Raw genomic sequence first — 56,708 nt, 5'->3', positions numbered from 1 at the left:
CCCAACGATTTCGCCGTGCTGCAAGGCGCGGTCTTCGCAAGCTTCAACGCCGTCGAACCCGAACTCCTGCTGCCCGCAGGGTTGATAACCCTGGCCGGCGTCGCCATCGCCTGGCGGTCGCGTCATGTGCTCGACGTGATCGCGCTCGGCGCCGACACCGCGGTGGGCCTGGGCGTCGCTTGGCGGGCCGCCGCCGCCGGCCTGCTGGTGCTGGTCGCCGCCCTCGTGTCCGCGTCGACGGCGCTGGTCGGACCGATGGCGTTTCTGGGCCTCTTGGTGGTATCGCTGGCCGAGCGCATCGTCGGCACGGGCCGCCATGCCATGCTGCTGCCCGCCGCCGCGCTGGTCGCGGTGATCGTGCTGGTGGGCGGCCAGACGCTGCTGCGTCACGTCCTCGGGGGCGAAGGCACGCTCGGCATCGTCGTCGAGTTCGTCGGCGGCCTGGTCTTTCTCGCCATGCTTTTTGCACGAGGCAGGCGATGATCGAGGTATCGGACGTTTCGGTGACGCTCGGCGGCAGCCTGATCCTCGATCGGGTCAGCCTGGCGCTGCCCAAGGTCGGGGTGACGGCACTCGTCGGCCCGAATGGCGCCGGCAAGTCCAGCTTGCTGTCGCTGATAGCCCGACTGCGTCCGCTCCAGACGGGACATATCACGGTTGGCGGCCTGCCGGTCGACACGACGCCGACCCGGCAACTGGCGAAGGTGATGGCAATCCTGCGCCAGGATCCGGGCGTCGCAAGCCGCTTGCGTGTCGCCGAACTGGTCGGCTTCGGCCGTTTTCCGCACAGCGGCGGACGGCTGACCGCCGAGGATCGCGCGATCGTCGCGAAAACGCTGGAGCAGTTCGGCCTGGCCGATCTGGCCGCGCGTTTCATCGATACCCTGTCCGGCGGGCAGCGGCAGCGGGCGCTGGTTGCCATGACCTTCTGCCAGGGCACGGATTACATCCTGCTCGACGAGCCGCTGAACAATCTCGATATGTTCCATCAGCGCGAACTGATGCGGACGCTGCGGACGATGGCCGACGCGCACGGCAAGACCGTGCTGGTGGTGCTGCACGATATCAACCACGCGGCGGCCTATGCCGACCGGGTTGTCGCCATGAAAAACGGCCGCATCGCCGTGTCGGGCGAGACCCGCGAGATCATCCGCCCCGACATATTGGAGACGGTTTTCGGCTTCCCGATGCGGGTCGAAACCATGGCCGGCAGGCTGACCGTCCTGCATCACGCCTGACCAAACGCCGATCGCTGCCGCGCGCAAGAGCGCAGCAGTTTCAACGGGTTGTATAAACTGGATTTTTCTTATCAAGTTTATTGCCGCAGCGCAACCGATGCGTTATGGCAGATGTAGTCGAGTGTTTGACACCGGCGCGGGGACATGGTCAGCAAGGGGAAATTCAGTTGAGGTCATCCGAAATTTTGCGGGCGCTAACCGTCTGCACCGCGATGTCGATTTTGATGGGTCCGGAAGCTTTCGCGCAGTCCGCTCCGGTGCGGGAAACAGAAGCCCGCACGACAAACACCGAGGAAAAGGAAGAAGGCCAGACCACGCCGGATGGCGCCACGCAGCTCGATACCATCGTCATCGATGTCGGCGCCGGCGCGCCCGCGTCGGCCGGTGCCGACCTGATCACCATCAGCCCCGAGGACATCGAGCGCACGATGCCGCGCGATCTGCGCGAGCTGTTCATGGGCGAACCGCAGATCGCTGTCGGCGGGGCGATTCCCAGCACGCAGAAAATCTACGTCAACGGCGTCGACGAGAACAATCTTGCGGTCACCGTCGACGGTTCGCGGCAGAACAACAAGGTGTTCCACCACAACGGCACCTACCTGATCGACCCCGCGCTGCTGAAGGCGGTGTCGATACAGGCTGGCGTGGCGCCGGCCGATGCCGGCCCCGGCGCGCTGGGCGGCTCGCTCGGTTTCGAGACCAAGGACGTCGTCGACCTTCTGCAGCCCGGCCGCGATTTCGGCGGCTTCGTCACCGGCATCTGGGACACCAACAGCGAGACCTACACAACCGGCCTTGCCGGCTTCGGCCAGAAAGACGGCTTCGAGATTCTCGGCTACATCAACTACAGCAATGGCGGCGACTTCACCGCCGGCGACGGCCAGGAGATGCCCGGCACCAGCACCAACCTGCTCGCCGGGCTCGGCAAGATCGCCTATGAGAGCCTCGAAGGCCACCGCTTCGAACTCAGCCACGAGCAGGTGCGCGACGACGCGCCGCGCCCCTACCGCGCCAACTTCTATTTCAATCGGCCGACTGAAAGGGAACTGCGCAACTACGATCTTCGCCGGCAGAACACCGTCTTCACCTACACGGATACCTCGCCGGAAGGCTGGTGGGATCCCAAGGTCGTGCTCGCCTACAGCAAGACACAGATTGCGGCGCCCGAATATTTTGGCGAGGTGGTTTCGCCTACGGAAGGAACGACCGGCAGCTTCAACGGCAAGGTGGAAAACAGGTTCGCTTTGGATATCGGCAACGTGATCGCCGGTTTCGACTTCTACAACGACAAGGCCGATCTGAAATACAAGAACCCGACGGAACCGTTCTTCACCGACGAGCGCGCCACCAACATCGGTGCTTATGCGCAAGCGCGCCTGGAGCCGTTCGACCGGACCAGAATCTCGTTCGGCGGACGTGTCGACCAGCAATGGTTCACCGGCATTGACGATTCCGACTGGAGTAATGCCGGCATCAGCGGCAACATTTCCGGCGAATATGACCTCCTGCCGGAATTCCTGACCGTAAAGGCGGCCACCTCGCATGTATGGGGCGGCGTTCCGCTGGCGGAAAACTATCTCCAGAACCCCCTCTGGACTTATGGCGACGGGCCGGAGCCGGTTACGTCGAACAACTACACGGCCGGCCTCGAGGCGCGCTACAGCGGGTTCACTTTCGAAGCGAACGTGTTCCGCACCGACATCGACAATGCGCGTTTGCCGGTATTCGGGCGCGGTGTCCCTGTCCCGGAATTCACGTCGATCCGCTCACTCGATCTCGTCTCCCAGGGATGGGAGATCGGCGGCCGCTACGACTGGAATGCCGCCTTCATCAGCGTGAAATATGCGGATATCGAGGCCGACGTGGATGGCGTAACGGCGGATTCCGAGGTGGGACGCTATCTGACGACGCCGCTGGGCCAGATCATCATGATCGGCGCGGGCTACACTTTCGACGACTGGGGCCTGCGTGTCGGCGGCGACATGGAGATTGCCCTCGCCTATGACGGGACGATGGTACGGCATCCGACCGATCCGGACAGCCCGAAGAGAGAACTGCCCGGCTACGAGGTGGTGAACGCCTATGTCGAATGGACACCGCCTTCCAGGCCGGATTTCACGCTGCGTCTCGACGCCCTCAACATTTTCGACGAGAACTACACGGATCGCGCCGCCTACGGGCAGGATTTCGACGGCGTGGATCCGCACTACGATCCGGGCCGCTCGTTCCGCCTGACCGCCACGGCGCGGTTCTGACATCGAAAAGGCCGGCGCGACCCGCGCCGGCCTTGCAATTTCCATCGAAACGCTGTGGCTGTGCCCATGATCGTGACAATCGACCGTCCGCGAGCACCCCCACTCCGGCCCTTTGGGCCACCTCTCCCCTTGCAGGGGTAGAGGAAAGCCAAGCTGGAGAAGCGCCGGCAACGCGGCAGCGCCTTTCCTCTACCCCTGCAAGGGGCGAGGTGGCCCAAAGGGCCGGAGTGGGGGGCTCGCCGGTCGAGGTTGCAATCTGCCGTATCAGTCGTGCTTTGGCTTTAAGCCGCCCCCGCCCGGATCGGTGCTTCGCGATCCGTCCTCAGCAGCCGCAGATTGCGCGCGTCGTTGGCGAGCACATTAAAACAGTCGCCGCCGAACCATTCCAGCGAGGCGTCGACCTCCTCGCGCTCGAACAACTCGTCCAGGAACGCCAGATAGTCCACCGCGCCGTCGAACAGCGGCGTCATGCCTGTCCGCTTGCCAGCCGCGGCATAGACATTCGAAGGCTCGAACACCCCGAGATCGGCGCGCGAGCGTACGTTCTTCAGATGATAGTGTTGTATGCTCGGCAACAGTGCGCGATGCGCGGCGAGCGGGTCGTCGCCGCCTTCCCAGACATGCAACGTGTCGAAATTGATGCCGAGCGCCGGGTGGTCGACCTCCTCGATCAGGCGCAGCGTCGATGCGAGCGTGTCGGCAAGCGTTCCCGGATGCGTCTCGACCAGCACCTTGCAGCCCTGGTCCTGCGCGATCATGCAGGCGTCCTTCATCCGCGCCGACAGCCGCCAGCGCGTCTCCGGCGAGGTGTCGCGGCTCGCCGATTTGCCGGCAAAGGTCCGCACCTTGCGGGCGCCCCAGCGGCGGGCCAGCCGGCAGAGATTCGACGTGGCATGGCGCAGCGACGCCAGATCCTCGTCGAGCGGCAGGTAGTCGCTGAGCATGGGCACGGAAAGCCCGAACGACGCAATCCAGGCGGCATCCCGGTCGGTGAGATGCTGCATGTTGCGCGCGTGCGCGGCCCAAAGCTCGACGCCCTGGAAACCGCTGGCGGCCGCCCAGCGCGCGATGTCTTCCAGCGACAGCAGGTGATGGCGGAAGGTGATGGTGCAGAGCGACAGTCTCATGCGACGGCCTCCTCGATGTCGTGGCGCGGCGTGTGCGGCAGGCCGCGGGTATCGCACCAGATGCGGTAGGTCTGGGCGAGGCGGCCCTTGAGCGCGCGCTCCATCGCGTCCAGCGCATCGAGTTTTTCGAACACCGGCGCCGCCAGCGCCTCGTCGCCGGTCTGGCTGAGCTTCATCACGGCATAATGCAGCGCCTTGAACTCCTGGATCAGCGCCTCGATGTCGTCGCAGATCGTGTCGAACTCGGCATTGGAAAGCTGCAGCGACCGCCAGAAGAACGCAAAACCGTGCTCCAGCGCATATTTGCGGATCGAGATCACCGGCAATTCGCGCAGCGCCGTCGACAGGTCGGAGAGCGCCACGCCGTCGCGGCCTTCGACATGCGCCTGCACGATGTCGCGCGTCGCGCTTGTGAGCAGGTTCTCGTCCTCGTGGAAGCAGGCGAGGAAATAGTCGCGCAGGCCGAGCGCCGAAGGTTTTCTGATGTCGGCCGCGTCGAAGATGAAGCCGCCCGCCACAGTCGGCTGCATGATGGCGTTGATCACCTTCTGCTTGTCGATCCTGCCTTCCCAGCGGAAATCCGGGTCCAGCACCATCCAGACGTCCGGGTCCCCCGTCTCCTCCAGCATCAGATAGTGCGGGAACGGGTTCTGGTTGAACTTGTTCTCGCGCTCCGGCAGGTGGAAGAGGTCGAGCATCACCATCAGGAACTCGCTCGGCTTCTTGCCGGCGAGCAAACCGAGCATGGTCGAAAGGTTGTCTTCCTTGCTGGCGTCCGGGCGATACCATTGCCGGACTTTCGGCCCGTACAGGCGCTCGAACCAGTCGCGGAAGAAGTCGTGATTGATCTCCGCCGTGTGATAGGCCAGCCGCCAGCGCTCGTCGACGGCGAAGCCCGCATCCCAGACGCCGAAGAAGAACGGCCGGTGGTCGAGCCCCCGCTGCTTTACCGCATGGCAGACATTGCTGACGAAGCAATGCACCTTGATGTCGACATAGTCCTCGCCATGCACGCCGACCCGCTCCGCCGCTTCCGCCTCGGCGCGGGTGAAGGCCAATTCCCTGGCCGGCTTTGCTGACGCCTCGCTGGCCTGCGGCGCTTCGACGAACAGCCGCGCCAGATCGTCGACCGTGTCCAGGTCCTGCCGGCTGATTGTCTCCTCGGGCAAGGCGACGCCATGGTCGAGTTCCAGCGCCAGCATGATTTCGAGGATGAGCACGGAATCGAGGTAAAGATCCTCGTTCAGCCGCGCCTGCGGGGCGAACGCCGCCACATGCTTGTGCTCGAGTTTGTCGCGCAAAATCGTCTCGATCGCGCCGAGCACCTGATCGTAGGTCACTATGCCGCCTCCGTCCGCACCGCTTCGAATTCGCCGGCGGCGTAGCGCGCGGCCACGTCGCGCCGGCTGATCTTGCCGTTCGCCTGGCGCGGGATGCGTTCCGTCTGAAGGATTTCCGTCGGCATCTGGTGCGCGGCCAGGCGCTGGGCGCACCATTGCCGGAGTTGCCTCTGGTCGACCGCCTGCTCGGCGCTGAACAGTAGCGCGACGCGCTCGCCTGCAAAACTATCCTGCTTGCGGAACACCACCGCATCGCCGATGCCGGCGAAAGTCATCACCACGTCCTCCACTTCCTTCGGATAGACGTTGAGGCCGGAAGCGTTGATCAGGTCGTCGAGGCGCGAGAGGAACACCAGCATGCCGTCGTCGCGGCGATAGCCGAGGTCGCGGGTCTCCACCGCCACGCCGGCGCGCTCCACGGCGATTTCTTTCGGCTCGCCGGCCGTGCCCGCATCGCGTAGCGAGAAGCGTGGCAGCACGCGGCCGACCTCGTTGGCAGCCTGCACGTCGGCATTGATGGCAATGCAGCCGGCTTCCGAGCAGCCATATTGCTGGAACATGTTTCTGGACTTGGCCCGGATCGTCTCGAACCAAGGTTCGGGCAGCAAGGTGCCGGAGGTCATCGTCGCATGCATCTGCTCGCCCGCCGGCAGCAACCGCGCCAGCGTGTGCAGGATCGCCGGCGACGAGATCAGGTAGGGCCGCTCGGTCTCGCGCAGCTTGCGCAGCAGGAACTTTGGATTGCCGGTGTCCAGTATCGCCGGCGTCTGCCCCCGCTTCAGCGCCACCAGTATGCCGCAGATCAGGCCGTAGGAATGGGTGGTCGGGCAAGCGACCAGCGGCGTCATGTCCTGCGGTTCCGTGAAGAAGGAAACATAGGTCTCGACCTCGTCGTCGATGTCGCTCCAGGCCCGCGCGATACACTTCGGCTCGCCGGTCGTGCCCGAACTCATCTGCAGGAGCTGCCCCGGCTCGCCGGCCCGCTCCTCGACGATCGGCTCGCCCTCAAGCCGGTTGTAGATCAGCCAGTTGCACCCCGCCGTCTCTGCCTGGCGCCGCGCCGCCGCATAGGGTGTCGACGGATGCAGCGGCAGCACGCCCACGCCGGCGGCGCGCGCCGCGAAGAAGAACGCCAGCCAGTCCTGCGCCTCGGAGAAGCAGACGGCGAAGCGGTCGCCGGCGCGTTTGTCGAACTGGGCGGCCGCGGCGATGCGCTCGCCTGCGTCCCGAAAATAGGCCTGGTCGAAGACCGTGTCGTTGATGCTGATCATGTCTCGTGTCTCCTTAGGCGCCTGCCAGGCTGTTCGGGATTTCGTGGGCGCACTCAGCGCCCGGCGGCGAAAGCTTTCGCCTGAGCAGCGATTCCGTGCGGATGCGCGGCTCGAACAGCCCGAGCGCGGCCTGCCGGTGCGTCAGCCCGAACTCGAGGGAATGGGCCTGCATCCGCCTGCCGACATCCAGCCAGAAGCTGGCCTCGTCGAGGCCATAGCTCGACCGCAGCAGGTGCGAGATTTCGGCGAGGTTGTAGACGAACAGGCAATCGAGGAAGAGCTCGCCCAGCAATTTGGGGCTCTCCATCCAGTAGTACTCGTTGGGCGCCGCGTCGCGATAGTTGGGATTCAGCGCAACGAAATCGGGCACCATGCCAGGATCGCGCAGAAACCCCGGCACATATTCGACGCTGTCATGAAAATCGCGCATCGCCAGCCGCAGCGGCCAGCCGTCGCGATGGATCAGGATCAGGTTCTGGCCGTGGCATTCCGTGGCAACGCCGTGCCCGGCGAGCAGGTGCCACAGCGGCATCACCACCGTATCGACCATTTTGCCGACCCAGGCGTCCAACCCATGGCGGTCGATCCAGTCGGCAATGAACGGCCGTCCGTCCTCCTCCAGCATCATCAGCGCGTTGAGGGGCACGGCAGTCTCGCCCGGCTCCAGGAAAGCCGTCACGTCCTCGCGCCAGATTGCCGCGACCTGTCCCGCCAGCGGCCCGTCCCGGTCGGCGATGGTTCCGGCATATTCGCCGAGGATTGTGAGCGGGTAGCGCTCCGCAAACAGCGGATCGCCGGCGACAAGATCCTTCAGCCAGCGGCTGATCGCCGGCGCGCTGCACACCGAATAGGGTTCGAGGATGCGTCTCGCCGACGAGTTGACGAGGTTCATCGGCAGCTTGAGATTGGCGCGTCGCGGGTGGTCGCGGTTGAACAGCGTCCGCACCGACTGGCTGGCTGTATAAAAGTCGCCGGCCTCGCCGAGGAAGCCGGCCGAACCGTCGGCCAGCCAGCCCGAAAGCTCGGTCTCCCGCAAGGCAATCCACTGCCACGGATGCAGCGGCATCAGGCCGAACCGTTTTGCATGGTCGTCGAGCCCGGCGCGCCGCTCATCCAGCACCGCAAAACTTTCCGCCCCGAGTTCCCACGTCCAGAAGGCCTGCTCATCGACGGGGAACGCCGAATGCAGCCGCTCCGGGGCGATGGCCAGCCAAACCAGCTGGAAGGCATTGCCGGCTTCCGGACCATAAGCGGCGTGATCGCCATGGTCGAAGCCGGTCCGCGCCTTGAAGCAGGGATGATAGGGGTGGCCCTCATCCATCGCGCTGTCCAGCCGCGCGAACGGCAGGCTACGACGCGGCCGGGGCGGCAGGTTTTCAGCGTTCCAGCGGCAGAAATCCAGCGTCCGGTCCAGTTCGAAGCTGAGCGCCGCCCGTTTTTCGGGGCAGCCTCCGGCGCTCGCAATGACGTCGGTCAGCGTCGCAGGGCGCCACCGTCCGGCATGACCATATTCCAGCGTTCCGGCATCGAACCGCACCCGGCCGAACGCACCGATAAAACCCTGGCAACGTATGCCGGCGCCTTCATGCCGCCATTCGAAGCGGCATTTTCCGCCGCGCCATGACACCGCGCAGTCGACCAGGCCTTCATAAACCAAAGCCTCCGCCAACTGGCGCATGACGCGCCGCTCCGGCGTACCGTTGAGGTCAGGAGGCAATGGCATGCGCGGTCTCGGCGGCCATGAACAGCCCGGCGCGGCTCAGCGGATTGGGGAAATGCGTGTAGAGCATGCCGCTGGCGTCCGCGAGTTCGTCGACATCCCGCAGGCGTATCGCGAGGTTTGCCTTGGCGGTGATGTTCGGCCGGTCGAGCAGGCCGGCAGCGAATTCCCCGCCGACGCCGGTGAGTTCTCCCGCGAGCGCCTTCAGCCGCGCCCGCAGCATGCCGAGCAACTCCGCCTCGCTCGCCAAACCGTCATGGCCGGCGCGCGCCACGACGGAAAAAATCTGGTTGACGACGAGGTAGTAGGCGAAGCGTTCGCGGATCTCGCGGTCGTCGAAGAACAGGCTGCGGATCTGCACGACCTCGGGCACGACGCCATACCAGCGCGCCTTGAAGGCGTTGGAGAGGTAGAACCCCTGGCTGTCGCGGTAGAGGTAGCGGCCGGGCAGGCCGTCCTGCGAAAGATCGAGCAGGCTGTTCTGCTGGTGCGCCTCCAGCGCCACGCCGAACCGGTCGTAGAGCCGCACCAGCGGGTCGAGCGTGCAGTCGAGATAGGCCGCGAACCAGCGGCGGCAGGCCATCCGCACAGAGACATCCTGGTCGCGCGCCACCCGCCTTACAACGTTCTCCAGCACCGACCGGTCGCCGGGAAGCGGTTCGGCGGTCAGCGCCGAAACCGTGATGACCGGATCGTCCGCCCGGCGCTGGAACGGGTTTTCGCGGAAGATGACCTCGAAACCGCTCTCGGCCTGTCCGGGGAAATCCAGCGTCACATAGGCGCTGTCATGCAGAAAACCGAGGCGCGGGTCGAAGCCGTCGATCCCGGCGCGCTGGAACAGCCGCGCCACGGCCACGCCGGCCTCCAGCTCGTGCCGCCGGTTGACGCGCTTCGAGTTGGTGATGCGCACCGGCAGCGAGAATTTCGGCATCCAGGCGGCTTCTTCGCAATAGACGGTGCGCACCGACGAGGTCGCGGTGAACAGCGGGCCGGCCGGTCCGAGATGCCTTATCTGTCCGGACGCCATAAGCGCCCGCACTGCCGGTTCCAGCATCAGGGCCTGCGCCTGCAAAGGGTGCATGGGGATTAGCGTCTCGCCTTCGCCGACGCCGACCTTGCCGGCATCGTCTCCCAGCAGCGCCCCGACGATCGACGTCACTGGCGCGCCTGCCGAATCGCCCCGCACAAGCCGGGACGCGGCAGCAAAATAGGTCAGTTGAAAACCGCCGCGCAGTTCGGGAGCGTAGACCGCCTGCTGCCAGTCGGCCATGCCTTGCAGGCTCTTCGGCGTCGGGTGCAGCGGATGGCCGAAAACCAGCGATTGCTCCGCGCCGATGAAGCCCATTGGCGACAGCGGCGCTGCCTCGGCGGCGTCGAGATAGCGTTTGGTCGCCTGGCAGCTCTGGAGAATCCGTTCGACAAGCTCGATGTCGGCCTGGCGGTGCGCGGCCGGGCCGGTTTCCCTTGCACCCAGCACCAGCAGATGAATGGCAAGGATAGGCTCGATCTCGTGCCAGTTCGGCCCGGTGCCTTGCCGCATCCATATCCGCCCGAACAGATGCATGCCGCAAAGCGACCGGGACCTGACTTCGACACGCAGCGCGGCGTGCCGTGACGGCAGCGCAATCTCGGCGCAGTCGAAATTCCGGTCGCCGACGCGGTGGAAAACCGGAACACCGGGATTCAGTTCCCGCAGGTAGCTGTTTGCGAAGCTTCGAAAAATTGCCTGCTCTGCTGCAATCTGATTCTTGTCGATCATTCGTTGCGGACGCCATGTCACACGGAGAGCAGGGCGCGCTCCGCCGGGAGTTTCAAAGGTTTTGATGGCACCGCGCGTGAGGGCCTGGCCCTGCTGCGTCCGCGGCTAAAAGTTAACTACGATTGTCATGTTATCGCATAAGAACGCTGGGATCAACCTCTCGAAAGCGCGCATCGTGGCTCGCCCCAAAGACGTCCCCGGCATTGACGGTTGTCAGCATCCGTCAGGATGATTTTTCTCAGCTCTGTCCCCGCTCTCCCTCACAGGAGCGATGATTGCATCGCCTGTGGAAAGGAGAGGGCAGTGTTGGCAATGGACTGGAATGCGGCGATCGAGAAGAACCGGGAAGCGCTGAAGCGCATCCTGGCCATGCTGGTTGCGATGGCTGGGCTGGGTGTCGGTGCCGGGCTTGGCGCTGGGGGACAGTTTACTTTCTTTGCGCGGAAGGACGCAGCCGCTTTCAGGCCCGCGCGAGCGGAAAAAAGTAAACTGTCCCCGGCACTTACCCTTCCTCGCCGCCTCTACCGCGCCATCCTCAAACTGCTGCATCCTGCTGAAGCGGCGGCGCGAAGACTGATCGTCGTTGCCGCGCGTGGTCTCACGGTCACCTTGCCGCCGCCTCGCCTGCGAAACCCGAAACCAAAATCCATGGAGCCGTTGCTGCGCGGCTTCGGCATCGCCGTCACGCTTTCACGCGCCGATCTCGCCGCCGCCGCCGCGGCGAGACGGGCCGCGGCCATCCGTGCCGCCCGCCCGAAAACGCTCAGCCTGCCGCTGCTCGATCCGCTGCGGAACCCGTTCCGCGTCCACCGCCGCTACGTGCCGGCACATGCTGCCCCACGCATCCTGTTTCCGGGCGTGGCCGAGCCATATTCGCTCCCGCCGCCGCCATCGCCGCGTGACCAGATCGACGCGACGCGCCTTGCGCTCCGCCTGCAAGCGCTGGCCGCCGCGTTGGACGATCTGCCCGGCCAGGCAAAACGCTTTGCCCGCTGGCGTGCGCGCCGCGAGGCTTTTGTCGCACAACGACGGGAAGAGGCTGGCGCGGTCGCAAAGAAAAGAGTGCCCGGCAAGCCGACCCGCTTCCACCGCCTGTGGCCCCTGAAACCCGGCCACCCGCCCGGCTGGCGGCGCAAACCCACTCATGAGGTCCACGACGTCCTGGACGTCCTCCACGGCCTCGCCGTTTGGGCGCTGGAGCCTGCCGACACGTCCTGACGGTGCCCAGCCGTACACGACGGGCGAAGAGTCGACGGCCACGGCGGATTTCACGGCGTGAAGACGATCCGTGCTGCCCGCAGAGTGCCGCAGCAATTTCGCTGGCCCATTTTCAAGATCGATTGCCGACATGCACTTTGCATTGGCTTTGTTTATGAAGGACGACACGCCACCTCATCCATCGATGACGGCGGTTGTCGGGCGGCGTCGATACGCAGTTTGCCGAGGTGTTTCGGATGAACGACAAGACGGACGGGCAAGCGGTGATCACGGTCGGCGACGAAAGTTTTCGCGACCAGCTTATGATGATGTGGCGGGCCTTCATGGCCTCGCCGGTGCGCAACACCATTCTCTGGCTGATGGCCGGCATCTTCGTCGTCATCGTGGCGACCGCGCTCGGCCAGGTGCTGCTCAACAGTTGGAACCGGCCGTTCTACGATTCGATCGAGCGGCGCGACCTGCAGGCGTTCTTCCATCAACTGGTGGTTTTCGCCGAGATCGCCGGCGTGCTCCTGGTCTTCAACATCACCCAGACCTGGCTGAACCAGATGCTGCGCATAAAACTGCGCGAGGGCCTGACACGCGACTTGATCGGCGAATGGATGTTGCCACGGCGGGCCTTCCGGCTTGCCAAGGCCGGCGCCATCGGCGTCAATCCCGACCAGCGCCTGCATGAGGATGCGCGCCACCTCACCGAGCTTTCCACCGATCTCGGCGTCGGGCTGCTTCAGGCGAGCATCCTGCTCGTCAGCTTCGTCGGCGTCTTGTGGTCGCTTTCGGAGGGTTTTGTCTTTCATTGGTCCGGACACTCGTTCGAGATCCCGGGCTACATGGTGTGGGCCGCGGTGCTTTATGCCGGCATCGCCTCGTTCCTGAGCTGGCTCGCGGGCCGGCCGCTGATCAACCTGAACAGCGAGCGCTATTCGCGCGAGGCCGAACTGCGGTTTTCGCTGATGCGGGTCAACGAGCATGTCGATTCGATCTCGCTGGCGGCAGGCGAGGGCGAGGAGCGGCGGCGGCTGGAACTCGACCTTGCCGCTGTGCTGGCGGCAACGAAACGCATCGCGCTCGCCACCGTGCGCCTGACCTGGGTGACGGCCGGCTACGGATGGATCACGGTGGTTGCGCCGATCGTGATTGCCTCGCCGGTCTATTTTGCCGGCGACCTGAGTTTTGGCGGGCTGATGATGGCGGCGGCGGCGTTCACCCAGGTTCATGCCTCGCTGCGCTGGTTCATCGATAATATCGGCGGCATTGCCGACTGGCGCGCCACCTTGCTTCGCGTCGCCTCGTTCCGTTCGGCTCTGCTGAAGATCGAAGACGTCCACGACGTGGAGAAGCGGATCGCCTTCGTGCCGGCCGAAGGCGACAGGATGGTTTTCGACAATCTCGAAGTCTCCTCGCCGGACGGCTGCGCGCGGCTCTCGGAGACGCATGCCGAGATTGCGGCGGGCGAGCGCGTGCTGATCACCGGCAAGCCGGGAGCCGGAAAGACGCTGTTTTTCCGCGCGCTGGCAGGCCTGTGGCCTTGGGGTGGAGGCCGCGTCGAACTGCCGGCCGGGCAAGCCGTGACTTTTGTTCCGCGCACCCCGTATTTCTCGCCGGGTTCGCTCCGCGACGTGCTTTCCTATCCCGTCGAGGAATCGAAAAAATTCACCGACGCGGACCTCGTGTCGGCCCTGACGAAAACAGGCCTCGGCCGGCTCGCGGCGCATCTCGACCGCGATACCCGTTGGGAACGGGAACTGACCGACGAGGAACTGCGGCTGCTGGCCTTCGCCCGGCTGGCGCTGCACAGGCCGCGCTGGGTGGTCATCGACGAGGCGTTGGACACGCTGGACGCCGACACCAGGATCCGTGTGTTTTCAGTTCTGGAGGAGGGCGGTCCGGACGCCACGGTGATCAACATCGGCCGCGCCGACATCGGCGGCGGCTTCTTCTCGCGCACGCTGCACCTCGCCATTGATCCGAAAGGCCATGCGCTGAAACCTGTGAAGGTCGGCGGCAGGCTGACGGACAAGCCGGCGATCAAGGAACGGCGCGCCGCCAAGACGACGGCCCGCAAGGCGAAGCATCCTTGAAGGAGGGCGCGTGGTTGGACGGAATATATTGGACCGCCTGCGACGCATCCCGGTTCCATCCGCAATTACTCCGCTGAACAACCGAGGGCCGCGCTCAGGTGCGGTTCGGCGACCGGCACGAGATCCGCAGCCGTGCCAAAATTGGAGGAACAGTTCGCCCTGGTCAGGGCGCAATGTCCAATCCGATATCGAGGATCGGCGCGCTGTGGGTTATCCAGCCGACCGAAATCAGGTCGACGCCGGTGGCGGCAATCGCCGGCGCCGTCTCGGCGGTCACCCGGCCGGAAGCTTCGGTGATCGCGCGGCCGCCGACCATCGCCACCGCCTGGGTCAACTGTTCCAAGGACATGTTGTCCAGCAGGACCGCATCCACGCTTGCCGCGAGCGCCACTTCCAACTGCGTGATCGTGTCGACCTCCACCTCGATCTTCACCATGTGGCCCGCCGCCGCCCGCGCGCGCTCTATGGCCGTGCGGATATCGCCGGCGATCGCGATGTGATTGTCTTTGATGAGTACGGCGTCGTCGAGGCCGAAACGATGATTGGCGCCACCGCCGGCGCGAACGGCGTATTTTTCCAGGGCGCGCAGGCCGGGCGTCGTCTTTCGCGTGCACACGATCTTGGCCTTGTGATCCCGGACGGCGTCGACGACCGCCGCGGTTTGCGTGGCAATGCCGCTCAGGTGGCAAAGCAGATTGAGCGCCGTCCGCTCGGCCGTCAGCAGCGCGCGGGCAGGCCCACGCACCGTGGCGATGACGTCGCCGGGCGAGACGCCCGTGCCGTCGGAATGAATGACGGCGACTTCGGTTCGCGGATCGATCAGCTCGAAGGAGAGGGCGGCGACGTCGAGACCGGCAACCACGCCCGCCTGCCGTGTCGCAAGAACCATCGTCGCTTTCGCATCCGCTGGGACAATCGCGTCGGCGGTTATATCGCCGGCGCGGCCCAGATCCTCGAGCAGAGCCGCGCGCGCCAGTGGCTCGATCATCACGCGCGGCAGCGGTGTCAGCGTCATGGTCAAGCCGTCCTGTCCAGCAGTGCTTCCGAAGCGGATGTCGTGTCGGCAAGGATCGCCGCCGCCTCGAGCGTCTCGTCGAGCGTCAGCCGAGGCGATTGCGGCTGGGCATGTTGCCCGGGAAAATCGGTCCGGAAATGCGAGCCCCGGCTTTCCTCGCGCCGAAGCGCGGCAACCGTCATCATCAGCGCGGCAAGAGCGGGGTCGGACGCGCTGTCATGGCCGGCTGCAATCGGCGCCAGCACCTTCGCCGCCTGGCGCAGCGTCCCGCCGTCGCGTTCGATGCCGAGCGCGCGCGAAGCGATCGGACGGATGCTCGCAGCGTCCGGTCGCGGCGGCACAATCGCCGGTCTCGGCCGTCTGGGCGAGGCGAGGGGCGTTGCGGCGACGCTTGTCGCGACCCACGCGGCGGACGTCACGGCTTCGATGAGTGAATTGCTGGCAAGACGGTTGGCGCCGTGCAGGCCGGTGCGGGCGACCTCGCCGCAGGCCCACAGGCCGCCAACCGAGCTGTGGCCCTCGGCATCCACGGCCACGCCGCCCATGTGATAGTGAGCCGCGGGACGCACCGGGATCGGCTGCATGGCGGGATCGATGCCGGCCTCGCGGCAGAGCAATGCGATCGCCGGAAAGCGCTCGGCGAATTTCGGTCCGAGACAGCTCCGGGCGTCCAGGAACACACGATGTCCGGCGCCCAACTGCCGCCATACGCCCCGCGCCACGACATCGCGCGGCGCCAGTTCGCCGGCGGGCGTATCGGCGAGGAAACGCCGGCCGCGTTCGTCGACCAGGATCGCGCCTTCCCCGCGCACCGCTTCGCTGACCAACGGCATCGGACGGCTCGGGCCGTCGAGCGCGGTCGGGTGGAACTGCACGAATTCGAGATCGGCGAGTTCGGCGCCGGCACGCGCGGCAAGCGCCAGGCCCTGGCCGAACGAGCCGAGCGGGTTGGTCGTATGGTCGAACAGGCCGCCTATGCCTCCGGTCGCGAGCACGACGCGGCCTGTCGGAAGCGAGATGGCGTCGCTGTCTCCGACGGCAAGCACACCGGTGATTGCGCCGTCCTCGACGAACAGGCGCCGGAGCTCGACACCCTCGACAATCGTGATCGAAGGTGTCCTTCGCACGGCGGCGACCAGCGCGCGGACCAGTTCACGGCCGGTGGCGTCGCCGCCGGCATGTACGATCCGCCGGCACGAATGGGCGGCTTCGAGCCCGAGCAGGAGCGTGCCGTCCGGCGCCTGGTCGAAGCCGACGCCCAGTTGTTCGAGAAATCCGATCGCTTGAGCGGCCGCGTCGACGACCCGTCTTGCGGCGTTCGCGTCGCAAAGCCCGTCGCCGGCCGCGAGCGTATCGGCAAGATGAAGGTCCGGACTGTCATCGCTGCCGAGGCTCGCCGCGAGGCCGCCCTGGGCAAGCGCGCTGGACGTTTGGTTTCCCAGCGGGGCCTTCGAGATGAGGACGACCGGTTCCGGCGCAAGATGAAGCGCCGTCATCAGTCCCGCAATCCCGCCGCCGATGATCACCGGACGGCCGTCGAGGTGGTGCGTGATCATATGGCGAGCATCCGTTCGACCGCCCGGCGTGCCCGCTCGGCGACATTCGGATCGATGGTGACGACGTGGCGGTTCTGTTCGAGCGCCGTGCGGATGTTGGCGAGCGTTATGCGCTTCATATGCGGGCAGAGATTGCATGGACGCACGAAGTCGACCTCGGGATGCTCGACGGCGACGTTGTCGCTCATCGAGCATTCGGTCATCAGCACGACACGCGCCGGCTTGTGCCGTCCGACATAATCGGACATCGCTGCCGTAGAGCCTGCGAAGTCCGCCTCCGCGACGACCTCCGGCGGGCATTCCGGATGGGCGAGCACGGTGACGCCGGGATGCGCCTCGCGCAGTTCGCGTATGTCGGCGGGGCTGAAGCGCTCATGCACCTCGCAATGTCCCTTCCAGGCGATGATCTCGACCTCGGTCTGCGTGGCGATGTTCCTGGCCAGATATTCGTCCGGCAGCATGATAACGCGCGGGGCGCCGAGCGATTCCACCACCTGAAGCGCGTTGCCCGACGTGCAGCAGATGTCGGACTCGGCTTTCACTGCGGCGGAGGTGTTGACATAAGTCACGATCGGCACGCCGGGATAGCACTGCCGCATCAGGCGCACATCCGAAGCCGTGATCGAGTCGGCCAGCGAGCAGCCGGCGCCGAGGTCAGGAATGAGCACGGTTTTGCCGGGATTGAGCAGCTTGGCCGTCTCGGCCATGAAATGCACGCCGGCGAGCACGATGACGTCCGCCTCGATAGACATCGCCTTGCGGGCGAGCGCCAGGCTGTCGCCGACGATGTCGGCCACGCAATGGAAGATCTCGGGCGTCTGGTAGTTGTGGGCCAGGATGACGGCGTTGCGCTCGCGCTTCAGCGCCAGGATGGCTTCGATGTCGTCGGTGAAGGCCGGCCATTCGATTGCCGGGATGACCCGTTGCACGCGCTCATAGAGCGATACGGGGGCAGGCAGGGAAGTGGGCATCGGCGCTCCAATTATGCTCTAAGTGAGTATAATTTGGATATATACTTACTGTGAGAATAATGGATGTCAAGTCCGGGACAGCGGCAATTTTGTCCCTGCGACCGCCCGCTCGTCGAGAACGGCGTGACGGAACCGGAAGAGTTTTGCCGGCCGCCCGACGGTGTCGGCGGTCGTCTCGCCGGTCTCCTCGACAAGATCCTGCTGCTCGATGAGGCGCCGGAAATTTGGCTTGTGGACCAGCCGTCCGGAAAGGGCTTCCACGGTACGCTGCAACTGGAGGAGGGTGAACACGGGCGGCATCAGCTCGAACACGACAGGCCGGTATTTGATCTTGGAGCGCAGCCGCGCGACCCCCGTGGCCAGGATGCGGCGATGGTCGGCTGTCATCGCGGTCCCGGAGATCGGTGGCGATGCGGTCGCCTCGGATCCGCGCATCGCCTCTTCGATGAGGGCTGCTTCATAAAGCAGCTCATAGCGCTGCAAGACGAGCTCTTCGTTCCAGTCGCGGCCGTCCAAGCCGAACGCGAACGCGGCCCGCCGCCGGCGCTCGCGCTTCAACGGGTCCAGCCCGGCATTGTCCGCCCAGGCCAGCAGGCGAGGCCGCAGAACCTCCGAGATGATCGGCGGAATGCCGGAGCGATGATCCTCCCATGGGAAATAATCGTACCAGCGCCGCCAGGCGCGCCTGGCCTCGTCGGCGGCATGTTCGGCGCGGGTCAAGGCAAGGTAGCTGATCGAGATCACCCGCTGCCGGTGTCGCTCGCCAGCCCGGTCGCTGTCGGCACCAGCGCGGTCGCTATCGGCAAATGTGTAGAGCTGCTCTATATAGCCGAGTTGCTGGCCGGTCTGATGCTCCACCCATGCCCTCAGCCCGGATTGCAACGAGCGATGGCCAAGTTCGAAGGGTCCCGAGGGAAGGGTGCTGCCCTGTCCGACGGTGAGAACGCTCGGCCCTTGATTCGGGACCGCCACGACCACCGCGATCAGATCCACGCTGGCGTTGTGGGCCTCGCCTGAGCGCGCGTCACTCCGGCTTGCTTTCTCCTTGTCCCGCATATGCCCCCGAGCCGTTCGACTCTCCGCAGTCTGAGGGAGGTCTGATCACCGGGAAGGTGGACTCTGGCCCGTTGCCAGTCAACGCTTCTGGAGCACACTCGACCGCTGTGCCGACAAGCTGTCGGCCATGCTACGCGTCGAGACTGGCAAATCACGCAGGCGGGCAACGCGAGCGGCGGACCTCCGGTCGCGGCACCTTCGTGCGGTTGGCGTTCGTGCCGGGGCGGGATGACAGGCAGACCTTTGATTGGACCAAGGCCGTAAGGGACTGATATCGCGGGATAGGATTTCCTATCGCTGGGGCTGCCGCCGACAGGCAAACGGCACGGCCGCCCTGCATTCGGCCAAGTGGCCAATTGGACATTCGCACGAGATCACCCATGCTTGTGGTGAGCCTGGCATGGCCCTTCGCCGGGAATGACCGATGCTTCCGGTCGATGGCTGCGCGGGCCGAACCGGCGCAAATTCCTGCCACCCCAAGCGGCGGTCGGTGAAGCCGAGTTTGCCGGACCGTGGAAACGGGCGGCGGATGAGGCTGACACGGCTGAGACATGTCGATCAGCAGGAGGCAATCGTGAACACAAACCCGAGCCTGAGCAACATTTCGCAACCTGTCAGACTAGGACCCGACGAACTGGTTCCGTCGCGTTATGCGGTGCGGGTCGGCGAGATCGACGTGATGGTCATAAGCGACGGCGTGCTGACACCACCCGCCGAGTCGATGGCGACCAATGCCGACCCGGTTGTTCGGGGCGCCTGGCTCGACAACTTGTTTCTGTCACGAGAGGCATTCGATTGGGCGCTGAACACGGTCGTGGTGCGCAGCGGCGGCCAGACCATACTCATCGACAGTGGGATAGGAGGGGAGGTTCCGGACTTCCCGCGAGCCGGGCAATTTGGCCACCGACTGGCGGCCGCGGGCATCGATCTTGCCTCGGTGACCGATGTGGTACTGACCCACATGCACTTTGATCACGTCGGCGGGCTGCTGGTAGATGGGGTGAAGGAACAATTGCGCGATGACCTTCGCATCCATGCGTCGGCCGCTGAGGCCAAGTTCTGGGAAGCTCCCGATTTCTCCCGCACCGGCATGCCGCCGGCGCTCGCCGAGGTTGCCCGGAGTGCCTCCAAGCGCTTCCTGACGGAATACCGTGACCGGTTGCACACCTTCGAGGTCGAGCAGCAGGTGGCACCGGGAGTGGTTGTTACCCGCACCGGCGGTCACACTCCTGGACATAGCGTGGTTCGCGTGACCTCCGGCGGCGACCGGCTGATGTTCGCCGGAGACGCGATTTTCCCAGTCTCGTTCGACCACCCCGAATGGCACAACGGCTTCGAACACGATCCCGAGGAGGCTACGCGCGTCAGGCTCGCTCTGATGAAGGAACTGGCGACGACCGGTGCCTGGCTGGTGTCGACGCACCTGCCGTTTCCGTCCGTCGGCCGTGTCGCGGCCGCCGGCGATCTCTTTCGCTGGGTGCCGGCTTGGTGGGATTACTGAGCGCCCGTCGTTGAGCGCCCGTTCAGTGTGAACAAGTTCGCCGTCGAGAATCGAACCATGATTATCTGTCCCTGCAATCTATCGAGCGTTCAGGATGTCCCCTCCACAACCGGGACAGAGGCCCAGCGCTCGACCAGCCATGTCGATCGCTGTGCTGGCGGCGGCATGAAAGGTGGTCGCTGTGCGGCCATCATCGACCGCCTGGGGGACGGGTCGCACGGCAACGCGCCCGGCCTTGAGGCAGTTGTCGGACAGGCTCCAGCCAGTCAGCGAGGCATGTCACGTCTCACATTCACAGTGGACCGCTGACAGACAAGAGGCACGGTGACCGCTCGCCGGTCGAAACGGCGAGTTCGACCCAGCGCCAGATCACCTCTGCGCAAAACGAGCGCGCCATAGACCTTCGCATTGCCGGACCAACGCTTCCGTTCAATGGCCGCGTAGGTCGAGACATCGCAATCTGTGTCAGCAGACACCGGATGCCCGGCCTTTGAGTTGCATGGAGATCCAGGTGGGCAAGCGGCGGAATTGGCCGATACGGCCGTCAATGAGGCAGCCAGCAGGAGACGAACATGAGCTTTGCGGAGCAACAGGAGAACAATATGAGCTTTGAAAGCAGCTCACAGCCGTCGATCAGACACTGTGTCGACAAGGTGAACACGAGACACATCCACGGCAGGCCGGAACCTGAACTGGTTCCGTCTCGCTACTCGCTGAAGGTCGGCGCGATTGACGTGCTGGTGGTCAGCGATGGGGTGCTGTCGCTGCCGGGTGCGATGTTGGGCCACAACGCCGACCCGGCTGTTCGGGCGGCCTGGCTGGAGGACATGTTCCTCCCGCCGGATGTGCTCGAATGGGCGCTAAACGTGGTCGTGGTGCGCAGCGGCGGCCGAACCATACTCATCGACGCCGGAATGGGAGTGGAGTTCCCGGACTTGCCGCGGGCCGGGCATACGGCCCAGCGACTGGAGGCCGCCGGCATCGATCTGGCATCCGTGACCGACGTGGTGCTGACCCATCTGCATATGGACCACGTGGGCGGGCTGCTCGTCGATGGCGTGAGGGACCGACTGCGTCGGGACCTGCGGATTCACGTGGCTGCCGCCGAGGCCAAGTTCTGGGAGGCTCCCGATTTCTCCAGGGTCTCCATGCCGCCGGGATTTCCCGAGGCGCTTCAGCGCACGGGTAAGCGATTCCTGGAGGAATACCACAGCCGAATGAGGACCTTCGAGAATGAGTACGAGGTGGCGCCGGGTGTGCTGGTCCAACGCACTGGCGGCCACACGCCCGGGCACAGCGTGGTCCGGCTGGCGTCCGGAGGAAACCGGCTGACCTTCGCCGGCGATGCCGTGTTCCAGGTCGGGTTCGACCATCCAGACTGGCACAATGGGTTCGAACATGATCCCGAAGAGGCGGCCCGCGTCCGTGTCCGTCTCCTGCGGGAGCTGGCGGCGAACCGCGAGTCTTTGGTCGCCACTCACCTGTCCTTCCCCTCCGTATGCCATGTGGCGGTCGACGGCGATGTTTTTCGGTGGGTGCCAGGTCCCTGGGAATACTGACCGCTCGGCTTGGTCATGACCGTCCGCGGCGAAGTCGGCCGGCCAAGAAACGCCGGCCGACTTCGATACCGGCAAGTCCAGGAGCGGAGGCAAAGCGATGAGCGGCGAACCGAGTTACGCGCCCAAGAGCAGTATCGGGCGATGGCTCGACACACGCCTGCCGGTGCCGCGGATGGTGCACGACCAGTTCATCGCCTATCCCGTCCCACGGAATCTGAACGACGCCTACTGCTTCGCCTTCGGCCTCATCGTTATGCCGCTGCTCGGCCCGATCGAGACGCCCCATCGACTGCCGAATTCGATCACGGAGGCAGTGTTGGAAAAGAGGCGCTGAGAACATGCTTGACCTGGGTACAATCCTGAAAGGATCGAGCGCGCCGCTCCTTTACATCGTGTCGGTCGGCTTGGCCGGAATCGTCGTCTGGCATCTCATTCCCAAACGTCTCGTCAAGGCACGGCTGATCGTCCAGATTGGCTTTTTCCTCGCAATGTCGGCCATGCTGCTCGACCGGCATGTCGTCCCATACGAGACCCCAAACGGAAGCATCGCTACCGCGGATGCGATCCTGGTTGGATCAGTCAAGCTGCTTTGGTGGCTCCATCTCGCCTGGGCGCTGATCGGTTTTGTCCGTTTGTATCTGGTCGTTGAGCGCAAGCCACGCGAGGCGCGACTCCTGCAAGACCTGGTCGTCGGCGTGGTCTATGTCGGAATGTTGCTGTCGGTTCTTGCCTTCGTCTTTGCCGTGCCAGTGGGAACGCTGATGGCTACGTCAGGCGTCTTCGCCATTATCCTCGGACTGGCGCTCCAGAACACGCTGAGCGACGTATTTTCGGGCATTGCGCTGAATCTCGGCCGCCCATATGTGCTCGGCGACTGGATCGTGCTGAGCGATGGCACCGAAGGGCGGGTTGTGGAGACCAATTGGCGGTCGACGCATCTGCTCACTTCGGACCACAATGTCGTGGCCCTTCCGAACAGCTTTCTCGCCAAGCTCGGGCTTACCAATGTCAGCCACCCGGACGAGAGCCACGGGCTCTCCGTGACCGTGCGGCTGGCGCCGACAAAAATGCCTGCCGTCATCGCGGACGTAATGCAGACCGCCTTGGTGAGCTGCAATTCGATCCAGAAGGAACCGCCGCCGCTGGTCAAGATAAAGGGACTGGATGCGATCGCGATTGAGCTCGAGCTGGTTTTCGGAGTCGCGACGATCGGCCAGCGGATCGCGGCGCGGAACGAGGTTTATGATCTGGTCTATCGGCATTCCAAGTCCGCCGGCCTGTTGCTTGCGATGCCGCCGACCGCCTCGGTTTCGATGGCCGATCTGCCTTCAGAGGAAACAGCAAGCCCTCCGCAGGCCGCGCCGATCGATCTTATACGGGCCATTCCGGTGTTCTCGCGCCTGACGCAGGACGAGCAGCAAGCTCTCGCGGCGACGACCATGGTGCGCACCTACCGCAAGGGCCAAATCATCGCGCGACAAGGCGAAATGTTGCCGTCGCTGATGATCGTGCGGGCGGGCGTCATCGTGCGTGAGAGGAGCGAGGCGGATACTCCGCTTCAAGAAATCGGCAGTCTCGCCCCCGGCGATTTTTTCGGTGAAACCGGCTTGCTGGCGGGCATGGGCGAAATGTCGACGCTGCGTGCCATGAGTCACGTCGTGGTCTACGAGATCGATCAGGCAAGCTTCGCTCCTCTTCTCCTGGCTCGGCCTGAAATGGCCGAGGATCTCGCGGCGATCCTGTCGAGCCGGATGTCAGCTTTCGCCGAAGACGGCACGCTGGGACCGCAACACGTGAGTTCGAGGATGGCGATGCTCAAGGCCATTCAGACCGTCTTTCGCGCCGTTCCATTCAAACATGTTCTGGGAACGCCAAAGGCGAGTCGGACAAAGGGCTAGACATCAATCCATGGTTACGAACCGAGCCTGGCGTTGCCCCCGAAACCTCATCCCTGTCCATATCCGAGCTTTTTGAAGGACCAAGCTCGTGTCGATTCCCGGGGCCCCTTCGATCCGCCATATGATCAGACCCGCAACCCCCATCGATCTGATTGGTCCCGAGTGTTTGCACCTGCTGAAGGTTGCAAAAACAAGCCACATCTGCCGCAAACGGCGTGTGGGAAAGAATGACCGGGCGGCCCACGCCGGCGCCCCATTGGCTTCCAGTCAATCCTGCTGGGTCTGCGTGGCAGGAAGCTGCAATGTCACCGTGGTGCCTTCCCCAAGGGCGCTTTGAATGTCGACGCGACCGCCGTGGCGCTCGGCAAAATGTTTCACCATGGGCAGTCCGACGCCGCCCAGGCCCGTTCCCTTGGTGGTGAAAAACAGATCGAAGGCGCGAAGCACGGTCTCGCGCGTCATCCCGATGCCGTGATCTTGAACCTGAACCTCGACAACGGTTCCCCGATCCTGGACGACCGCGACGGCGCTTATCGAAATCGACCCGCCCTCCGGCATCGCATCACGCGCGTTAAACACGAGATTCAAGATGGCATTTTGGACGCCCAGAGAATCACACGTTACAGCGGGTAGATCTCGCTCAACGCGAACCTCAAGACGGACGTTAGCCGCCGATGTGCTTTGGACGAGTTTTTCGACCTCGGCCAGACAGGCGACGATGCTTGCATGTTCAGGCGTCCGCCGACTTGTTGCGGCTCGGCTTAGGGTCTCCCGGACAAGCGCACCGGCTCGCTGCAAGGCGGTCGCGGCGCTGGCAATTGCAGGCTCGACAGCCGAAACCGTCGAGACGCTCGGGTCGCGGGCGATCCGATTCAGCGCGGATGTTGCGACCTGAATAAGGTTGCCAAGGTCATGGACAACGCCGGCGGCCGCGTGCTCCCCAGGCGGGTCGCAAACGGACAAATCTCCAGTCCGGCCGAAGAATAATTTGCCGGATGCGCCTAATCTTGTTTCCGTGTCCGACATTTTCACCCCCGCTGTTTTTCGATCTAGACTTGGCGGATTGGTCGTGCTGACACGCTATATTGAGGTGTGTTCGCAGGTCGATTGGATCGAGGACGAGGGCGAGCCATACGGCAGTATATGTCTTGCTGCGGCTTTTATCGGTTTGCTTGCTGGTGTTCGGGGAGGCCGAGGAACGCCGGCCCGATATTGATAGCAGGGGGCATGACCAAACGTGCCTGACCCGCGCTCTATCTGTGACCATCAGCGCGCCCGTGCCCGCTCGCTGCTAACCCTCTCCCGACCGGGCAAAGCCGTCACCCCTCGAGCGCATCGGTTCTAGACTTTCGGCTCGTCCGACCGAGCCGTGGGTTCAATATTTTCGCGTGCCAAGAAGGCGCATTCTCATGGGCATTGAACGACCGCGTCGCCGGTCGAGGAAGCCCGTCGCAACACTGAAGCTGGCGGTCGACCGAGCCGCTCGAAGCACCGTTCGCCCATTGAGGAATGGACGATAGGCGGTTTGAGAAGTCGCCGAGATTTCAAGCAGATCTTTTCGCATTCACAACAGGAGCATGACATGAAAATCGTCGTTATCGGAGGCACTGGCCTCATAGGCTCGAAGACGGTCGAGAGACTGCGCGGGAAGGGCCACGAAGTTCTCGCAGCCTCACCGAACTCAGGCGTAAACACGATCACGGGCGAAGGCCTGGCCGAGGCCCTTTCCGGAACGCAGGTTGTGATCGACCTGGCGAATTCGCCGTCCTTCGAAGACAAAGCGGTTCTGGAATTCTTCCAAGTCTCCGGCCGGAACCTGCTCGCCGCGGCAAAGGCGGCCGGCGTGACGCACCACATCGCACTCTCGATTGTGGGCGCCGAACGCCTGCCCAAGAGCGGCTATATGCGCGCAAAAATGGCTCAGGAAAAGCTGATCAGAGCTTCTGGCATCCCCTACACCATCGTTCATTCAACGCAGTTCTTCGAGTTCCTGGGGGGCATTGCCCAGGGTGGAACGGTCGGCAACGTCGCAACCATTTCGTCGGCGTATTTTCAGCCGATCGCTTCGGACGATGTCGCAGATATCATGGCCGACGTCGCCATCTCCCCGCCGCTCAACGGCGTGCTCGAGATCGCCGGTCCCGACCCGGTTCGCATGAGCGATCTCGTGGCGCGATTCCTGAAGGCGACGAACGATCAGCGTCACGTGACGGCCGATCCCCACGCGCCCTATTTCGGTACGGAACTGGACGACCGTTCGCTTGTGCCCGGCGACAATCCACGCATCGGACCAATTCGTTTCGATGAGTGGTTCAGCCGCACTCCGCTCCAGCGACACTGATCGGTCTCCGCAATGACCAGGCATCGTGCCGATGCCGCGCGAATGACAATCTTGGAGCGGACCGATGAAAGACGAACTTCCGCTTTCCCTTGGAGTACCTCGCCGCGATGTTTTGTTGGGCAGCCTGGCCGCAACGCTTGCATTCGGCATGTCGCCGATCGCGGTCGCGCAGGCTGAGCAAAACCTTCCATTTTCCGACGCAGACAAGGGACCAGCGAACATGAGCAAGATCACGACCGGGGACGGTACCGAAATATACTACAAGGACTGGGGTCCCAGGGATGCCCAACCCGTCGTTTTCCACCACGGGTGGCCGCTGAGCGGCGACGATTGGGATGCCCAGATGCTCTACTTTCTCGGCAAGGGCTACCGCGTCATCGCCCATGACCGACGCGGTCACGGGCGCTCCGCGCAGGTAAGCGACGGGCACGATATGGATCATTACGCCGCTGACGTAGCTGCGGTGGCCGGGCATCTCGACCTCAGGAATGCGGTGCATATCGGCCACTCCACAGGCGGCGGCGAAGCCACCCGCTACGTAGCGCGACACGGTCAGCCTCAGGGCCGCGTTAGCAAACTGGTTCTGATCGGCGCAGTGCCGCCCCATCTGGTGCAGACGGAAGCGAACCCTGATGGCGTTCCGATCAGCGTGTTCGACGAAGGTCGAGAAGCACTCGCCGCTAACCGGGCCCAGTATTATGTCGATTTCGCGAGCGGTCCATTCTACGGCTTCAACCGGTCGGGTGCGACGCCAATCCCGGGCGTCGTTCAGAACTGGTGGCGGCAGGCGATGATGGGCAGCGCGAAGGCGCACTATGACGGCATCAAGGCCTTCTCCGAGACCGACTTCACCGACGATTTGAAGGCCATCACCGTGCCGACGCTCGTAATGCACGGCGACGACGACCAGATCGTTCCGATCGCCGGCTCGGCACTGCTTTCCGCCAAGATGCTCAGGAACGCGGCAGTCAAGGTCTATGAGAAATTTCCGCACGGCATGTGCACCACTCATGCCCAGGTCGTGAATCCTGACCTGTTGGATTTCATCAGGTCATAGGCTCGCGCTGCCCCTAAGCGAGAGCCGGATCGCCGGCCGCTCCCCCTCCGGCCGGCGATCAACCCCGCAAACCAAACCGCAAACAACGGAGCTACGCAAAATGAAAAGGACCATCCTCAGTGCCGCCGTCCTTCTGACCCTCATAACCACGGGCGTGAGAGCCGACGATCAGAAACATGCCGCGACCCAGCAGCCTTTCAAGAACGTGAAGCTGGTTTACGACCATCCGCTTCCCAACGTCCCCGGCAAGAGCATGCGAGGCGTGCTCGTTCAATACGAACCTGGCGGCAGCTCGCCGGCACATCTGCACCCGAAGTCGGCCTTTATCTATGCCACTGTTCTCGAGGGCGCGATCAACAGCCAGGTCAATGACGGGCCGGTAACCACCTTTCACGCCGGCGAAAGTTGGTCGGAGTATCCCGGCGATCGCCACAGGGTCAGCCAGAATGCCAGTGCGACCGAGCCTGCGAGGCTGTTGGCTGTTTTCGTGGTCGATACAGCCGACACCGAGTTGGTGCTCCCGTTCGAGGAATAATAGCGCAATTGCGCGCCAAGCTTAAAAGCAAGGCGCCGCGCCGCCCGGCGTTCGAAGACCCCGGCGGCACGGCGCGTTACCGAGGACGACCGCAGTGCTCATCGACAGACTGCATGGCCTCACGTCGTCGCGCCTGGCCATGATCGACTTGAATGCGACCGTGCAGGCGGCCGCCCTTTCGCTTTCAAAGCCTGGCATTGGCCTCGTGGTGGTGTGCAACGCGGGCGGAGGTACCGAGGGCGTGCTCAGCAAATCCGACCTGGTGCGCCATCTCGCCGGCCCGCCGTCTTCGACGACGGCGGCGTCAGACCTGATGAGCAGATCGGTCATCTCGTGCAGCCCGCAGGACGATGTCCACGAGGTTTGGCAGACGATGGCCGCGCGAAGCCTGCAGAATATTCCGGTGATCGACGTCGACACCAGGCCTCTGGGCATACTGGACATCAGAGACGCCATGAAAGTGCTATTCGAGCAGGAAGAAATGCAGGAGCGGATGCTCTCCAACTATGTCACTGGCGTCGGCTATCGCTGACCAATTGGCCTGCATCAATACCTCCCTCAGGAATATTATCCCCAGAGCCCAGAGGCGGGGCAGGAGCGAGATCATGTCCACACCTCACAACAAGGTCGTCATCATTACCGGCGGCAGCTCCGGCATCGGCCGGGCCGCGGCGCTAGGCTTCGCCGCGCAAGGTGCCAACGTTCTTGTCACCGGACGCCGCGCGGCAATTCTGGACGAAATTGTCGCCATGCATCTGAATATCAGAGGTCTCGTCGCGGACGCTGCGGAGCCCTTGGATGCTGCTCGCACCATTGCCACGGCGATCGACACATGGGGGCGCCTCGACGTGCTGGTGAACAATGCCGGCGCTGGCGCTCTCCTGCCTTTGAGAGATGCGACAGCCGAGCAGATCACCAAGATCTTCGCCGTGAACGTCGTCGGCCCAAGCTTGCTCGCGACGGCAGCCTTGCCGCATCTGGTCGCCACGAAAGGAGCGATCATCAACATTTCGAGCACGTTCGGGCACAAGCCTGGGGCCGGGCTTTCCCACTATGCAGCCAGCAAGGCCGCGCTGGAACACCTGACCCGCTGCTGGGCGCTCGAACTTGCGCCTCTCGGTGTGCGCGTCAACGCCGTAGCGGCGGGCCCAACCGAATCCGGTGCGCTGACGGGCATGATGGGACTGTCCCCGGAACATGCCGCAGTCATCGAGGAAGCCGAGCGCAAGCAGATACCGCTCAAGCGGCGAGGCATCCCTGACGACGTTGCAAGATGGATCGTCCATCTTGCCGATCCGACGTCGAATTGGGTGACCGGCCAGGTGATCGGTGTCGATGGCGGCCTTGGCGTCACCTGAGCGTCCTGCTGACCGATCATCCCCGATCAGCTTTTTTTCCCGACTTGCCCGCTCGGGCCTGCCGGTCGTTTACCCTTTGCCGACGGCGCACAGTTCCTCATGTGCGCCGAATCTCGCTGGACAATGCGGGGATCGGCTCAGGCCGCAGTCCTGGCCTCGCCGCCGTCGCGCATAGTGGCCGGCAACGTCTCCCATGCCCTGATCAATTCGCCTATGGAAGCGGCCCCCATCTTGCGCATGACGTTGCCTCGGTGCAGTTTCACGGTCACCTCGCTGATGCCCAGATCGAAGGCGATCTGCTTGTTGAGGCGCCCCTTCGCAACCTGATGAAGAACCTCCCGCTCGCGCGGAGTTAGCGTCTCAAGGCGCTCGAGGTTGCGTTTGACGACAGCCGAAACGGCCCGCCGTTCGGCATCCATGGCTACACCCGCAATGACGGCATCGAGCAGCGTCTGGTCCCGCACCGGCTTCGTAAGGAAGTCCACGGCGCCGGCCTTCATCGCCTGGACGGTCATCGGAATGTCGCCATGGCCGGTCAGGAAGATGACTGGTTTGGGGTTGCCGGTCTCGGCGAGATGACGTTGCAGGTCGAGGCCGCTCGCTCCCGGCATGCGCACATCAAGGATCAGACAGCCGGCGCTATCCAGTACGTTGGCATCGAGCAAATCACGGGTCGAGCTAAAACAGACAGGCTGGAACCCGGAGGTAAGAATCAATTCGGACAGCGCCTCCTGAACTGCCACATCGTCATCCACAATAATGACAACTGGCCGCTCAGCTTCGTTTCTGCGCTGCGATGACAACGGCGCCGATCTCCGTAGCTGCGGCGACTGCTCAACTCTCATGCTCACCTCCATCTTTCGTCATGCGTAATGCACTACCGATCGCTGCCAGCATGACCCGCTCATCGAAGGGCTTGCGGAAACATCCGCTGACGCCCTGGACTCGGTCCAGGTCGGCAATCTCGTGGCGTCCCGTAATCAGGAACAGGGGAAGATCCGGACGCACCTTCTTTACTAGGTCACAAAGTTCGAAACCGTCCATTCCGGGCATGCCGATGTCCGTGATGAGAACGTCTAGGCCCGCCAGCCCACCGACGAGCAATGATTGCGCTGACGGGAAGGTGCGGGTCGCATAGCCAGCGGACTCCAGAAAGTCCTCCATGGACTCGAGCAACCGTGGATCATCGTCGACCACCGCAACGATGGATCTTACCTCGGTCACGCCCTGGTCCCTCCCGCTCGGCGCGAGTGGGTAATGGGTATCTCCAGTCGCTCCGCAATCCGCACGAGGTCGGCGAGCGACGCCGCCGCCATTTTCTGCATCACGTTCCTCCTGTGGATTTCCAGCGTGACTTCGCTGATCCCCAGTTCGGCGGCCGCCTGCTTGTTGAGTAAACCGCTCACCACAAGCGGCAGCACCTCGCGCTCGCGTGGCGTCAGTTCGAGATAGCGTCCCCTCAGCACGCCCAGTTCGGCGCGCGCGAGCCTCCTGTCCCGATCCTCGGCGATCGCAGCCTGGATCGCCGCCATGAGGTCGACGTCACTGAAAGGCTTGGTGAGAAAGTCGACCGCGCCATGTTTGATTGCCCGGACGGAGGATGGGATGTCGCCATGCCCGGTTATGAAAACGATCGGCGGATGATCTCCCTTCGCGATTTGCCTCTGCAAGTCGAGGCCGTTGATGTCGGGCAGCTCGACATCGAGGATGAGGCATGCCGGAGCGTCGGGCTTGTCCGCGGCGATGTATTCGCCAGCGGATCCGAATGTAGCAGCACGAATGCCGTGCGACTCCAGCAGTTCACTCAGCGCCTCCTGCAGCCGCTCATCGTCGTCCACGATAAAGACAATATAGTCATCCGTGGTCATGACGGCGCTTTCATTTCAATCGGCAAGGCAAAGATGAAGGACGCTCCATTCGGTTCGTTCTTCTCCGCCCACAGACGTCCGCCGTGCGATTCGACGATCGAACGGCAGATTGCGAGCCCCATGCCCATCCCGTTCGCCTTTGTCGTGAAGAACGGTTCGAATATCTTATCGGGAAACTCGATGCCCGCGCCGCGATCGCTTATTTCCGTTCGGGCCAGATCCCCCACGCGGCGCAGCTTGATTCCGAGAACCCGGTCACCCGAAACCGAATCCATCGCGTCCATGCCGTTGCGAATGAGGTTCACTAAAACCTGCTGGATGTGTACGCGGTCCAGCGCGACAGCCGGCATGCTGCCTTCGAGGTCCACCTCGATGCGCACCCGCCGACGCACCGCCTCCTCGGACATGAGGTCGCGCACTTCAAGAACGATACCGGAGAGTTCCGTCGGCTTCCTCGGCTCAACGGACCGCTTGAACAAGCCGCGAATGCGGCTCACCACGTCGGCCGCCGCGTTGGCATCGCGTATGATGCGCTGCACAGTCTTGTGCGCACGCTCGAGGTTCGGCGGCTCGGCCGTGAGCCAGCGCTGGCAGGCATACGAGTTCGCCATCACGGCCGCGAGCGGCTGGTTCACCTCGTGAGCGATGGAGGCTGACAGTTCGGCAAGGCTCGCCGACTGGCTCGCGCGCGAAAGTCGATCCTGCGCCAGACGGAGTTCCTCCTGCACTTGGACTTCCCCGTCGATGTCCAGGCAGATGATGTTCCACTGCACGATGACGCCTTCGGCATCACGCATCGGCGCGGCACGGGTCTCGACCCAACGGTATTCGCCGTCGAAACGCCGCAGGCGATGCCTGCGGGCATACGGCTCACCCGTATGCAAGCAACGCGCATAGTGCTCCTTGACGGTCGCCAGATCGTCGGGATGAACACCGGCGTCCAGCGTGCTGACCAACCGGGAATTTTCCTTGCCGACCGGTTCTTCGAGCTGGTTTCCGAGAAAATGACGGAGTTGCTGGCTGCGATAGACGGGCTCTCCATCCGGCGTTGCGCAGTCGATCATTGCCGGAAGCGTTTCGACGAGCTGCGAAAGCGCACGTTCCCTCTCTCGCAGCGCCTCCTGGGAGGTCACTAAATCATGGATGTCGACATTGGCGCCAAACCATCGGACTATACGGCCACTCTCGTCGCGGAGGGGTTCAGCGCGTCCCTCCGTCCATCGATAGGAACCATCCCGTCGACGGTTGCGGAACTTCAATTCGAATGGTTCCCCTGTCTTGAAAGAATGGGTCAACGCCTGGAGCAAAGGGGCCTTGTCATCTGGATGGACGATGGTCTGGATAGCGCTCGGCAAACCTCCATCGGCGTCGAAATCGTCCAACTTCATTCCGATATAGTCCATCATGGTTTTGTTGATGTATGCCGGCTCGCCGTCAGGGGATACGCACCAGATCTGCACCGGCACCGTATCGACGAGCTGTGCGAGTTCACGCTCGCGGTCCTGTAACCTCCGTTCCGAACGCTTCTGTCCGGTCAAATCGAGAATGTAGGCGACCCCTTGCCTTGACTGCCCCTCGAAGCAGGCGGCCCCGATAAGAACGGGAACCCGGCTGCCGTCCTTTCTGAAGTACTCCTTCTCGCGGGCTTGCATCTTGCCCGTCCTGGCGAGTTCTTCGGCCTCTTCACGAGCGTGCACCTCCTGCCATTCCCGAGGCGTCATGGCCAACCAATCAATCCCCGCTTTTAAATCGTCGCGGTCGTATTGGACCATGCGGAGAAACGCGTCATTGGCGTCGATGAGCCGTCCGTCCAAGTCCCAAATAACAATCCCGATAATATCTGAATCTACCAGTCTCCTAATCTTCGCTTCTCGTTCCTCGACGGCACTGTAAAGTCGCATCTGATCATCAATATCGATACAGACGCCGTACCATTGCAGAACTGTTCCGTCCTGCTTTCTCAGCGGCTCGATACGATTATCCACCCAACGATAGTCTCCGCTGGCATGACGCAGGCGATATCTTCTGGATAGCGCCTCGCCGGTAACAAGAGCGTGGTTAAATGCTTTCGTAAATTCTGTCGCGTCATCGGGGTGGACGGCAGCCGCGATCACTGCCGCGGCCCGGCTCGTCCCACCCGGCTCGTCCAGGTCCGTTAAATCCAGTCCGAGAAGATCGATCATACGCTTGTTGAAGAACGTGGGCTCGCCGTCAGGATCCAGACATGCAATGGCGACCGGGACAACGTCGACCAGTTCTCGAAGGTCCCGCTCGCTCTGCCGCACAGCCTCTTCCGCATGCACCTGATCTTGAATGTCGTGGCAAATGCCGTACCATTGAACGATCCGCCCATCCTTGTCCCGCACCGGCTCGGCCCGGCTCGACATCCAGTGGTAAATGCCGTCGTCACGGCGCAGGCGGTAGCGCATCGCGAACATCTCGCCGGTCACAAGGCAACGGCGGATCGTATTCTCGAACTCTGCCACATCATCTTGATGGACCACGGCCTCTATTGTCGCCGCCAGCCGAGTCATTCCCGGTTTTTCTGTGTCGGCCACATCCATTCCGATGAAGTCGACCATGCGTTTGTTAAAGAAGACCGGCTCACCGTCCGGCGTGAGACGCCAGACATGGCTTGGAACCATATCGACGAGTTGCGACAGCTCCCGCTCCCTATCGGATAGCGCTGCCTGTGCCTGCATAACGTCTTCGATGTCGACAGCCACGCCGTACCATTGGACAATCGCACCGGACTCGTCGTGCAATGGCTCCGCACGACTTTCTACCCATCGATACGAGCCATCGGCCTGGTGCCGGCGATATTTCCGAAGGTAGGGCACACCCGTCTTGATCGAATGCGACAGAGCCGCATCCATTGCGGCCAGGTCGTCGGGATGGACCACCGCCGCCAATGACCGCGAACCGTCCCGCGCGACAACGTCATTCACTGTGACGCCGGTAACGTCCTTGGCCCGCTTGTTCAGGTAGGACGGCACTCCTTGTGGCGTCATGCACCAAATGAACGCGGGAACCGTGTCGATCATCTGCTGCAACTGGTGCTCGCTTTGACGCACTTTGAGCAGCGCTTGCTGGTGCTGCCGTGATACCGCGGCCACGATGAGCGCGGAAAATGCCGAGATGGCCAGGAAGAGTTGCAGCATGACCTGTCTTTCTCTCTGGGACTCGGGATCGCCGACAAACTGGCTGCCACCGGATATCGTGAGTGCCATCGTGATGAGGGCAAGCAACATCAAGGCGACCGCGGCGCCTCGGAACTCGAAACGTGCCGCGGCCCAAAGAAGGGGCGGCATGATGATATAGGGGGTGGGCAGATAGACGCCGCTCAAGGAAAGCGCTGCTACCCCCAGGAAGATCAGGCCCAGAACGCCGGCTTCCGCCCGCTGCGTGCGAGAGAGCTGAGTTTTGCCGCGCCAATACTGAATCGCGACCAGGGTTGGCGGCGCTACGAGCAGGATTCCGGTAGCGTCCCCAATCCAAAACAACGGCCATACGGCCGTGAAGGTTTGCGATTCCACTCCGAACCATGCGAGCGTAGCGCTTCCGACCGTTGCGCTGACCAGCGGTGCGATGCCAGCGCCGAGCACAACGAATGCAAGGACTGCCTGCAAACTCTCAAGACGAACCGGACGCCCGCACGCTCGGTTCACAAGCGTTCCACCGACAGCCGCTCCGAGGGCGTTGCCGACATAGATCAGGAGGCCGGCAGGCAGCGGACTGTGGAACCACACGAACTGCGCCAGCATCTCCGCCAGGCAGCCCGCCAATATCCACCACGGCCAACTGTGAGGAGAGGTAAGGATAAGCGTCGCGATGAAGATGCCGCCCGGCGGCCAAATGGAAACCGTTATTCCGGGGACGATTGCGAGCGCCTGCGCGAACCCGCAGCCCAACACATATGCTGCAAAAAACAGCCCCAGATGAACGAATTGCGGCCTGCTCATCCAGACGGACGTCATCTGCTTCTCCTGCCGGGCAAAGAAGGGCTGGGAACTGTCAAAGCTGGGTGTAGCACGTCTCCGCGATTTCTTGGCCGGCGAACTCATGGCCTATTCTAGTCGGCCCGCTTCCCGGCCGCACGTCATGGAAATCCATGAGAGGCCAGCAGACCACTTGCAGGCCGCGGTTGAAGTCGATCGGTTCAGAGAGATTGGCAGGCCCTGCCGGCGTACCGATCACCTGGTGCGGAGAGCTAGGGAATGCAGTTTTGTCCGCGGTGATATTGGCTCCGTCCGCGCTTATCACCTGAACGGCGCGCCTGATGGCCTTCCAGAACCGACGCTCCACATGCCTATGCCAAGGTCTAGGTCGACCAACCAAATCGCTCGGTCCGCTCGCCCTTTGTAGTGTTGCGTCGCCCATCGCTATACAGGTACGCAAGACCTGATCTACACATTGTGAATTGGCGGGTATAGTTGCGATCGACGAGTTCCTGCTCCCTCGCGTGAGGCGCAGGTCCTGGTTGACGTGTGACGAAAGCGCGGCTGATACTGGCCGCGTGAACGCGGCCAGTTCGTGTCCGGCATATCTCCCGAGGCGAGAGTCATGGGCGTGGTAACTTCAGAAATCGCAGACAGTCCCATAACAATTCTGGTCGATGATGATGCAACGGTCCGCGACGCGTTGGAGGAGTTGCTGAATTCTGTCGGCATCGACACGATGTCGTTTTCTTCGGGCCAGCAACTACTGGACGCAAAATTGCCGGACCGGCCAGGCTGCCTCGTTCTCGATGTGCGAATGCCGGGTCTGAGCGGCCTAGATCTTCAGCACGTCCTTGCAACCAGGGGCATACTAACGCCGATCATATTCTTGACGGGTCATGGCGATATCGCAATGAGCGTCCAGGCGATGAAGGCGGGGGCAGTGGATTTTCTAACCAAGCCTGTCCGCGACCAGACATTCCTTGACGCTGTGTCGACCGCTATCGCCAACGACGTCGCGCGACGAGCGGCATCGACCGTATCGAGCAAGAATCTGGCCCTTTATGAGACCCTTACGCCCCGCGAGCGGGAAGTGCTGAGGCTCGTAGTCTCCGGTGCGATGAACAAACAGATCGCATCGGATCTCGGTATCAGCGAGATCACCGTAAAGCTCCACCGGAGTAACATGATGAAGAAGTTGAACGCGAGGTCCATCTCCCATCTCTTCAACGTTTGGCAGTCGCTTCCTGTGGAAAGCCGCTGATCGGCCTCGATTTTGGAAGAAGGTACATCTGAAATCCGGTTTTGGGGTTCCGTAACTGATTTGGATAACGGCCGCCCTAAGGAGTGGGTCGCAGAGGCGGTCTCAAGAGGTCGGAAATGGAGCTGACGTCAACGAAACAACGCCGCGCCGTGGCATTGGCGATCGGCGCTGCGAGCGTCTTACTGGCGTTGTTAGCCAATGAACCCTACGTTCTGCTGGTCGCCGTTGCAGTCATATGCGTCTGTATCGGTTGGGAGGCCGGCTTGCTTGCCGTTGCCGCGGCAGGTCTGCTTTCATCCGTGATCCTGTTTTCGCTGCAAGCAGGGGCGGCCGGTGGCGGGGTCCGGTTGGTGGTATTTGTCGTCGCGGCATTGGCCCTATGGCTCGTGATAAAGATCTTCAGGACCACCAGCTTCTATGACCGGGTCTACCATGCCACTGGACGCAGCCTTGCCGATATTCCGGGCCTCGGATGGTCGGCCTCCGCGGATGGCCGCCTGCGCTTACTCAATCCCGCGGCACTCGAATATGTAGGCGTGACAGCCGATGAGATGCGCCGCATCATGGATGACGATGATTATCATTGGACACAGTTCGTCCATCCAGACGATGTCGAGACGAGCATGGCGCGATGGCGTCACAGCTTGCAGACGGGCGAGCCAGTGATCGACGAGCATCGTGTGCGTCGGTTCGACGGGACGTATCGATGGTTCCGCGACACCGGGATCGCTTCGCGCGATGACCATGGAAGGCTTACCGGATGGTATGGCCACACGGCTGATATCGACGATCAGAAGAAGGCGGAAGCTGCGTTAGGTGAGCGTGAGCGTGAACTCCGTCTGCTGGTCGATACAGTTCCCACCATGATCTGGCTGATGACGCCGGCGGGACTGCCATACTACTTCAACAAACGGTTCGTCGACTGGGCGGGCATCGACTCTGCTAAGGAGCAACCGCGAGGTACACGGCAATTCGCCTCGCATGTCGGGTTGTTCCATCCCGACGACCGGGCAGCCGTCAAGGCCGTGTTCGAGAAGTCCTTTGCCCGTGGAGAGCCACTTCAGCACAAAGGTCGGCTTTGCCGGAAGGACGGCGAATATCGCTGGATTGATTCGCGCTTCGAACCGCTGCGCGACGAAGACGGTACCATCCTTCGCTGGTACGGCGTCAACTTCGACATCGACGACGAGGTCCGCGCTCAGGAATCGTTGCGTCTGGCCGACGAACGGCTCGCGCGCGCCTTGCGTGCCGCCAGCCTGTCCGAACTGTCTGTGTCCATTGCACACGAACTCAATCAGCCGCTCCAGGCGGTTGTGGCCAACACCGGCGCCTTCCAGAGATGGCTGAGCGCCGATCCGCCGAACTTCAATCACGCCAGTCGCGTCGCCGAAAAAATCATCAGGAGCGCCGACGCGGCGGCACAGGTGATCACCCGCATCCGTGCGCTGTTCAGCAAGACCGAAGCCGAACCGAATGCGATAGATCTGAACGCGGTGATCCGAGAGGTGTGTGAACTCCTGAGCGACAGGCTCGCATCAAGTAGCGTCAAGCTGGATCTTCAACTCGATCCCAGCCTTCCGGCGACCGCTGCCGATCACGTCCAGATGGAACAAGTCGTCCTGAACATAGTCCGCAACGGCATCGAGGCGATGCAGGACGTCAACGTCGGCGCACGAAGTCTACGGATCGTTTCGCGATGTCGGCATGACGAAACGGTGGAGGTCGAGGTAAAAGACAGCGGCCGCGGACTTACCGATCCGAAACGGATTTTTGAGGCGTTCTACACAACCAAGCCGGATGGAATGGGAATGGGCCTGGCAATCTGCCACTCAATTGTCGAGGCACACCGCGGACGAGTTTGGGCGGAAAATGTCGAGGCGGGCGGGGCATCGATAACCTTCAGCCTCCCCATCTGGGCTGCCGATGCGGCGAAAATCACTGGTGCCAAGATAGCCGTCTAAATGAGCATTATTATAGTGTGATCCGAGAATCTGCCATTGTCTGCACAATCTCGATGAGCGTGTTGACCAAGATGTAGAGGATTCCGAAAACGATTGCGACGCCTAGCACTGCCGGGAGATCAGCGCTGGCAAAAGCTTGAACCGTATAAAGACCCAAACCGGGCCAGCCAAAGACGCGCTCAACGACCAGCAAGTTGCCGAATAAGAGGCGGACCTGCAGGCTGAGCATGGACAGCGGGGCGGTGGCTGCATTGCGCAAACCGTGGCGAAACAGCACCTCAGCCTCGCTGAGACCCTTGCCACGCGCGGTTCGGATATATGTCTGCCTCATTACCTCGTGAAGCGCGCCGTTTAGGCTCCGGCCGACCGCGACGCCGATAGGCAACGCCAAGGCAAGCGCCGGCAGGATCATGTGCTGCAGCGCGTCGACGCTGACTTCGGGTCGGCCGACCAATATTCCGTCTATGACGTTGAGTCCCGTTGGGCCTGCGAAGTCGAGATAGGCGAGCCGACCCGCTCCGGGAAGCCAATCGAGGCGGAACCAGAAAAAGTAGGCGAGAAGCAAGGCCGACAGAAAGATTGGTGTGGAGCCTACTCCCACCAAAGCGAGCTTTATGCTGCCCGATCCCGGAATCAGGAACTGAAGCGCCGCCATGACGCCTGCGAGCGCTAGCCCCAAAGCGATCGACACCATTCCGAGTTCAAGCGTAGCGGGGAGATATTGCCGCACGTCGTCCAACACCGGCTGTCGGGTCCTTACCGAGGTCCCGAAATCGCCGTGGGCGAGGCGCAATAGGAAATGCCCGTATTGAACAATAACAGGATCGTCCATTCCGAGCTGCCTACGCATCGTTTCGACCGTTTCCGGCGGAGCACTGGGCCCGGCAATGGCGCGCGCCGGATCGGCGGGAATAATGCTTTGGAGGCCGAAAACGATGAAGCTCATCACCAGCAGGACGACCACGGCGCCGACGATGCTTTTGGCGAAATATGCCAGCATCTAGGCCCCCCGCAGGGCGGCGCGCATGCCGTCGCCGGCAAGGTTCGCAAGGAGGCAGAGGAGAAAGATGATTGCGGCCGGCAGGATCGGCAGCCACCAATGGACAGTCAGACTGTCGAGGGTGCGCGAGGTCATCGCTCCTAGTTCAGGCGCGGGTGCAGGCAATCCGAGGCCAAGGAATGACATCAGCGACATCGTCATGACGACGTTGGCGACATCCAGCGATGCCCCGATGAGCAAGGCGGGGACCACTCCCGGCAACAAATAACGCAACAGCAGACGGGGACCGCGAACCCCGGCGATGCGCGCCGCCTCGACATGAGGCCGAGCCTTAAGGCGGCGAATTTCATCACGGGATATACGCGCGTACCACATCCACCACACGATGGCGAGTGCGATCATCGTGTTGACGAGCCCCGGACCAAGGGAAGCGACGACGGCGAGCGCGATGAGCGTTCCTGGAAGGACCAAGAATAAGTCGACGATCCGCTCGATGACCAGATCTGTCTTGCCGCCCACCAGGCCGGAAATCAGTCCGACCAGGGAGCCCAAAGTGAGACTGAAACCGATAACGGCAAGCCCTGGCAGCCACGTATATCGAATGCCGAGGATGACGCGCGAGAACAGGTCACGGCCGATCTCGTCGGTGCCGAACCAATGCTCGGCCGAAGGCGGCAAGTAGGCCCCGGCGACTCGCAATTGTGGGTCGAACGGCGTGATCCAGGGCGCCAGCACGGCCACAAGGGTGACGACAGGCACGCCGACAATACCGACGCTTCCGAGCCAGCCGGCACGCCGGAAAAAATCACGCCAGTTAAACCGAGGCCGCGTGGGCAGCGTGTCCGGGCTTGGCCTGACGGTCATCGTCCGCCTCCTGCTTGCAGGTTCGGCATCGCCGCGATGAGAGATCGTGTGTAGGCGGACTGCGGTGCGGCAATGATCGCATCCGGATCGGCGATCTCAATCAATTCGCCGTCCCTCAGCACCGCAATGCGGTCGGCGATGATCCTCGCGGCCGCCAGATCGTGGGTCACGAAAAGCATCGCCATATCGAGCCGCCGCCGAAGGTCGCCAAGAAGGTTCAAGGTGGTGGCCGCGAGAGACACGTCCATGGCGCTGATCGGCTCATCGCACAGCAGAAGTCTAGGGGGGACGATTATCGCGCGAGCCAAAACGGCCCGCTGGCATTGTCCGACCGATATCTCGGCCGGCAACGCGTCCATCAAGACCGGATCGAGGCCGACCAGCTTTATTGCCTCTCCGACGCGACGGCGGCCATAATCGCTGCCGAGCGATACCGCCCGCAGGCGCTCGCCGATCTGCTCGCCGATTGTGAGCCATGGAGTAAGCGCCGCCACGGGATCTTGAAACACCACTTGCGGAGGAAGTTTGTCGAAGCGTGTAACAGTGCCGCTATCGGGTGCCGTGAGTCCGGCGGCAATCCTCAGAAGGGTGGACTTGCCGGCGCCGCTCTCACCCACCAGGGCCACGCACTCGCCAAGCTTGATGGACAGGTTGACCGACTTTAGGACTGACTGTGCTTGACGCCGACCCCAAAACGATCGCGTGCCCGTCGGATATGTTTTTCCGACGTTGGACAGCCTCAAAGCCGCGGTTTCCGAGATCGGCCTGACCGGCCATGGTTTCGCATCGGTGCGCTGCGCCGAAAGGTATGGGGTTTGTTCGTGGTGAAGGCAGGCGACTGTGCCACCGTGGACGCAAGCAGGCTCCAGCGACGGGCGGATTGCCATGCAGTCTGGCTGGGCGATCGGGCAACGTGTCGCGTAGGCGCAGGCGTTTTCAACATTGGACGATAGCGTGTGCTCCGACGGGAGGGTGGGAAGCGGGCGCCGTCGATCGGAGTCTAAATCGAATCGGGCGGCGAGCAAGCCAGCGGAATAGGGGTGCGCGGCATTGCGGGCCACATCCTTTATGCGCCCCACTTCAACGATGCGTCCGGCATAAAGAACCAGGATTCGGTCGGCCAGTGACGCCGCCACAGTAAGATCGTGCGTGACAAACAGAATTGCCGTCTGCTGCTCACGGGCGAGATCGCGCAACAGGTCGAGGATCTGCGCCTGCACTGTGACGTCGAGCGCGGTGGTCGGCTCGTCGGCGATAAGCAGCTTCGGTCTTGCCATCATCGCCATGGCAATAAGCACTCGCTGACGCTGTCCTCCCGACAGGCGGTGTGGAAGTGCGTCAGCGATCCGATTCGGGTCCGGCAGGCCGGTTCTGGCGAGCCAATCTTCGATCGATCCGTCGGCCCCCCCATTGGATTCTCGCATCTGGCGGCGGATGGTCATCGTGGGATTGAGCGCGCCCATCGGATCTTGCGAGATGGCGCGAACGAGGTGGCGGCGGGCCGACTGCCAGGTGCGGCTTCCCGCCCCGACATGTTCTATCCCCGCTAGCCGGATCGAGCCTGCCACCTGCGGACGATATTCGTGCGGCAAGAGCCCCTGAAGAGTGAGCCCAATGCTTGTTTTGCCGGAACCGCTTTCCCCGACCAGCGCGATGATTTCGCGCGGGAACATATCGAAGCTGATGCCATCGAGGACGCGGGATGGACGGCCTTCGCGGCTGAGAACGACCGAGAGATCTTTGACGGAGAGGACGGATTCGGTCACAGGTTCGGACATTCGGTGCGAAAGCTTGACCACCTGCCGGGGCGAGCCTGACCAGCTTCCCGAATTCAGGGTCCCCGGCGAACGGTGGCGAAGTCGATATTGCCGGGTGGGTTCACGGGGCGCAGTCCAAGATCGGTCAAACCCTTGGCGTGGACAACCACGTCATCGACGTCGACAAGCGGGATGACGATGCCGGCATCGAAATACATCTGCCCCGCTCTCTCGTAGAGAGCATCGCGTTCTTTCACGTCAGTCACCTGTCCGGCCTGGTCCACGATGGCATCGGCTTGCGGCAGCGACCGACCAAAAAAGTTGAGAGGAGCGTCCTTGGTGAAGAACGCCTTGGCTTGGCTGTCCGGGTGAGCGGCGTCCGGGCCCGCGATCGTGAGCAGCATATCGGGAGGGTTCGGGTCGTCTTTCAACGTATAAGCAGCGCCAGAGGGCAGCACGTAAGCCGTTGCCTTTACGCCGATCGACGCCAGTTGTGCTATCATCAGGTCGGCGATCCGGGCGTAGCTCGGGGCCGCGCTATGCAGACCAATAACCAAACTGACCGGCCCATGCTTGGCGATCGCGGCTTTCGCTGCCTCGAAGTTCGTCGGGAACTGGATCGGATTCACTGGATCGAGCATCACGTTTGGATAGACCGACCTCGACAGGCTCGCGAACTCTCCAAAGGCGTCTTTGACCCACAGCGCAGGGTTGATCGCTGTCAAAATGGCCTCGCGGATCTCGGCGTGGTCCACCGGCGAATTCGGCTTAACGAAGAGATCGTACGGTATCATGCTGTGCGCGGCAGTGATCTCAAGACCATCCGGCAGGCTGGTGAGTTGCGCGAATGGATAGTTGATCGGCACGGCGTCAATTGCACCCGCCTGCAATTGAAGGATCTGCTGGCTGATATCCGGCACGACCGAAATCTGGATCTGCTGGAAGAAGGGTTTGTCGCTCCAATAGTCATCGTTGCGTTCGAGGCTGTAGCGTTGACCGCGTTTGAATTCAGCAAGTTTGAACGGGCCCGTGCCAATCGCGTGCTCATTGAGCCAGGTCGTCGCGAAGTCTCCATTGTCATGCTCGGCGAGCGCTGCCGGACTGATGATCTTGGGCCCCCATGGACTGGAAAGGACATCGAGGAACGAAGGCTGAGGATGGCCCAGCGTGAGCACTACCGTTGAATCGTCGGGAGCCTTCATCTCCTTCACATTGGCCAGCGAGTAGCTCTGGGTCAGTCCACGATCGCGGCGGCGTTCGAAGGATTTTATGACCGCCGCCGCATTGAACGGCGTGCCGTCGTGGAACTTTACTCCCTCGGCAAGGTGGAACGTGTAGGTGAGGCCGTCGTCGGAAATCTCCCAGTTCCTCGCGAGCAAACCGACAATCTTGGTCGAACCCGGCTCGTATTCGACGAGCCCTTCATAGACGTTGTTGATTGCGCTTATCGCACCGGTCTCAAACCCGTTGTCCGGATCGAAAGTGCCGATATCGGCCACGTAGGGTATGCGAAGCACCTCTTGCGCGTAGACCGGTGCGATCCAGGCCAGCAAACCCAGAATGAGTCCAAGCGCACGCGCTGAGATGCTGTCCTTGCAGGGTCGATGTGTCCGGTATCCGTGAATCTGCATTGACTTCCCGTTGGCCTGATACCGCACTCAAGACTGCAGGAAGGCCACTGCAGTCAATCTTTGCCAACGAGGCATTCCGCGCCCTTATCCACTCAGCGTCTCAGCCATGGCGTCGAGAACGTCTTGCGGCGCTAGGCCATTGATCCGACAGCTAAACGCTGTCGACACGATACCTCAGCCCGTGGACCGCGGTCTATGAGCATCAAGCAGAGGTCGCCCTATTCTCAGGGTATAGATCGTGGGGCTGTCAAACAGGTTTGTGGACGCTTGTGAGCAGGAGGCGATCGTGTGGCTTACTCTGCCGAGCGCTACGGCCCGTCGCCGCGGCCCTACCGGGGACCGCCGGAGCTCGACCACCCCTTCCACACAAGGCAGTCACCGTCACCACCTGCGGGCGCATCCGCTACAATCGCAAGAAGATCAATCTCAGCCAGGTCTTCGCCGGACAGACCGTCGGCATCAAACAGGTCGACGACCGGATCTGGCTGGCCAGCCTCATGGATTATGACCTGGGCTGTTTCGACGATGAGACATGCAGACAGGAACGACTCGACAACCCTTTCGGGCCGAACGTGTTACCTAAGTCTCCGGTATAAAACGTAACCTATGTGTCCAGAATGGACCAATAGCTGGTGGTGCCCAGGGGCGGAATCGAACCACCGACACGCGGATTTTCAGTCCGCTGCTCTACCAACTGAGCTACCTGGGCATCTGTCCCCTAAGCCGGATCTATGCTGGCTCCGCGAGACCGCCGGGGCGAACCGGCGAAAGCGGCTGGGTTATAGCACGGGATTTTTGGCTGTCCAGCACCTGTGACACCGAGAATCGAACTTAGCCGAATTTCCTGTTTCGCTCCGGGCTTGATCGGGAACTGCGTAGGCTGGAGCCGGCGCATGCCAAGGTTTCCGGTCGTTCAGCCGGCACCTTTTTCGTCATTCGGCCCGCCGCCTTCGTCCTCGTCATCGGTCGCCCTGATGACGTAGGCGCCGGTAAGCCAGCGGTTGAGGTCGACATCCTTGCAGCGCGTCGAGCAGAACGGATAGGTGTCGCGCGCGGAGGGACGGCCGCATTCTGGGCACGGGCGTTTAGGCCGGAGCGGCGTGACCTTCCCACCGTCGGCCGTCATCCGCTGCGTCCCGATAGCCAGTTGAAGTGGACGTTGAAGCCGTCGGCGGTCAGCAGCCCGACCGTCTCGTAAAGCGGCAGGCCGACGACGTTGGTGTAGGAGCCCACCATTTTCACGACGAAGCTGCCGGCAAGACCTTGCACGGCATAGGCGCCGGCCTTGCCGCGCCATTCGCCGGAGGCGAGGTAGCTTTCCAGTTCCTCGCGCGAAAGCCGCTTGAAGCGCACTCTGGTCTCGACCAGGCGCTGGCGGATCTTGCCGCCGGGCGTGATCAGGCAGACGCCGGAATAGACGCGGTGCGCCCGGCCCGACAGCAGCTTCAGGCAGTTGGAGGCTTCCTCCGTCATCTCCGCCTTGGGCAGGATGCGGCGCCCCACCGACACCACCGTATCGGCGGCAAGGATGAAGGCGCCTGCAAGATCGGCATCCTCCCGCAGCGCCTCGAACGCCTTCTCGGCCTTGGCGTGCGCCAAGCGCTTAGCCAACGAACGCGGATGCTCGGCACGCTGCGGAGTCTCGTCGACGTCTGCGGGAAAGATGCGATCCGGCTCGATGCCGGCCTGCTGCAGCAGTTCGATCCTGCGCGGGGAACCGGAGGCGAGCACAAGCTTGTGAAGGGTGCTCATCGCCAAGAGCCGTGGGCCGGCCCGGTCACTTGAAGCGGTAGGTGATGCGGCCCTTGGTCAGATCGTAGGGCGTCATTTCGACGAGGACCTTGTCGCCGGTAAGCACGCGGATGCGGTTCTTGCGCATACGGCCGGCCGTATGAGCGATGATCTCGTGTTCGTTTTCGAGTTTCACCCGGAACATGGCGTTCGGGAGCAGTTCTGTGACCATACCCGGAAACTCGAGGACTTCTTCCTTCGGCATTCGCTACCTTTGCTTGGATGGTTGTGTCCGGAACTCTGGTCCGGAGAATTGCGCGGAACCTATATGATTATGGACTCTTTGTGAACACGCATATTCGGTTGTCGGAACCGGATACTCACACGCTGAATCGTGCCGAAATGCGCGCCTTCAGCCGCTCGCGGACGTCACGATAGGCCGCCATGATCTGGTCGCGCGTTCCGGTCACTATGGTCGGGTCGGGCGTCGGCCAGTATTCGACGTCGATCGCCAGCGAGCGTGTCAGTTCCAGCGCCGCGTGATGAGCTTCCGGCGCCAGTGTGACGATCAGGTCGAAATAGTCGTCTTCGAGGTCGTCGAGCGTCTTCGAACGATGGCGTTGTGTCGGCAATCCGTCCTCGGCCAACACCGCGTCGACGAAAGGGTCGGGTTCGCCGCGGCGAATGCCGGCGGACGCGACATAGACGGTCTTGGGAAGCATGCGCCGCGCCTCGGCCTCGGCCATCGGCGAGCGCACCGCGTTCATGCGGCACATGAACAGGATCGACCGGGGGAGGGTGCTCAAATCGCCCCCTAGCCACGCCAATGCAGCACACAGATCAGCGTGAAGAGTCGCCGCGCCGTGTCGAAGTCGAGCTCGATCTTGCCGGTAAGCCGGTCGAGCAGCGTCTGCGAACCGTCGTTGTGGAGGCCGCGCCGCCCCATGTCGATCGCCTCGATCTGGCTGGGCGTCGAGGAGCGGATCGCCTCGTAATAGCTTTCGCAGATCAGGAAATAGTCCTTCACGATGCGGCGGAAGGGGGTCAGCGACAGGATGTGGGTGACGACCGGCGCGCCGGTTTCGCGCGATATGACGAAGACCAGCCGCGAATCGACGAGCGACAGTTTCAGCCGATAGGGACCGCCGCCGGCGTCGCCGGCCGGCTGGAAGCGGTTCTCTTCGATCAGGTCGAAAATGGCGACCGCGCGCTCGTGTTCGATGTCGGGCGTCGAACGTCCGATCGATTCGTCGAGCTCGACGTCGACCAGCCTGGCGTTGGTTCGGCCGGTGCCCGACATCGCCGCCTACATGTTCAGCCGGATGGCGACGGAGCGCGCATGGCCGGGCAGGCCCTCGGCCTCTGCCAGCGCGATCGCCGCCGGCGCGAGAGCCTTCAACTGCTTCGGCCCGAGTTTCAGCACGGAGGTGCGCTTGACGAAGTCGAGCACCGAGAGGCCGGACGAGAAACGGGCGGAACGCGCGGTGGGCAGGACGTGGTTGGAGCCGCCGACATAGTCGCCGATGACTTCCGGCGTATGGCGGCCGATGAATACGGCGCCGGCGTTGCGCATCCTGGCGAAGAACTCCTCGGCACCGTCGAAAGCGAGCTCGACATGCTCGGCGGCGATGCGGTCGACCAGCGGCAAGGCGTCGTCCAGCCGGTCGACGACGATGAGCGCGCCGAAATCGCGCCAGCTCGCGCTTGCATGGTCGCGGCTGGCCAAAGTCTTCAACTGCCCATCGACGGCCCGTTCGACTTCCGCCGCGAAGCCGGAATCGTCGGTGATAAGGATCGACTGTGCGCCCATGCCGTGCTCGGCCTGGGCCAGCAGATCCGAGGCCAGCCATTCTGGATCATTGTGCCTGTCGGCGACGACCAGAACCTCGGACGGTCCGGCGATCGAATCGATGCCGACCTGCCCGAAAACCTGCCGCTTGGCGACCGCGACATAGGCGTTGCCGGGCCCGACGATCTTGGCGACCGGCTGGATCGTTTCGGTGCCGTAGGCAAGGGCGGCAATCGCCTGCGCGCCGCCGACCCGGTAGATTTCGGAGACGCCGGCGATGTCCGCCGCGACAAGCACCAGCGGGTTGATGTCGCCGCCGGTCGGCGGCACGGCGATCACGATGCGCTCGACGCCGGCGACCCTCGCCGGGACGGCGTTCATCAGTACAGAGCTTGGATAGCTGGCGAGACCCCCCGGCACGTAGAGCCCGACCGATTCGACCGCCGTCCAGCGCGAGCCCAGCTCTACGCCGATGGGATCGACATAGCGGTCGTCCTTCGGCATCTGCCTGCCGTGATGGCGTTCGATGCGGTCGCGCGCGAATTTCAGCGCCTCCACCGTTTCCGGATCGGCTTTGGCATAGGCGGCGGCGACATCGTCGGGACGGACACGCAGACCAATCGCGTCGAGGTCGGCGCGGTCGAATTTTTTGGTCAGTTCCTTGAGCACGGCGTCGCCCTCGGCGCGCACCCGGGCGATGATGCCGCGCACCGCCTGGTCGACCTCCGGCGAATCCTCGCGTTTGGCGGTTAGCAGCGCCTGGAAACGCTGCTCGAAATCGGCCTCGGAGGTGCGAAGTGTGATGGCCAAGGCGGATACTCAGGTCTTGTGTTTCGGCCGCGAGGAGGCTTCCCAAGCGCCTCCCAGGTCGGACAGTTTTGCCTCGATGCACTCGACCTCGAGACGCAACATGCCGCCCCCGGAGAAAACCAGCTCGATCGCTCCAGCCGGCGCCTGCGACGGCAGGAACCGCAGGGCGAGCAGCGACAATGTTTCGACCGGCTTGTCGCGAGGCAGGCCGGCCGCCTTCGCCGAATTCACCCGTTCGAAATGCAGCACGCTGTTGCGGCGCTGCGGCTTGTCCGGAAAAAGGCCTGATTGCGTTTCCCAGGCGAAACGGTTCATCGGCATGACGAAGCGTCGATCGCGCGGCAGGAATTTGAGATCGCCCAATCTCATCACCGCGTCCTGCACATGCGCCGAGACGATGTTCAGGTCTTCTTCGTCGAGGGCGACTAGCTTTAGCTGATCCATGGTCCGTCGCAGCGGTTCCGGCAGGGTTTTGCCTAACTATGCGGTCTTGCCGGGGCGCGCAACCGGCGGCGGAGTAGGGAGCGCCCGGGGACAGTTTACCTTCATCCCCTCGCTTGAACATCCGATCGTCGTATCCGGGGATAAAGGTAAACTGTCCCCTGCATGCAACAGCCCCCGTCGCCACGCCCGCTTTCGCGTCTGGCCATTGAGGAGTTCGGGAAGACGGGCGGCCGCAAGCTCGCTCATCTTATTGTTTATTTGCGACCTTCCGGCCGCCCATCCGGCGTCTTTTTATCCGTTCCATTCCCGAAACTACACGATCAGACCCGGCATGCGCCGGCGATATGTATTCACGTTCGAGCCGATGGCGATCATACCCCATCTCGTCCCCGATTGGTGCGGGGATCACAGGAACTCCGGAACGAACTCCGGCCCTCGCGGCCACGTTAGCCGCTACCCTCCGGACACCGATCCCTCCCCGCAAATCACCGTCATGACCGGCGTTCCCGCGGGAGGAACTGGCCACAAGTATGAGGCAGGCTTTCGGGAGGGGGACGAGAATCGTTCGCGGCAACATTCTTGCGTCGGGCCTGAGGAGACTGTTCAAATAAAAACAAGGGTTTGCCGGACAAGCCGGCCCGAATCCGGGAAAATTTTCTTGGTTACGCGAAAGAGTCTTCCCCCCTTTGGGGGTGTTCAAACCGCATTGGGTCACTGTGGATGGCTGCCGATTGCTGATGCGCGCCCCGAGAATCATCTTGAAAATCGCGCACCGGCCCGCCATTTCGTGCGCCGAAGCCGCATTACGGACGGAGAGTCATGATCACCGAAACGACCGAGACCAAAAGCTTCGAGGCCGATGTTTCAAAACTGCTGCACATGATGGTGCATTCGGTCTATTCGGACCGGGACGTTTTCCTGCGCGAGCTGATTTCCAACGCGGCGGATGCCTGCGAAAAGCTGCGCTACGAGGCGATCACCCGGCCAGAACTGCTCGGCGACGATCCGAAGCCGCGCATCGGCATCGCTGCCGATCCGGAGGCGAAGACCCTTGCTGTCGAGGACAACGGCATCGGCATGAGCCGTGACGAGATGGCCGAGGCGCTGGGCACCATCGCGCGTTCCGGCACGCGCGCCTTCATGGAGCGCATCGAGGCCGCGAAGGACGGGGCGCAGTTCGTCGGCCAGTTCGGCGTCGGCTTCTATTCGGCCTTCATGGTTGCCGACCGGGTCGACGTGATCACCCGCCAGGCCGGCAGCGGCGAAGCGTGGCGCTGGTCTTCGGACGGCAAGGGCGAATATGAAATCGGCCCGGTGGCGCTCGACGAGGCACCGAAGCGCGGCACGCGCGTGATCCTGCACTTGATGGAAGACGCGAAAAACTACTCCGAGCGCTACACGCTGGAGCGGCTGGTGAAATCGCAGTCCGGTCACGTGCCGGTGCCGATCTCCATCGTCGAGAAGCCGGGCGAGGAAGCCAAGGAGGTCGCTGACGGCACCGCGCTGTGGACGAAGCCCAAGAGCGAGGTGAAGCCGGAGGAATACACCGACTTCTATCGCAGCGTCGCCGGCCAGTATGACGAGCCGGCCTCCACGATCCATTTCCGCGCCGAGGGGCGGCACGAATACAGCGTGCTCGCCTTTGTGCCGGGTTCGCGGCCCTTCGACCTGTTCGACCAGGATCGCAAGGGGCGCATGAAGCTCTACGTCAAGCGCGTGTTCATCACCGACGACGCCGACCTTTTGCCACGCTACCTGCGCTTCGTGCGCGGCATCGTCGATTCGGCCGACCTGCCGCTCAACGTGTCGCGCGAGATGATCCAGGAAAGCCCGCTGCTGACGGCGATCCGCAAGGGCGTGACCGGCCGCGTGCTCGGCGACCTCGCCAAGCTGGCCGACAACGACGCCGATGCCTATGCGAAAATCTGGGAAAATTTCGGCGTCGTCCTCAAGGAAGGCATTTACGAGGATTATGAGCGCCGCGAGCAGCTTTTGAAGCTGGCACGCTTCAGGTCGACGGCTTCAGGCGAAGGCTGGCGTGGCCTGGCCGATTACGTTTCCGCCATGAAGGAGAAGCAGAAGGCGATCTTCTTCATGACCGGCGACGACCGGGCGCGGCTGGAAGCCTCGCCGCAGCTCGAGGGTTTTCGGGCGCGCGGCCTTGAAGTCCTGCTGCTGACCGATCCGGTCGACAGCTTCTGGGTGATGAACGCGCCGGAATTCGACGGCAAGCCGTTCAAGTCGGTGACCCAGGGCGCCAGCGACCTCTCGGAGGTCCCGCTGCTGGACGAGGCGGCGAAGGCCGATGCGGAGACCGCGCCGGACGTGGCGGAGTTCCTGGCTTTCGTGAAGGCGTCGCTCGGCGACGCGGTGTCGGATGTGAAGGCCTCGGAGCGCCTGACCGAGAGCGCCGTCTGCCTTGTGGCGCCCGATCACGGTCCCGACCGGCAGTTCGAACGGCTGATGAGCGCGGCCGGCCGGCTCGATTCGGCGGCAAAGCCGATCCTGGAGATCAACCCGCGCAACGGCCGCGTCACCGCGCTGGCAAAACTCGGCGACGGCGACAAGGCGTTCAAGGAGGACGTGGCGCATCTGCTCTACGACGAGGCGCGCGTGCTCGACGGCGACAAGCCGGTGGACGCAAAGGCGTTTTCCGAGCGGTTGGCGCGGCTTATTGCGCGGGGTCTGCCGGCGGGGTAAGCGCCGGCGCGCTGCCTACGAGGAGAGGCGCTCGATCACCGCGCCGCAGCCCGACAGCTTCTCCTCGAGCCGCTCGAAACCGCGGTCGAGGTGGTAGACGCGGTTGACGACGGTCTCCCCTTCGGCGGCCAGCCCGGCGATCACCAGCGACACCGAGGCGCGCAGGTCGGTCGCCATGACGGGCGCGCCCTTCAGCGTCTCGACGCCTTCGACCGTCGCCGTCTGGCCCGACAGCGAGATATGGGCGCCGAGGCGGGCCAGTTCCTGCACATGCATGAAGCGGTTCTCGAAAATCGTCTCGGTGATGCGCGAGCGGCCTTTTGCCATGGTCATCAGGCCCATGAACTGCGCCTGCAGGTCGGTCGGGAAGCCGGGGAACGGTTCCGTGGTCACGTCGACCGGATGGATGCCGTGGCCGTTGCGCTTGACGCGGATGCCGGAATTGGTCGGCGTGATCTCGGCGCCGGTCTGCGCAATGACGTCGAGCGCGCTCTGCAGCAGGTCGGGCCGCGCGTTCTCCAAAAGCACGTCGCCGCCGGCCATGGCAACCGCCATGGCATAGGTGCCGGTCTCGATGCGGTCCGGGATGACCTTCTGGCGGGCGCCCGACAGCATCTCGACGCCCTGGATGGTGATGGTCTTGGTGCCCGCGCCGACGATGTTGGCGCCCATGGCGTTCAGGCAGTCGGCGAGGTTGACGATTTCCGGCTCGCGTGCCGCGTTCTCCAGCACCGTCTCGCCGCGCGCCAGCGTGGCCGCCATCATCAGCACATGGGTGGCGCCGACGGAAACTTTCGGGAAGACGAAGCGGTTGCCCTTGAGCCGGTTCTTCGCCTTGGCAAGCACGTAACCGTTCTCGACCTCGATCTTGGCGCCGAGCGCGGCGAGCCCTTCGAGGAAGAGGTCGACCGGGCGCGTGCCGATGGCGCAGCCGCCGGGCAGCGACACCTTCGCCTCGCCCATGCGCGCCACAAGCGGGCCGACGACCCAGAAACTCGCCCGCATCTTGGAAACGAGTTCGTAGGGAGCTGTGGTGTCGACGATGTTGCGCGCCGTGAAGTTGATGGTGCGCGAATAGCCTTCCTGCTGCTTCTCGCGCCGGCCGTTGACGGAGTAGTCGACGCCGTGATTGCCGAGGATGCGGATAAGCTGCTCCACGTCCGCGAGGTGCGGGACGTTTTCCAGCGTCAGCGTGTCGTCGGTCAGCAGCGAGGCGATCATCAACGGCAGGGCGGCGTTCTTGGCGCCGGAGATCGGGATGCGCCCGTTGAGTTCGTTGCCCCCGACCAGTCTGATGCGGTCCATGAAAATCACTTTCCCGGCGAATCACCCGGATTTTGAAGGATAACCCAAAGCGCACGCTGTAAACGATAGCGTTGCGCGGTTCAAGAAATGCCCCTGCGCGGGGCTCCATGGACGCCTTTCAACACGGCTATGCTCATTCGTCGGCTTCCGCCGGCCTGTTCTCCACGCCGCTTTCAGGCTCAGGCGACCGCGGTTGCTTTCCCTCGGCCCCTCTCGACCGCGCCTGCGCCTTGCGGCGGGCGAGGTTGGCGCGCAGTTCGCTGGCGAGCCTTGCGGCGCGCCCGGATTTTCCCTGCACTCTGTCCTGCTTTTCGTCCGCCACGGTCCCCGTCCGGCATCGTCACTGGAACTGGATCAATGTATCTCATCCCGTCCGCGTGTTCGACGGTCCATCAAGGCCGAAAAAATGCGGCCCGCTGATGGCGCCTCGCGGGCGAGACAAAGGCATTCACAGACGCCTTGCGCTTGTCCGCACCATGTGGCAGAAGGCGCCGCATTCGGATAGCTGCCGTAGCTCAGTGGTAGAGCACTCCCTTGGTAAGGGAGAGGTCGAGAGTTCAATCCTCTCTGGCAGCACCATCGCCTCAATCGAGCGGATTTTCAGAACCGGAGCTGGTTGCGGCCTCTGGCGCCAGTGCGTTGAGCGCCCTCGGGGCCTTACGCGGATAGGTGGGGTTCGCCGACGCCCGCTCCCGAAAGCGCAAGCCCCGGGCGGGCTCAGGTTCGCGCCAAGCGTCGAAAACGTTGTTCGGTTACCTCTCTGCCCCACTGATCGCCAACAAGTTCCTCGGCCAGCGTGAAACCGAAATCCTCGTAGAGCTTTCGCGCCGCGTCGAGGCCGCGTAAGGTCCAGAGGTCGACGTGGCCGAATTCCTGACGGTCGCAGAAGGCGACGGCTTGCGACAGGAGACGGCGCCCGATGCCCAGCCCGCGCACGGCATCGTCCATGATGAACCAGCGCAGATGGCCGATGCCAGGCCCGAAATCCTCGCCGTCGACGGCGACGGTGCCGACGATCTCGCCGCCGCGCAGCGCCGCCCAGAGGCCGTTCATCGGCCTATCCAGCCTCGCCGAGAACTCGGCGATGCCGCTGGCCACCTTCGCTTCGAAGAACCGCCCGAAACCGTAAGGCTCGGCGTAGTAGCGCCCGTGCATCTCGGCGACGCGACCGATGACACCCGGCACATAACCCGAGACGATTTCGATTTCCGCCGGCGCGGGCGGGCCCCTCTCTGCCTGGCGCGCGGTCGCCAGCGCGCCGGCATAGGCGTCGAGCCCGGCAACGACGATGCGCCGCTGGTCGTGCGACAGATGGCTGAAGGCCCCCTCGACCTGGCCGCGGCCGAAACGGTCGATCCGCCGCAGCATGTCGCGGCCGTGGGCGGTCAGCGACAGGATTTTCGAGCGCGCATCGTGCGGATTTTCGCGCTCCTCGATCTCGCCGGACTCGACCAGCTTGCGCAGCATGCGGCTGACGCTCGACTTTTCCAAATTGAGGGTGTCGCCGAGCGCTGCCGCCGTCAGGCTTTCGCGGGCGCCGATCTCGATCAGCGCATGTACCGCGGAAATCGGCAGGCCGGTGGCGCCCACCGTCGGTTTCATGAAACCCAGTTCGCGGACAACCCGGCGCGAGGCGTCGCGCACCTTTTCGATCTGTGGCCGGTCTTGTCGACGATCCATGAAGGCTTTCCTTTTTAGAATATAGTTGTATCATACAACTTAATTTCCGCAAGACGTCGTCATACCGACTGGAGATACGAGAATGGCCGCAGCGTTGAAAACCTCGCCGGAGCCTCCCGTTCAAAACAGGATGGCAAGCAAAATCTGCCTGGTGACGGGCGGCGGCAGCGGCATCGGCCGCGCGGCGGCAAAACTCATGGCCGGGGAGGGTGCGGCGGCTGTGATCGTGGCGGGCCGGCGTGTCGCGGAAGGCGAGGCTGCCGCCAGTGCCTGCCGGGCGGCCGGAGCCGAAAGCCTGTTCGTGCGGGCCGATGTCACCGACGAGGAGGATGTTTCTATGCTGGTGGCGACCGCGCTGCAACGCTTCGGGCGGATCGACGTGGCCTTCAACAATGCCGGCCATCAGGAGACGCGCAAGCCGATCGAGGAGCAGACCGGCGAGACCTTCGACGCCGTCTTCGATGCCAATGTCCGCTCGGTGTTCCTGTGCCTGCGCCATCAGATTCCGGCGATGGCAGCGCAGGGCGGGGGCAGCATCGTCGTCAACGCCTCGGTCAGCGGCGTGCGCAATCCCAATCCGGGCTTCTCGATCTATTCAGCCTCGAAGGCCGCCGTGATCTCCCTCGTGCGTTCGGCGGCGATGGAGTGTGCGCCGCGGGGCGTGCGCGTCAACGCGGTCGCGCCGGGACGGGTGGTCACCGACATGATGATCGCCGCGGTCGGCGGCGTGAGCGGGCTCGACGCCGTGGCCGCCGGCCTGCCGCTGCGCCGCATGGGCCGGCCGGAAGAGGTCGCGGAGGCGGCGGTGTGGCTGGCGTCGGATCGGTCCGCCTATGTCGTCGGCCATGTGCTGGCGGCGGACGGCGGTTTTCTCAGCGCGTGACCGGCGCGCCGAGGGGAGGGACATTATCGGGGAACGATCAGCCGGGCCGCTGCCTCGCCACCGTCACCTCGGAACGCTCCCCGGCCTTCACCGTCACGCTCGTCTCGGATTTCCGGTCGGTTTCCGGATATCCGGCCGAGATGAGATAGTCGCCCGCCGGCAGGGTCGTCAGCTCGCTGCCGCCATAACCTTTGCCGAAGGATTTCCGGTTGCCCTGGGCGTCCTTGGCCGCGGCGAATATCTCGATCTCGTTGGCCCCGGGCGCCGAGACGGACAGCGTGCCCGCGTCGAGGACGATCGTCACGTCCGACGATTCGCCGGCCTTGATGCTTGCCGAAATCTCGGCTTCCGCCCGGTCGAGCCGCGCAACCACCCTGTAGTCGCCGGGCGGCAGGTCGTAGCTGCTTTCCGAGCCGTAGCCGTAGCCGGCCTCGTCGTCCGAACCGCCCGCCTTGAAGACGCTGACCGCCAGTCCGGACTCGCCGATCTTTTCGCCGCCGGCCTTGTAGAGGGCGTTGACCCGCATCTGCCCGACCGCCACCACGACTTCCTTCTCGACGGTCTGGCCGGCCGCAAGCTGGATGGTCTCGCTGGTCTCGCCGCCGCCGATCTTGACGGTCACTTTCTGCTCGCCCGCCGGCAGGACGGCCTTGGCTTCGCCGTAGTAGGTCGCGGGAAAAGGCGCGCCGGGATAGTCGATGATGATCGATGCGGCGCTGTTGACCTCGCCGCCGGCGCTTGCCAGCGGCCGGACGACCAAAATGCCGGCATTGAGCACATAGGTCGGCTGATAGGTCTTGCCGGCCTCGACCTTGAGCGGCTGCTCGACCGCCACCTCGCCCAGCGATGCATGCACGATGTAGTCGCCGGGCTTCAGATTGCCCTTGTAGGGGTTGAACTCGATGCCGATGCGCTCGCCCTTGCTGCCGTCGGAATTCGCCGCGTAGATCTCGTAGGATGGGCTGGCATCGGTCAACCGCGCGGCGCCTTCGGCCATGACGATGGACGGCATGAAGTTGAATTCCGGCTCCCCGGAGGCCGCGGCCGGCGCCGCTTCTAGTGCCGGCGTGTCAGCCGGTTCCGGCTGCGCCGCGGCAACGGGGACGGGCGGGGTCGGCTCCGGCACGGCAACGATTGCCCGGAACAGGGCCTCCCTGAGTTGCGAGGCATCGCCCGCCTGAATGAACCTGCCGCCGGTCGTTTCGGCGAGGCACGCGACCTCACGGCCCTGTTCCGCCGTCAGCCCCAGTCCGACGACATTGACCGTCAGATCGGCGCCGCTCTGCTCCAGTTCACGGCCCAGCGCGCAGGGATCGGCCTTGCAGCTATCCGTGCCGTCGGTGAGCAGCACGACGGTCGCCTTGTCCTCGGTGTATTTCAGGTCCTCCGCAGCCTTGCGCACCGCCGCCGTCAGCGGCGTCTTGCCGACGAATTTCAACTGGTCGGCGGCGGACGTGATCGCACCCGCCGATCCGGCGGCGGGCGGAACAAGCAATTCGATGTCCTCGCAACTCGCCTTGTCGCGGTGCCCATAGGCCATCAGGCCGACTTGGCGATCGGTGGGAAGCGTCTGCAGCGCGTCCCGCAGCGCCTCGCGGGCAATCATCTGCTTCGGCCGGCCATCGATCTGGCCCCACATGGAGCCGGAAGCGTCGAGCACGATCATGGCGCGCTCGGCTGCGAGGCTCGGCATCGCCGCCGCGGCCAGGAAGGACAGCGGCAGCAGGGCGCGTGCGAAGCTGAAAATCATCGGTCCCTCGCGATTCGGTCGGCGGACCACGTGTTTAGTCCGCCGCCCCTGCAACTGGAAGCGGCCTGTCCGTTACAATCCGGTTGTGTCGAGAAAACGATGCATGACATAGGCATCGACCAGGCCGAGCCTCGGATGCTCGAAACCCGCCGGGATCGTGCCGACGATGGCGAAGCCCAGCCGCTGCCACAAAGCCACGGCGCGTGTGTTGGACGACAGCACGAAGTTGAACTGCATGGCCCGAAACCCGCATGCCGCCGCATGGCGCAGCGAATGTTCGCACATCGCCGTCGCCACGCCCTTGCCGGCGGCGCTGCCGGCGGTCACGTAGCCGCAATTGGCGACATGCGCACCGCCGCCGCGCTGGTTGGCCTGCAGGTAATAGGTCCCGCAAACCGCGCCATCGGCTTCGGCCACGAACACTTCGTGTCCCGGCATGAACCAGTAGGCGAGAGCCTCGCCGCGCGTCCAGTCGCG

At 63.4% G+C, this 56,708-nt stretch carries 48 protein-coding genes, 2 tRNA genes and 1 pseudogene (2 of these 51 running past the window's edge); 20 read left to right on the top strand and 31 right to left on the bottom strand.

The window, feature by feature from the left end; all coding sequences use genetic code 11:
* The 3 genes from ABMA59_RS21495 to ABMA59_RS21485 form a co-directional block, all read left to right on the top strand.
* On the top strand, positions 1–483 hold the final stretch of the coding sequence (locus ABMA59_RS21495) for an iron chelate uptake ABC transporter family permease subunit (RefSeq protein WP_349007436.1). 492 nt of this gene lie to the left of the window's left edge; the window shows 483 of its 975 coding nt (coding positions 493–975); the start codon falls outside the window, past its left edge; the stop codon is at positions 481–483.
* Positions 480–1,238, top strand: coding sequence for an iron ABC transporter ATP-binding protein (locus ABMA59_RS21490; RefSeq protein WP_349007435.1), 759 nt, complete (start codon positions 480–482; stop codon positions 1,236–1,238). The genes ABMA59_RS21495 and ABMA59_RS21490 overlap by 4 nt, the downstream gene beginning before the upstream one ends.
* A 167-nt stretch (positions 1,239–1,405) precedes the next feature.
* Entirely contained in the window at positions 1,406–3,493 is a 2,088-nt protein-coding gene (locus ABMA59_RS21485; RefSeq protein WP_349007434.1) for a TonB-dependent receptor domain-containing protein, read from the top strand.
* A gap of 281 nt (positions 3,494–3,774) precedes the next feature.
* Here ABMA59_RS21485 and ABMA59_RS21480 read toward each other — a convergent pair whose 3' ends face one another.
* Genes ABMA59_RS21480 through ABMA59_RS21460 form a run of 5 tightly spaced genes read right to left on the bottom strand, consistent with a single transcriptional unit; the run spans position 3,775 to position 10,710 of the window.
* Positions 3,775–4,620, bottom strand: a complete 846-nt coding sequence (locus ABMA59_RS21480; RefSeq protein ID WP_349007433.1) for a sugar phosphate isomerase/epimerase family protein — start codon at positions 4,618–4,620, stop codon at positions 3,775–3,777.
* Entirely contained in the window at positions 4,617–5,960 is a 1,344-nt protein-coding gene (locus tag ABMA59_RS21475; RefSeq protein ID WP_349007432.1) for a DUF6005 family protein, read from the bottom strand. Before ABMA59_RS21475 ends, ABMA59_RS21480 begins: the two co-directional genes overlap by 4 nt.
* Positions 5,960–7,231: an AMP-binding protein gene (locus tag ABMA59_RS21470; RefSeq protein ID WP_349007431.1), complete on the bottom strand. Its 1,272-nt coding sequence runs from the start codon at positions 7,229–7,231 to the stop codon at positions 5,960–5,962. The genes ABMA59_RS21475 and ABMA59_RS21470 overlap by 1 nt, the downstream gene beginning before the upstream one ends.
* Positions 7,232–7,244: 13 nt before the next feature.
* Positions 7,245–8,954, bottom strand: a complete 1,710-nt coding sequence (locus tag ABMA59_RS21465; RefSeq protein WP_349007430.1) for an IucA/IucC family protein — start codon at positions 8,952–8,954, stop codon at positions 7,245–7,247.
* Complete coding sequence (locus tag ABMA59_RS21460; RefSeq protein WP_349007429.1) at positions 8,938–10,710, bottom strand: IucA/IucC family protein; 1,773 nt, start codon at positions 10,708–10,710, stop codon at positions 8,938–8,940. The genes ABMA59_RS21465 and ABMA59_RS21460 overlap by 17 nt, the downstream gene beginning before the upstream one ends.
* Before the next feature lie 312 nt (positions 10,711–11,022).
* Here ABMA59_RS21460 and ABMA59_RS21455 point away from each other — a divergent pair, with 312 nt between their 5' ends.
* Both ABMA59_RS21455 and ABMA59_RS21450 read left to right on the top strand, forming a co-directional pair.
* On the top strand, positions 11,023–11,928 hold the full coding sequence (locus ABMA59_RS21455) for a hypothetical protein (protein WP_349007446.1): 906 nt from the start codon (positions 11,023–11,025) through the stop codon (positions 11,926–11,928).
* A gap of 236 nt (positions 11,929–12,164) precedes the next feature.
* Positions 12,165–14,009, top strand: a complete 1,845-nt coding sequence (locus ABMA59_RS21450; protein WP_349007428.1) for an ABC transporter ATP-binding protein/permease — start codon at positions 12,165–12,167, stop codon at positions 14,007–14,009.
* A 163-nt stretch (positions 14,010–14,172) separates the two neighbouring features.
* Here ABMA59_RS21450 and nadC read toward each other — a convergent pair whose 3' ends face one another.
* From nadC to ABMA59_RS21430, 4 genes are all read right to left on the bottom strand, one after another.
* Positions 14,173–15,024: a carboxylating nicotinate-nucleotide diphosphorylase gene (nadC, locus tag ABMA59_RS21445; protein WP_349007427.1), complete on the bottom strand. Its 852-nt coding sequence runs from the start codon at positions 15,022–15,024 to the stop codon at positions 14,173–14,175.
* A gap of 2 nt (positions 15,025–15,026) precedes the next feature.
* Positions 15,027–16,580: an L-aspartate oxidase gene (locus ABMA59_RS21440; RefSeq protein WP_349007426.1), complete on the bottom strand. Its 1,554-nt coding sequence runs from the start codon at positions 16,578–16,580 to the stop codon at positions 15,027–15,029.
* On the bottom strand, positions 16,577–17,551 hold the full coding sequence (gene nadA / locus ABMA59_RS21435) for a quinolinate synthase NadA (RefSeq protein WP_349007425.1): 975 nt from the start codon (positions 17,549–17,551) through the stop codon (positions 16,577–16,579). The genes ABMA59_RS21440 and nadA overlap by 4 nt, the downstream gene beginning before the upstream one ends.
* Positions 17,552–17,617: 66 nt before the next feature.
* The gene (locus ABMA59_RS21430) at positions 17,618–18,607 is read right to left on the bottom strand and encodes an NUDIX hydrolase (RefSeq protein WP_349007424.1); all 990 of its coding nucleotides are present in this window, start codon (positions 18,605–18,607) and stop codon (positions 17,618–17,620) included.
* A 529-nt stretch (positions 18,608–19,136) separates the two neighbouring features.
* On the opposite strand from ABMA59_RS21430, the gene ABMA59_RS21425 reads away from it, so the two are divergent.
* The 4 genes from ABMA59_RS21425 (at position 19,137) to ABMA59_RS21410 (ending at position 23,565) form a co-directional block, all read left to right on the top strand.
* Positions 19,137–20,108, top strand: a complete 972-nt coding sequence (locus ABMA59_RS21425) for an MBL fold metallo-hydrolase (RefSeq protein ID WP_349007423.1) — start codon at positions 19,137–19,139, stop codon at positions 20,106–20,108.
* Positions 20,109–20,680: 572 nt separating this feature from the next.
* The gene (locus ABMA59_RS21420) at positions 20,681–21,667 is read left to right on the top strand and encodes an MBL fold metallo-hydrolase (RefSeq protein ID WP_349007422.1); all 987 of its coding nucleotides are present in this window, start codon (positions 20,681–20,683) and stop codon (positions 21,665–21,667) included.
* A 97-nt stretch (positions 21,668–21,764) separates the two neighbouring features.
* On the top strand, positions 21,765–22,001 hold the full coding sequence (locus tag ABMA59_RS21415; RefSeq protein ID WP_349007421.1) for a hypothetical protein: 237 nt from the start codon (positions 21,765–21,767) through the stop codon (positions 21,999–22,001).
* A 4-nt stretch (positions 22,002–22,005) separates the two neighbouring features.
* Positions 22,006–23,565, top strand: a complete 1,560-nt coding sequence (locus ABMA59_RS21410; RefSeq protein ID WP_349007420.1) for a cyclic nucleotide-binding domain-containing protein — start codon at positions 22,006–22,008, stop codon at positions 23,563–23,565.
* A 267-nt stretch (positions 23,566–23,832) separates the two neighbouring features.
* Here the strand turns inward: ABMA59_RS21410 and ABMA59_RS21405 are convergent, their stop codons facing one another.
* Positions 23,833–24,591: a sensor histidine kinase gene (locus ABMA59_RS21405; protein ID WP_349007419.1), complete on the bottom strand. Its 759-nt coding sequence runs from the start codon at positions 24,589–24,591 to the stop codon at positions 23,833–23,835.
* Between the two features lie 556 nt (positions 24,592–25,147).
* On the opposite strand from ABMA59_RS21405, the gene ABMA59_RS21400 reads away from it, so the two are divergent.
* The 5 genes from ABMA59_RS21400 to ABMA59_RS21380 all read left to right on the top strand — a co-directional run bounded on the left by ABMA59_RS21400 (position 25,148) and on the right by ABMA59_RS21380 (position 28,856).
* The gene (locus tag ABMA59_RS21400; protein ID WP_349007418.1) at positions 25,148–25,906 is read left to right on the top strand and encodes an SDR family oxidoreductase; all 759 of its coding nucleotides are present in this window, start codon (positions 25,148–25,150) and stop codon (positions 25,904–25,906) included.
* 220 nt (positions 25,907–26,126) lie between these two features.
* Positions 26,127–26,963, top strand: a complete 837-nt coding sequence (locus ABMA59_RS21395) for an alpha/beta fold hydrolase (RefSeq protein WP_349007445.1) — start codon at positions 26,127–26,129, stop codon at positions 26,961–26,963.
* Between the two features lie 100 nt (positions 26,964–27,063).
* Positions 27,064–27,498, top strand: coding sequence for a cupin domain-containing protein (locus ABMA59_RS21390; RefSeq protein WP_349007417.1), 435 nt, complete (start codon positions 27,064–27,066; stop codon positions 27,496–27,498).
* A 94-nt stretch (positions 27,499–27,592) separates the two neighbouring features.
* Complete coding sequence (locus ABMA59_RS21385) at positions 27,593–28,030, top strand: CBS domain-containing protein (protein ID WP_349007416.1); 438 nt, start codon at positions 27,593–27,595, stop codon at positions 28,028–28,030.
* 73 nt (positions 28,031–28,103) lie between these two features.
* Positions 28,104–28,856, top strand: coding sequence for an SDR family NAD(P)-dependent oxidoreductase (locus tag ABMA59_RS21380; protein WP_349007415.1), 753 nt, complete (start codon positions 28,104–28,106; stop codon positions 28,854–28,856).
* Between the two features lie 137 nt (positions 28,857–28,993).
* Here ABMA59_RS21380 and ABMA59_RS21375 read toward each other — a convergent pair whose 3' ends face one another.
* From ABMA59_RS21375 to ABMA59_RS21360, 4 genes are read right to left on the bottom strand one after another with little or no spacing between them, the layout of a single operon-like run.
* On the bottom strand, positions 28,994–29,701 hold the full coding sequence (locus ABMA59_RS21375; RefSeq protein ID WP_349007414.1) for a response regulator transcription factor: 708 nt from the start codon (positions 29,699–29,701) through the stop codon (positions 28,994–28,996).
* Entirely contained in the window at positions 29,691–30,080 is a 390-nt protein-coding gene (locus ABMA59_RS21370; protein ID WP_349007413.1) for a response regulator, read from the bottom strand. Before ABMA59_RS21370 ends, ABMA59_RS21375 begins: the two co-directional genes overlap by 11 nt.
* Positions 30,077–30,724 (bottom strand): response regulator transcription factor, encoded by a 648-nt coding sequence (locus ABMA59_RS21365; protein ID WP_349007412.1) that lies wholly within the window; start codon positions 30,722–30,724, stop codon positions 30,077–30,079. The genes ABMA59_RS21370 and ABMA59_RS21365 overlap by 4 nt, the downstream gene beginning before the upstream one ends.
* Positions 30,721–34,701, bottom strand: a complete 3,981-nt coding sequence (locus ABMA59_RS21360) for a PAS domain-containing protein (protein ID WP_349007411.1) — start codon at positions 34,699–34,701, stop codon at positions 30,721–30,723. Before ABMA59_RS21360 ends, ABMA59_RS21365 begins: the two co-directional genes overlap by 4 nt.
* A gap of 586 nt (positions 34,702–35,287) precedes the next feature.
* Between ABMA59_RS21360 and ABMA59_RS21355 the strand changes: the two genes are divergently transcribed.
* Both ABMA59_RS21355 and ABMA59_RS21350 read left to right on the top strand, forming a co-directional pair.
* The gene (locus ABMA59_RS21355) at positions 35,288–35,926 is read left to right on the top strand and encodes a response regulator transcription factor (protein WP_349007410.1); all 639 of its coding nucleotides are present in this window, start codon (positions 35,288–35,290) and stop codon (positions 35,924–35,926) included.
* Positions 35,927–36,042: 116 nt separating this feature from the next.
* Positions 36,043–37,887: a PAS domain-containing sensor histidine kinase gene (locus ABMA59_RS21350; RefSeq protein ID WP_349007409.1), complete on the top strand. Its 1,845-nt coding sequence runs from the start codon at positions 36,043–36,045 to the stop codon at positions 37,885–37,887.
* A 10-nt stretch (positions 37,888–37,897) separates the two neighbouring features.
* Here the strand turns inward: ABMA59_RS21350 and ABMA59_RS21345 are convergent, their stop codons facing one another.
* The 4 genes from ABMA59_RS21345 to ABMA59_RS21330 form a co-directional block, all read right to left on the bottom strand.
* Complete coding sequence (locus ABMA59_RS21345) at positions 37,898–38,887, bottom strand: ABC transporter permease (protein ID WP_349007408.1); 990 nt, start codon at positions 38,885–38,887, stop codon at positions 37,898–37,900.
* The gene (locus ABMA59_RS21340; protein ID WP_349007407.1) at positions 38,888–39,751 is read right to left on the bottom strand and encodes an ABC transporter permease; all 864 of its coding nucleotides are present in this window, start codon (positions 39,749–39,751) and stop codon (positions 38,888–38,890) included. It lies immediately after the preceding gene.
* Positions 39,748–41,517 (bottom strand): oligopeptide/dipeptide ABC transporter ATP-binding protein, encoded by a 1,770-nt coding sequence (locus ABMA59_RS21335; protein WP_349007406.1) that lies wholly within the window; start codon positions 41,515–41,517, stop codon positions 39,748–39,750. The genes ABMA59_RS21340 and ABMA59_RS21335 overlap by 4 nt, the downstream gene beginning before the upstream one ends.
* Before the next feature lie 65 nt (positions 41,518–41,582).
* The gene (locus ABMA59_RS21330; RefSeq protein WP_349007405.1) at positions 41,583–43,139 is read right to left on the bottom strand and encodes an ABC transporter substrate-binding protein; all 1,557 of its coding nucleotides are present in this window, start codon (positions 43,137–43,139) and stop codon (positions 41,583–41,585) included.
* A 288-nt stretch (positions 43,140–43,427) separates the two neighbouring features.
* On the opposite strand from ABMA59_RS21330, the pseudogene ABMA59_RS37250 reads away from it, so the two are divergent.
* A pseudogene (locus ABMA59_RS37250) lies at positions 43,428–43,735 on the top strand (IS481 family transposase); the annotation flags it as partial.
* 37 nt (positions 43,736–43,772) lie between these two features.
* On the opposite strand, the gene ABMA59_RS21325 reads toward ABMA59_RS37250, so the two are convergent.
* From ABMA59_RS21325 to ABMA59_RS21290, 8 genes are all read right to left on the bottom strand, one after another.
* Positions 43,773–43,848: transfer RNA gene (locus tag ABMA59_RS21325), tRNA-Phe, on the bottom strand.
* A 204-nt stretch (positions 43,849–44,052) separates the two neighbouring features.
* Entirely contained in the window at positions 44,053–44,265 is a 213-nt protein-coding gene (yacG, locus tag ABMA59_RS21320) for a DNA gyrase inhibitor YacG (protein ID WP_349007404.1), read from the bottom strand.
* On the bottom strand, positions 44,262–44,891 hold the full coding sequence (locus tag ABMA59_RS21315) for a Maf-like protein (protein WP_349007403.1): 630 nt from the start codon (positions 44,889–44,891) through the stop codon (positions 44,262–44,264). Before ABMA59_RS21315 ends, yacG begins: the two co-directional genes overlap by 4 nt.
* Positions 44,892–44,916: 25 nt before the next feature.
* The gene (gene infA / locus ABMA59_RS21310) at positions 44,917–45,135 is read right to left on the bottom strand and encodes a translation initiation factor IF-1 (RefSeq protein WP_308060069.1); all 219 of its coding nucleotides are present in this window, start codon (positions 45,133–45,135) and stop codon (positions 44,917–44,919) included.
* A gap of 115 nt (positions 45,136–45,250) precedes the next feature.
* Entirely contained in the window at positions 45,251–45,646 is a 396-nt protein-coding gene (locus ABMA59_RS21305) for an arsenate-mycothiol transferase ArsC (RefSeq protein WP_349007444.1), read from the bottom strand.
* A 38-nt stretch (positions 45,647–45,684) separates the two neighbouring features.
* Positions 45,685–46,170 carry a UPF0262 family protein gene (locus ABMA59_RS21300; protein ID WP_349007402.1) on the bottom strand — a complete coding sequence of 162 codons (486 nt, stop codon included), beginning with the start codon at positions 46,168–46,170 and terminating at the stop codon, positions 45,685–45,687.
* 6 nt (positions 46,171–46,176) lie between these two features.
* Positions 46,177–47,469 carry a histidinol dehydrogenase gene (hisD, locus tag ABMA59_RS21295; RefSeq protein WP_349007401.1) on the bottom strand — a complete coding sequence of 431 codons (1,293 nt, stop codon included), beginning with the start codon at positions 47,467–47,469 and terminating at the stop codon, positions 46,177–46,179.
* A 9-nt stretch (positions 47,470–47,478) separates the two neighbouring features.
* Positions 47,479–47,913, bottom strand: coding sequence for a DUF2948 family protein (locus ABMA59_RS21290; RefSeq protein WP_349007400.1), 435 nt, complete (start codon positions 47,911–47,913; stop codon positions 47,479–47,481).
* 819 nt (positions 47,914–48,732) lie between these two features.
* On the opposite strand from ABMA59_RS21290, the gene htpG reads away from it, so the two are divergent.
* A complete protein-coding gene (gene htpG, locus ABMA59_RS21285; protein WP_349007399.1) occupies positions 48,733–50,613 on the top strand; it encodes a molecular chaperone HtpG in 1,881 nt (626 codons plus the stop codon).
* A 15-nt stretch (positions 50,614–50,628) separates the two neighbouring features.
* Here the strand turns inward: htpG and murA are convergent, their stop codons facing one another.
* Positions 50,629–51,918 carry a UDP-N-acetylglucosamine 1-carboxyvinyltransferase gene (gene murA, locus ABMA59_RS21280; RefSeq protein WP_349007398.1) on the bottom strand — a complete coding sequence of 430 codons (1,290 nt, stop codon included), beginning with the start codon at positions 51,916–51,918 and terminating at the stop codon, positions 50,629–50,631.
* A gap of 133 nt (positions 51,919–52,051) precedes the next feature.
* A complete protein-coding gene (locus ABMA59_RS21275; protein ID WP_349007397.1) occupies positions 52,052–52,240 on the bottom strand; it encodes a hypothetical protein in 189 nt (62 codons plus the stop codon).
* A gap of 182 nt (positions 52,241–52,422) precedes the next feature.
* On the opposite strand from ABMA59_RS21275, the gene ABMA59_RS21270 reads away from it, so the two are divergent.
* Positions 52,423–52,497 (top strand) — tRNA-Thr (locus ABMA59_RS21270).
* Between the two features lie 138 nt (positions 52,498–52,635).
* Here the strand turns inward: ABMA59_RS21270 and ABMA59_RS21265 are convergent.
* Positions 52,636–53,598 (bottom strand): helix-turn-helix domain-containing GNAT family N-acetyltransferase, encoded by a 963-nt coding sequence (locus ABMA59_RS21265; RefSeq protein ID WP_349007396.1) that lies wholly within the window; start codon positions 53,596–53,598, stop codon positions 52,636–52,638.
* A gap of 130 nt (positions 53,599–53,728) precedes the next feature.
* Here ABMA59_RS21265 and ABMA59_RS21260 point away from each other — a divergent pair, with 130 nt between their 5' ends.
* The gene (locus ABMA59_RS21260; protein ID WP_349007395.1) at positions 53,729–54,481 is read left to right on the top strand and encodes an SDR family NAD(P)-dependent oxidoreductase; all 753 of its coding nucleotides are present in this window, start codon (positions 53,729–53,731) and stop codon (positions 54,479–54,481) included.
* A 37-nt stretch (positions 54,482–54,518) separates the two neighbouring features.
* Here the strand turns inward: ABMA59_RS21260 and ABMA59_RS21255 are convergent, their stop codons facing one another.
* A complete protein-coding gene (locus tag ABMA59_RS21255) occupies positions 54,519–56,231 on the bottom strand; it encodes a VWA domain-containing protein (protein WP_349007394.1) in 1,713 nt (570 codons plus the stop codon).
* A gap of 72 nt (positions 56,232–56,303) precedes the next feature.
* On the bottom strand, positions 56,304–56,708 hold the 3' portion of the coding sequence (locus tag ABMA59_RS21250; RefSeq protein WP_425475959.1) for a GNAT family N-acetyltransferase. It continues 93 nt past the right edge of the window; only the last 405 of its 498 coding nucleotides appear in the window; its start codon lies beyond the right edge, outside the window — the gene reads right to left on this strand; it ends in the stop codon at positions 56,304–56,306.

It is taken from the genome of Mesorhizobium yinganensis, assembly GCF_040081985.1.
Classification (GTDB): Bacteria; Pseudomonadota; Alphaproteobacteria; order Rhizobiales; family Rhizobiaceae; genus Kumtagia; species Kumtagia yinganensis.
This window is presented reverse-complemented; position numbering and strand designations above follow the sequence as displayed.

Excerpts from the sequence above, each read along its gene's own strand:
- ABMA59_RS21490 (WP_349007435.1), top strand. The coding sequence starts at position 480 with ATGATCGAGGTATCGGACGTTTCGGTGACGCTCGGCGGCAGCCTGATC.
- ABMA59_RS21480 (WP_349007433.1), bottom strand. The coding sequence starts at position 4,620 with ATGAGACTGTCGCTCTGCACCATCACCTTCCGCCATCACCTGCTGTCG.
- ABMA59_RS21470 (WP_349007431.1), bottom strand. The coding sequence starts at position 7,231 with ATGATCAGCATCAACGACACGGTCTTCGACCAGGCCTATTTTCGGGAC.
- ABMA59_RS21465 (WP_349007430.1), bottom strand. The coding sequence starts at position 8,954 with ATGCCATTGCCTCCTGACCTCAACGGTACGCCGGAGCGGCGCGTCATG.
- ABMA59_RS21460 (WP_349007429.1), bottom strand. The coding sequence starts at position 10,710 with ATGATCGACAAGAATCAGATTGCAGCAGAGCAGGCAATTTTTCGAAGC.
- ABMA59_RS21455 (WP_349007446.1), top strand. The coding sequence starts at position 11,023 with ATGGACTGGAATGCGGCGATCGAGAAGAACCGGGAAGCGCTGAAGCGC.
- ABMA59_RS21450 (WP_349007428.1), top strand. The coding sequence starts at position 12,165 with ATGAACGACAAGACGGACGGGCAAGCGGTGATCACGGTCGGCGACGAA.
- nadC (WP_349007427.1), bottom strand. The coding sequence starts at position 15,024 with ATGACGCTGACACCGCTGCCGCGCGTGATGATCGAGCCACTGGCGCGC.
- ABMA59_RS21440 (WP_349007426.1), bottom strand. The coding sequence starts at position 16,580 with ATGATCACGCACCACCTCGACGGCCGTCCGGTGATCATCGGCGGCGGG.
- nadA (WP_349007425.1), bottom strand. The coding sequence starts at position 17,551 with ATGCCCACTTCCCTGCCTGCCCCCGTATCGCTCTATGAGCGCGTGCAA.
- ABMA59_RS21430 (WP_349007424.1), bottom strand. The coding sequence starts at position 18,607 with ATGCGGGACAAGGAGAAAGCAAGCCGGAGTGACGCGCGCTCAGGCGAG.
- ABMA59_RS21425 (WP_349007423.1), top strand. The coding sequence starts at position 19,137 with ATGAGGCTGACACGGCTGAGACATGTCGATCAGCAGGAGGCAATCGTG.
- ABMA59_RS21420 (WP_349007422.1), top strand. The coding sequence starts at position 20,681 with ATGAGCTTTGCGGAGCAACAGGAGAACAATATGAGCTTTGAAAGCAGC.
- ABMA59_RS21415 (WP_349007421.1), top strand. The coding sequence starts at position 21,765 with ATGAGCGGCGAACCGAGTTACGCGCCCAAGAGCAGTATCGGGCGATGG.
- ABMA59_RS21410 (WP_349007420.1), top strand. The coding sequence starts at position 22,006 with ATGCTTGACCTGGGTACAATCCTGAAAGGATCGAGCGCGCCGCTCCTT.
- ABMA59_RS21405 (WP_349007419.1), bottom strand. The coding sequence starts at position 24,591 with ATGTCGGACACGGAAACAAGATTAGGCGCATCCGGCAAATTATTCTTC.
- ABMA59_RS21400 (WP_349007418.1), top strand. The coding sequence starts at position 25,148 with ATGAAAATCGTCGTTATCGGAGGCACTGGCCTCATAGGCTCGAAGACG.
- ABMA59_RS21395 (WP_349007445.1), top strand. The coding sequence starts at position 26,127 with ATGAGCAAGATCACGACCGGGGACGGTACCGAAATATACTACAAGGAC.
- ABMA59_RS21390 (WP_349007417.1), top strand. The coding sequence starts at position 27,064 with ATGAAAAGGACCATCCTCAGTGCCGCCGTCCTTCTGACCCTCATAACC.
- ABMA59_RS21380 (WP_349007415.1), top strand. The coding sequence starts at position 28,104 with ATGTCCACACCTCACAACAAGGTCGTCATCATTACCGGCGGCAGCTCC.
- ABMA59_RS21375 (WP_349007414.1), bottom strand. The coding sequence starts at position 29,701 with ATGAGAGTTGAGCAGTCGCCGCAGCTACGGAGATCGGCGCCGTTGTCA.
- ABMA59_RS21365 (WP_349007412.1), bottom strand. The coding sequence starts at position 30,724 with ATGACCACGGATGACTATATTGTCTTTATCGTGGACGACGATGAGCGG.
- ABMA59_RS21360 (WP_349007411.1), bottom strand. The coding sequence starts at position 34,701 with ATGACGTCCGTCTGGATGAGCAGGCCGCAATTCGTTCATCTGGGGCTG.
- ABMA59_RS21355 (WP_349007410.1), top strand. The coding sequence starts at position 35,288 with ATGGGCGTGGTAACTTCAGAAATCGCAGACAGTCCCATAACAATTCTG.
- ABMA59_RS21350 (WP_349007409.1), top strand. The coding sequence starts at position 36,043 with ATGGAGCTGACGTCAACGAAACAACGCCGCGCCGTGGCATTGGCGATC.
- ABMA59_RS21345 (WP_349007408.1), bottom strand. The coding sequence starts at position 38,887 with ATGCTGGCATATTTCGCCAAAAGCATCGTCGGCGCCGTGGTCGTCCTG.
- ABMA59_RS21340 (WP_349007407.1), bottom strand. The coding sequence starts at position 39,751 with ATGACCGTCAGGCCAAGCCCGGACACGCTGCCCACGCGGCCTCGGTTT.
- ABMA59_RS21330 (WP_349007405.1), bottom strand. The coding sequence starts at position 43,139 with ATGCAGATTCACGGATACCGGACACATCGACCCTGCAAGGACAGCATC.
- yacG (WP_349007404.1), bottom strand. The coding sequence starts at position 44,265 with ATGACGGCCGACGGTGGGAAGGTCACGCCGCTCCGGCCTAAACGCCCG.
- ABMA59_RS21315 (WP_349007403.1), bottom strand. The coding sequence starts at position 44,891 with ATGAGCACCCTTCACAAGCTTGTGCTCGCCTCCGGTTCCCCGCGCAGG.
- infA (WP_308060069.1), bottom strand. The coding sequence starts at position 45,135 with ATGCCGAAGGAAGAAGTCCTCGAGTTTCCGGGTATGGTCACAGAACTG.
- ABMA59_RS21305 (WP_349007444.1), bottom strand. The coding sequence starts at position 45,646 with ATGTGCCGCATGAACGCGGTGCGCTCGCCGATGGCCGAGGCCGAGGCG.
- ABMA59_RS21300 (WP_349007402.1), bottom strand. The coding sequence starts at position 46,170 with ATGTCGGGCACCGGCCGAACCAACGCCAGGCTGGTCGACGTCGAGCTC.
- ABMA59_RS21290 (WP_349007400.1), bottom strand. The coding sequence starts at position 47,913 with ATGGATCAGCTAAAGCTAGTCGCCCTCGACGAAGAAGACCTGAACATC.
- htpG (WP_349007399.1), top strand. The coding sequence starts at position 48,733 with ATGATCACCGAAACGACCGAGACCAAAAGCTTCGAGGCCGATGTTTCA.
- murA (WP_349007398.1), bottom strand. The coding sequence starts at position 51,918 with ATGGACCGCATCAGACTGGTCGGGGGCAACGAACTCAACGGGCGCATC.
- ABMA59_RS21265 (WP_349007396.1), bottom strand. The coding sequence starts at position 53,598 with ATGGATCGTCGACAAGACCGGCCACAGATCGAAAAGGTGCGCGACGCC.
- ABMA59_RS21260 (WP_349007395.1), top strand. The coding sequence starts at position 53,729 with ATGGCAAGCAAAATCTGCCTGGTGACGGGCGGCGGCAGCGGCATCGGC.
- ABMA59_RS21255 (WP_349007394.1), bottom strand. The coding sequence starts at position 56,231 with ATGATTTTCAGCTTCGCACGCGCCCTGCTGCCGCTGTCCTTCCTGGCC.